Consider the following 57,671-nt stretch of genomic DNA (forward strand, 5'->3'; position numbering starts at 1 on the left):
GGCAACAGTTTTCCTGGGTCGAATTTGGAGTTCGATTCAATTTGGAATTGTATGCTGGTTGGTGGTCGTAACGCAGCGTTTTGCTTAGTATCTCAATCAAATTTTGGAATTTTTATTTTCGATTAATTGAGTTTGGTGGGTTGAGATATGTTTGGACTGAGTACTTTTGAAACTATAGTTATTCTGCTTTTGCTGTTTGTTTGCGGAGCGGTGATATTCATTGCGAGATCGAAGACCGCGAATGCCGCCGCCGATCCGGATGCAGACGGCGCTTCGTCTGCGTTTCGCGAGATGCTGGCGGACGACATCGTCAAGTACTCGATATACGGCCTCGTGCTGGTTTCGGTTGTGGTTATTGCTGTGGGCATCTTGCGTGCCTCAAGCGACGACAAGGCCGTTGAAAACAGCCAGTACGTCTTCGCAGCACTCCTGCCGCTTTTCGCAACCTGGGTCGGAACCGTGCTTGCGTACTACTTCAGCAAGCAGAATTTCGAAGCAGCCAGCAAAGCGACGGAAAGTCTCGTGAAGATTTCCACCCAGAAACTGAGGTCGGTCTCGATCGAAGAAGCGATGATCCCGCTGAGTTCGATCATCGGCAACGTGGAGGCTCCGAATGGTAACCTGCGAGAAGTGCCGCTGCAAAAGGTCGCTGAGGCGTTGGAGAACAAACTGCCGAGCGGACGGCCAATCTCAAGAGTTGTCATCCTGACGCCGTCCAAAGCCTGCATCGGCGTCATTCATCGGAGTATCTGGAGCGAAATGCGGGCTGTGGTCGCCGCCGCCGGTACAAAGGTGAATTTCAAAAACGAGGCTGCAAACAAGGACACGCTCGACAAGGTCCATGACATTGAAAGCGAGACCCGTGCGCCGGAGAAATTTGGCAACTTCATCGCGGGTTCCATTGCCTTTGCAAGAGCCGGGGCAACGCTTGCCGACGCCAAGATGCGCATGGAGAGCAGGGATGATTGTCAGGACGTGTTTGTGACCGCCAATGGCAGTTCCGCAGAACCCATTATCGGTTGGGTGACCAACCAGGAGATCAGTAAGGCGCTTGAAGCCTGAGCAGGCAACTGACGTGCGGTGGACGGACGGTTTATCCGTTTTGCTGCGCTGGTCTTGTTCAGGAGGGCGCAAGCAATCCCATGAGCCGTTCCGCCGTTCCGCGTGCACCGGGTTCTCGCGCCATCTCCGCCGCAGCTTTTTCGGCAGATGTGGCGTGATCCTGTTTTTCCAGCTCTTCTAAAGCGCCGGACAGGGCCTCTGGCGTCAACTTCTTTTGTGGAATGGGCGCCGGTCCGGCACCGATCTTGTGGACCCGCTCGGCCCAGAAGGGTTGATCTCCGAAAACGGGACAAACCAGCGAGGGCCTGCCCCAACGCAGTGCTTCGTGTGTTGTCCCGGCACCGCCATGATGGACAATTCCGGCGCATTTCGGAAACAGCCAGCTATGCGGAGCGTTGTCTATGACGAGAACCCGTTCCGCAAGTCCGGACGGCAGGGTTTCCTTGACGAGACCGCCCCAACCGGTGGCGATGACGGCCCGCTGCCCCGTCATGCCAAGCGCGCCAAACAGGATTTCGGTGAGGTCTTTGGGATCCTTGCTCGGCATGGAGCCGAACCCGAGATATACGGGCGGAGCACCGTCACCAAGAAATCTCGCCAGGTCTTCGGGTGGGGTGAAATCGGGATCCGGATCGGTAAACCAGTATCCGCACTGCCAGTATTCAGCCGACCAGTCGTCGGGTGTGGGCACAAGTGCCCGCGAGTAGGCCTGCAAGGACAGTGCGCTCATGCGCTCTGGCGCGAAACCGTCAATTGTCGATCCGGTCGCGCCAAGTTCTTTGGCAGCTTCTGTGCGAAGCGGCTTGAAGAGCGCGCCAAGTCCAAATCGCATGAGCAGGCGGCCAAGGCCGAAGCTCTTGCGATTGAGATAGGGACCCATGTCGGGAATCCCGAACAATGCCAGCGGAAATGCCCGCGTTGGTGCGATCACCGGCTGCAGGGCGGTGGATAAGGCGGGCACGTCCAGTCGGCGTCCGACAAGCGTCATCACGGTCGCTTTGAGATTGAACAGGATAAGGTCGGGTTTTTCCTCCAGTCCCGTCGTCCAGAAATCCTTTGCAACGTTCTGCTGGAGGGCCATGTTGCGGCGCGCTGCCTTGAGTTTTCCGGTGACCGAATGCAGAGCTTCCTTGATTTCGTCCTGTTGCAACAATGCCTGGAAGTTGATGGCGGCGGGCCGGGATCGGGCGCCCGCGTTTTCGATCATGGTTTCGAAACCCTCGCCCGTGCTGACAACGACTTCAGCCCCGAGTTTCACCAGTTCCCTGGCAAGAGCGATATAGGGCTGGACATCACCGCGCGTCCCAAGTGTCGCAATCAGGATTCTGGGTTTGGCGTCCTGCATGATGGTTCCGGAAAGCGCGCACTTGAAAGCGCGGGAAAGGAGAGGGGTGCTCCGTTGAAATGGAGGTCAAGGGCCGGATTTGCAACCATTGGTGTGATCGCCTAAGCCTGTCCTCTGGTACATTTCCACTGAACCGGGACCTGTGTGACCCATGCAGACTGTCTTTTCAATCCGCACGTCGGGGCAGGGCCTCTACGAATTCACTCGCTCGGTTTCCGCTTGGCTGGCGGAAGAGCAGGCCCAGGGCGGGTTGTTGACGCTCTTTGTCCGCCACACCTCCTGCTCGTTATTGATCCAGGAAAATGCAGATCCTGATGTGCAGACAGACCTGAAAGCCTACTTTGAGCGTCTGGTGCCTGACACCAACCATCCCAGCATGGGTTACCTCGTCCATACCCATGAAGGACCGGACGACATGCCGGCGCACATCAAGGCGTCCGTGCTGCCGGTCTCGCTTTCCATTCCGGTGTCCCGCGGACAGATGGTTCTCGGCACCTGGCAGGGCATCTACGTCTTCGAACATCGCACCCGTCCGCATCATCGTCAGGTCGCGGCGCATTTCTTGCGCGATCGTGCGTGATCCGGAACGACGATGGCCAGCGCAGTCATGCAAAGGGTCCTGATCGCCGGATGCCCAGGTTCAGGCAAATCAACAGCGGCGTTGCGGCTTGGTGAGCTGACGGGATTGCCGGTGGTCCATTTGGACCAGTTGTACTGGAAACCCGGTTGGGTACCCCCTGAAAAGGGAGTTTGGCCTGACGTTCTAAGGCAGCAGTGCAGCGAACCGCGCTGGATCATGGATGGAAACTATGGAAGCACGCTTCATCTGAGACTGGAGTTTGCCGACACCGTGCTCTTCCTGGACTATCCGACCTGGATTTGCGCGTCGAGAATGATGAAACGCACTTTTTGGGGACGTGTTGGCGGGTCGGAATCAGGCCGGCCGGATGGGTGTCCGGAAAGGTTCAATTGGGAGTTCTTTCGGTTCATTCTCAACTACCGAAAAACGAAGCGCTTTCGTGACTTTGAACAGATCAGAGAGTTTCGCGGCGAGTTGCACGTCTTTGAGCACCCAGTGGAGCTGGATGCCTTTTTGTCAGGTTTGGCGGCTCAGTCTCAAAACGGGCTCTAAGATGAACCTCTGAGCGCCGGCAACCCGATGCCGGTGCTGTCGAAGCCGCCATCGGATGCGATGACCTGTCCTGTCACGTAGCTGGCCTGTTCTGAACACAGAAATGCGATCACCTCCGCGATTTCCATTTCGCTGCCGTAGCGGTTGAGCGGAATGGCGTCGTGATAGGCGTCGATGATATCCTGGCTATGAACGGCCATCGCAAGTTTCGTGCGCACCGGGCCAGGGCAGACACAGTTTGCACGAACGCCATGTTCCCCAAGCTCCGCCGCCTGTTGCTTGGTGAGATGAATGACGGCAGCCTTTGACGTTCCGTAGGCAACCCGCAAGGTCGAAGCGCGCAGACCGGAAATCGAAGCGATGTTGACGATCGAGCCGCCGGATGCCTTCAACGCAGGGATCGTCGCCTGCGAGATCAGAAACACACCGTCGAGGTTCGTTTCCATCACCGTGCGCCAGGTTCGAAAATCCGTTTCCTCCATGGGCCCGAACTGGGCAACGCCAGCATTGTTGACGACAGCGTCCAGGCCGCCGAATTTTTCAAGAATTGCCGGAACAGTCGCGTCGACCTGGGTCGGAACGGAAACATCGCATTCAAACGGTGCGGCATTCTCCAAATCTCTCGACGCGGTCGCGAGTTCCTCGCTGTCACGGTCGATCATGGCGACCTTCCATCCCCGTTCAAGCATCAGTTTGGTCGTCGCGAGGCCGATCCCTCTGGCAGCGCCTGTTATGAGAGCAGTTTTCCGGGTCATCTTGTCTGTGGCTCCGATATGCGGGTAGGCGGATTCTCTCACAGTTATCTCACACCTTATTACCTTGCGAGAGAGGGCGGACGATCACACACTGTTCATGAACGATGAAGATCGTTCCTCCCCTGCATAACTGGCGCCGGGACTGAACAGTTCTGGCGCCTTTTTTTCGTCCTCTCCGGGCTTCCAGTCCGCCATACGTACCTCGCTTCGGTCCCTAGGTGGGTGCCGTCGAAGTCTGCTGCATTAGGTGAGAACGCGCTGTCAACGCATGGAAATGCACACTCTGATCGCCCCCGCGTTGTCCCAAAGCGCAACATCACTATCGTTGATCCGGAAGGCATAGTTCCCAGCCGGGTCACGTGCATTTACAGCCAGTGCCGCGAATTCTGCGAAAGGTACAATTCGGCCGGACTGGTCGCGAACCAGCATTTCACCGAAAGCATAGGACTGGTCGAACTTGTAGCCGTAAAGGGGGCCGAGTTTCTGTGCGTCGCTGCCCGAGTAGCCCCTGGGTCCGACAGGTCCATAGAGCCCGGCAATGACGCTCCAGCTGCCCGAGAAACCGACCTGACTGATCTTTCCATGCGGAAGAGTGACGCCTTGCCAGCCCTTTTTCGCGTTGACGTCAAGACAGTAATCAGCAGCCTGAACAAGGTTTGGAAACAACAGGATAAGCGAGAAAACTGAAAGAAGAAGTTTAACCATGATTTGTTCCGGTTACTTTGATGCCCGGAAGCAAATATCACTGTTCCCAATTCGTCAAGGTTTCAAATAAGTGTCAGTTTTTTCGGCAGAAAATAGAACTGATTCGTGATTTACTCACGTTTATCTCACACTTTATTTCCTTGTAAGATCGGCGCCCAGAACCCACATTATACTTGAACGATGAGGGTCGTTCCTCCCCAGACTGGCGCCGGGCTTTTCAAAAGTCCTGGCGCCATTTTTTATGGTGTCCTGGTGTTGTGCCCGGGTCCAAGAAGGGCGGCCCGCGCCGTCGGACGGGGACGACGCGGGCACTAACACCGGCCTGAAAAGGAGGGGCTCAGGTCACGGTGTTTGCAGCAGCCGCCAGCATGGCGGCAATCTGGTCCTTCAGGTGAAGGCGCTTCTTCTTCAGATCTTCAAGGACTTCGTCAGCAGCCGGTGCCACATTGGTTTCAATGCGGTGAACTTCCCGGTTTATCGTGTGATATTCGTCCGCAAGTCGCGCAAAATGGGCGTCATTTGTCTTCAGCATATGCAGAGTGTCTGCCGCTTCAGGAAATTCTTCGTGCAACTCGTGTGGAACGTGACTCATTCATGCCTCCTTTTAAGACCCACAAAGTGACGCCAAGTCGGAGGCGCCACCTTGAGCCAGATCAATCGTGCATGAATTGACAGGGGATCAGGACCAGCGTCGGCAGGCGCGGGCGATTGACTTGGAAAACGAGCTTTAGACGCGCGAAAACGCACTGTCATTTGCTCGGTTATGGTGGGAGCTGCGCCGCCCTCAGACCGAAGAAATGACGCTGCCGAGCCTTTCCGCGACCCACCAGGCCGACAGGATCGCAATGGCCGTCAGTGTACCCAGCCGTGCAGGCCGGAGGGCGGGGGTCGCTAGGCGGTCGAGCACAAAGACGAAGGTGAGGGTGACGGCCAGAATGATGAGTTGTCCCACCTCGATGCCAACATTGAAGGCGAGCAGTGCCGGGACGAGGTCCGGTGCGTCGCGGCCGAGAATGTCCCCGAGAACGAAGGAGAAGCCGAGGCCGTGCAGCAATCCGATGCCTGCGAAAACGACAATGGAGCCGGACCTCTGGACCATCGCCGCAACGGCCGCGTAGAGCACGGAAGCAGCGATCGCCGATTCGACAACCGGTATGAACCACGGCCAGGACGGTGTCGCGCCCAGGAAGGTGGCAATCAGTGTGACCGAGTGGCCAATGGTGAACGCCGTGACCAGGAAAATGAGTTTGCGTGTTGCCCCGACACCAAGTGCCAAGGCAATGACCAGCAACACGTGGTCCAGGCCTTCCAGGATGTGCAGCATGCCCTGGTACACGAAGTGCGCCAAAGTGGACAGGCGTGAACCATTGATAACTGCCGGTTGCTCGAGTTGGCCGGAGGCGGTCGTCGAGACCGGAGGGGTGACACGGGCATCGACCAGGTGGTTTTCGATTGAGACACCTGGCCCTGGGAGAAGAGGCGTATAAGCGGACCGAACTTCAAGCTCACCAGTCAGATCCGGACTTTCGATGCGCACGGCATAGTCAATTATTGCCGCGCCGAAGACAGGATCGAACGTCGTGCTGGCAGTCTGAAGCGCGGCACGAGCTGTTTCCAGGCTATCAATAACCTGAGGCGGGCGGCGGCTTAAAACCGTGAAACCGGAGAGGGTCGAGGTCAGGTCCAATCCGGATTGCGAAAACACCAGGGCATTTTGGAGCCGCTCTTCGAAGCCGTTTCGGTCCCGGGCGATTGCTGCAAGGTCAAGTCTGTAGCGCGTGCCGTTGCCAGTCGGCTCAAGTCGTAAAAAAGGTGAATGGAGAGGCACCTGTTCCACTTGCGACCGGCCGACAAGGTCTGAAAAAACCAGGGGCGCCGGGACCCGGACGAAAGCAACAAGGTGGCCGTCCTCCGTGGCAACGAGGATCGTACGAACCTTGGCGCCTTCCGAAAAATGCGCAAATGCCTGTGCGGTCAGCAGCAGGAATGCGGCAATGCCCAGATATAGGAGCCGCAACGGACTCGAAAAACGCGCGCTCATCATATTCCTCTGGATCTTCCGCATGGTGCTCCGGGCAGGGAAGCCTGCCCGGTACAGTCTTCAGGGATATCGGCAGATTTGCAAAGGCTTACTGCCAGAATTTTTCCTGCCAGGTCATTTGCGGAAGCTCGGCGACAACTTCAAACGTTTTCGATTGTTTGAAAGTACGGCCATAGCGGTCGGTCGTGGTCACCTCCAGCGTGTGGATGCCAACGGGCAGGTCCTGTGGTAACTGAGCGCGCCACAGGTGGCTGGACTTGGTGGAGAGCATCCAGTTCTGGAAGGGACCCGCAGCACCTTTCCAGTGTGTGCCCTGCCAGGTATAGAAACCTGCCGTTTCATCACCACCTTCTGCGCTTTTCACAGCAATCCGTCCATTGGTGGACTGCCTGGCAAGAGCCAGCGGATCGGCATAGGTCGGACCATCCAGCACTTCTTCACCGTCACCTTTCTGTGTGCGTGTGGCCTCGGTCGCAGCGCCGCCATTGATCGTGAAGGAGACCTTGCTTTCCCTGGAGCCATTCCAGACGTTGATCGCGACGTAGGTTGTTTCGCTGAGATCGTCCTGCGTCAGCATGTCCATGTCGCCGAGATCGTTGATCGTGACCGGCGGAATAATGTCGCTCGGGACATCGTAGAGATTGGTGTAGCTGACAAGCTTTTCCGCCCACTCGCGGAAACGAGGCGTGTTGAAGGATACGTGCATCTGGTCGTTTTCGGTGCCTTCGAATGTCATGTACGTGTCGACATAGTCGGGGCCGGAAAAATCGAGCACATAGTAGCCGCGTGGGGAGCCGAGACGCTGCGTGCCGTGTGGGACGCCGTCCTTGTTGAGATCGCCCGCCCACCAGGACCCGGAAACGGCACCGGTAACGATCTGGTGGAACTTCGCCGGTCCGGTGCCCGTAGCCTCTTCCCAGCCTTTGAAATATTCGCCCGGAAGGATCTGCTCTGTCGTGTGCGTGTGGCCGGACAAACCAAGCGCCGGCCTGTCGCCGATCAGCTCATAAAGCTTGTCGAGATTGTCCACCTGGTGCTTTTGGGCTTCCGCGTCTGTGTATGTCACGAAGGGAATGTGCGCGTTCAACACAATCAGCTTGTTTTCGGGAACATTGGCCAGGTCGTTCTTCAGCCATTCCAGCTGGCGCTCGGAGATGACGCCGTTATAGGACGGCTTGGCGCTGAGATCGCAGAACGAGTGGGCATCGACACCGTTACACGGATAGCGCACGTCATCGAGTACGACGAAATGCACCTGACCGATGTCGAAGGAGTAGTATTCCGGGCCGAACTCACGGCGGAAGGTATCGAAACTGTCAGCATCGCTCTTGGCGTCGAAATCCAGGTCGTGATTGCCGGCAACGTAATATTGCGGAACGCCTCCGGTCGCGACGATCTTTTTGAAGCGTGGATAGAGCGACAGGTCGTCGCCCATGACATCGCCCTCGAACAACAGGCACTGGGTCTCGGAATTGTCCCGGTTGGACAGCATGTTGCCGACGGTTTTGCGCACGTATGAGATTTCTGCGTTTGTGTAGGGCTGCGTATCGCCAAACACAAGGCACTGGAACTGGTCGCCAACTGCGTCTTCGATCAGCGGAAAATTGACCGCTTGGGGCAACGGCCCAGTCGGCTCGATGCCGCCAAAGCGCAGATCCGGCGAACCGGCAATTTTGTGCACGTAGTTGAACTGCGGAACCATGTCCTTGCTGACCGGCGTGGAATAGCCCGCCGGCTTTGTGATGAACAGGTTCATGTCATCATAAGAAGGCAACTCGTAGCCGCCGTCGGATCCGGTCACAACGACCTCGCGGCCATTCGAGACGAGCACGCCCGCAACGCCGGTTTCACCGTCATCCAGCTTGGAATTCCGGTTGGCATCGACAAAAACCTTGCCGGTTGCCTTGTCGGCGGCCAGATCGCCGCGAACAACGTCCAATGTGCCAACATAGCTTGCATCCTTGGCGAGGGCGCCGGATGCGACTGCGCTTGCGCCTGCCACGAGCAGGGCCAAGGTCATCTTTTTCATGAGAGCCTCCGAGGGGTAAGGCTGATGGGCCAGCCGCTCTCCACTTTCTCCGGCCTCAATGACGGTAGCTTGTCGATCGCGTTAAAGTTTTATTTCGAAAGACATACACGTCATGTCATGGTGACAGGAAACTGTCATATCGACGCGTTCGCTATTCCTGAGTTTTCGAAAAAACGGCTGAAAACGGGGATAGAGGGACGAAAAATCGAAAACTCTCCTGACAGGTAGTTGTCAGGAGGGCCTTGGTAGGGTGCCACCCATCGCATTTGTTCAAGGAGACCCACCATGACATTCACACCTGATCATTTCACCGTCTGGATGGAGATTCCCGTCGTTGATCTTGAGAAGGCAATCGCCTTTTACAACGATGTCTTCCAGACCGAACTGAAGCTGATAACCGACATGGGACCGAACCCGATCGCCATGTTCATGACCAAGGACGAAAAGACGGGTACCGCCGGTCATCTTTATCCGGGCAAACCGGCTGAAAAAGGATCGGGACCAACCATACACTTGCTGTGTCCGGACGGCCTTGAGGCGACCATGGAACGATTTGTGAAAGCAGGTGGCGAGGTTGTCTCCGATCCGATAGGCATACCAGCAGGACGCTTCGCTTATGGGATTGACCCGGATGGCAATTCAATCGGACTGTTCGAGTTCCAAGGGGGCTGATAGATGAGACGTGCCGACCGTTTGTTTCAGATCGTGCAGTATCTGCGCGGCGGTCGGCTTGTCCGGGCAAGACAGTTGTCCGAATGGCTGGAAGTGTCGGAACGCACAATCTATCGCGATGTCGCCGACCTTCAGGCGTCCGGTGTCCCCATAGAGGGGGCTGCGGGCGTCGGCTATATCATGCGTGACGGCTACGACCTCCCACCTCTCATGTTTACTCGTGACGAAATAGTAGCGCTGCTCGCCGGGGCGCGTCTGATACGCGCCTGGGGCGGAGCCGCCATGGCGCGGGCCGCCGAAGAGGCCATGATCAAGATCGATGCCGTTATTCCGGACAAAATGCGCGTTCGGCAGAACGAGATCGAGATCCACGCCTTCGCTCCTGAAATGACACCTGAAGTGCGCGAATTGATCGATTGTCTGGAAATGGCAGCGGATGTGCGCAAACGGCTTTCCGTGTCCTACCGGGACGGCAAGGGGGAAGGGTCAGCTCGGATCATCCGACCGCTCGGGCTGTGGTTTTGGGGCAAGGTCTGGACGCTGGTCGCCTGGTGTGAATTGCGCCAGGATTTCCGCATGTTCCGGCTGGACAGGATGTTTGATGTTGAGGAAACCGGGGATACGTTCCGGCCAGAACCTGGCAAGACCCTGAAAGACTTTTACCGGGCCATGGAGCGCGAAGGACATGGCCGGCCCGATGCATGACAAGTGCCCGGTTTTGGGTCTTCAGAACCGGGCCGGAATATTCATCGGCGTGACGACCTGAATGTCGCTTTCCGACTGCGAGGGCGGCTCGCCGATCCCGTGATGGGCGAGTATGTGCCGAAAGGCCGTACGCATGTCCTGATTGAGGTCGTGATGGAGAACGACGGTGAGCTTTTCAGCGCGCAAGAGCTCCAGATTATCTTCGTCCAGGTCGTGGGCAATAAAGACGGTAGGCGCCTGACCGGCCTGCTCGAGTGCGGTCAGGATGGCCATATTCCCGCCGCCCATCGAGTAAACCCCTGCGATTTTTCCCCGCCGGTTGATGGTCTCGCCGACTTCTTGCGCCGTAGCGCTGTTGAGGCCGCCGCCGCCACTGGCATCAAGGAGGGTAATCGTTGACCGTTGCCGTTGAAGCTCGGAACGAAAGGCTTCGAAACGGTCCGCTTCGCCTTGAAAAGCATGCTGGCTAAGCGTCGTCAGGACAGTCTGTTCACCCGGGCCGAGGAGCTTTTGCATCAGCCAGGCTGCGGTCATTCCGGCGCGTTTGTTGTTAAGGCCTGCATAGGCGAGCCGGTCCGAGTTCGGGATATCGGTGAAGACGGTTACCACCGGGATGTTCTTTTCGGACAGTCGCGCAATGGCATCGCGTACGTCACGCGTGTCGCGCGCCTTCAGGCACACCCCCTGGCTGCCGCGCTTATGGATGCGGTTCAGAACGCCAACGCTGTCAGCCTCAGTCATTGTTTCTGCAAATGTGAAACGCGGTCTGAGTGCGGCCGGCTTGAAATCAGCCAGGACGGCCTCTGAGGCACGGCGGATTTCGCGGCTGAACCTGGCGGGCGCTTCGACGACGATATCGACAAAGAGCCGGCGGCCTTTGGCGGCAAGCTGACCTTCCTGCCGGACCAGCTCCTCAATCGCATCTTTCACACGTTGCCTCGTTTGCGGACTGACATGCGCCCGCCCGTTGAGAACGCGGTCGACGGTCGCCGTGCTCAAGCCTGATTGAAGGGCAATCTCCTTGACGGGGAAGCGATGGGTCATTTGATGGATTATTGATGTGTTTTTTGGAGCATGGCAAGTCCTGTCAGGGGTATCTTTGGAGCAAAGGAAATGGGAGGAATTCATGGACCGCCAAGTTACCCCGGACGGGTACTTCAGTGCCGGTAGCTGCAGCATTGAAGACTTCAAGGCTCTGGTTGATCAGCGGCTCGACCGATCCGATGTACCGCATGCGGACGGCATCGAGGCCAACATCCCGGTTTATAGTGTGCCCGCTTTGGAGCGGGTTCTCTCGGGAACAGACAACCGCCGGCGTCTCATGTCGGAATGGGCGCGCGTTCTGAAGGACGGGGCTGGTGTCCTGGTGCTTGAGGGCGCCTATGAGGACACAGCGCCACTTGATGCGGCAACGGCCGTGTTTCTTGAAATCATCGAAAAAGAAAAAGAGGCTTCGGGCGGCGGTGCGGATCATTTCGCGGCCGCCGGAGCAAATGACCGCATCTGGAATTCGCTTCAGAAACTCTGCCTGGAAAATCCGGACGTCTTTGCCTCGTGCTTCGCAAATCCCGCAATTTCTGCGGTCAGTGAAGCCTGGCTCGGGCCCAACTACCAGATGACCTCGCAGGTCAACCTGGTTCGGCCGGGCGGGGCGGCCCAACAGGCGCACAGGGATTATCATCTCGGTTTTCAAAGCGCCGATATCTGCGCAGGTTATCCGGCGCATGTGCATGATCTCTCGCCGGTTATGACGTTGCAGGGCGCCGTTGCTCACACCGATATGCCCGTTGAAAGCGGACCGACCAAATTGCTGCCGTTTTCGCAGCTGTACCGGCCCGGCTACATGGCTTATCGCCAGGACGCATTCAGGGACTTTTTCGAGCGCGCTTATGTGCAATTGCCGCTGAAGAAAGGCGATGCGGTGTTTTTCAATCCTGCGCTGTTTCACGCTGCCGGTGAAAACAGGAGCGGCGATATTCAGCGGCTGGCAAATCTGCTCCAGGTCTCTTCAGCCTTTTGCCGTGCAATGGAAACGCTCGATCGGCAGTCTATGTGCGAGGCTCTTTATCCGGTAATGCTCAAGAAGGTTCAGTCGGAAGGCTGGACAGGACAGTTGACGGAAGCGGCGGTGTCCGCCTGCGCGGAAGGGTATTCGTTCCCGACGAACCTGGACAGGGACCCGCCGGTAGGTGGTCTGGCACCGGAAACCCAGAAACAGCTTTTTCTGAGAGCACTGGCTGAAGGCATGCCGGTCGAAGCATTCACTGCTGAATTACAGGCTCAGGCCGGACGTCGAAAGGCTTGAAGATGCTAGGCAAATGCGCCGATCGGGCGTCTTGCGGGACAGCGGGCAGGAGAGACCTTTGCGGATCAATCCGCTGAGGCGTAACCATTGCCGATGATTTCACGGATCAGCTTGCGCTTCATGGCGCGAGCGTAGTCTTCATATCCAGCGGCAATTTCAACAAAAGCGCCGGGGCCGCTGATCACGTGGCTCTGGTAATACTCAACGGGTTCCTTGTCTTCGTCCGCGATGACCAGACCATTGACGGTAATCCCTTCAAAATTGAACGCCTTGTAGGCGCTGGCGGGAGGAAAGCCGTCATTGTTGATGCCGTCGCCGGCAACATCGATGACCTTGCGCGCACAGTTTTCCGGAGCCCGGCTCATTTGCACGGATGCATACCCGAGAGCGTAGCCGATTGCTGTCGGGAAACCGATGAAACCCCGTCTGGACTTTCTGAGAACGCTTGCCGCGCTTTCGGCGCTTTCAGTATCCGTCAGGTGCTGCCACCCGAATTGTACGAAGTGTTGTCTTTGTCCGCTCCATTCGAAACTCATGACCCAAATGCCGCCGACCGCTTCGATCGCCTGCACCACTTCGGGATGGCTGAGGGCATCTGCAAGGCCATTCAGCTGGAGATCGTGTTCGATGTGATCAACGCTCGAGGAACCATCCATTGCCAGGACCAGCGACAAGGAGCAGGCGGATGCGGAGGCAGGAAAAAGACCGCCGAGAAGAAGGCTCAAGCCAGCAGCGCTTCGACGGCAGAATTTGCTCAAGCCGGAGTGAGAAGGATACGAAAGCGCCGTGTTTGTTCGAACAAAGTGCCTGAGCATCCCTGGAGCTTAGCAGCAAGCTCAAGCACGGCATAGGCAATCCGGTTTTCAAATTTAATCTAAACAGCGGGTTCAGCTTGCGTTCAGGAAGAATTGATTACACCTTGACCATCAATCGCGTGACACAGAACCGGAACAGCCTTCGTGAGACAGATTTTCGCCTTTTTGCTCCTGACCTTTGCAGCCGTGATGCCGGCTGAAGCAGCTTGCTTGTCCCAATCCCAGGCAAGGCAGGCGGTCGCAAGCGGCAAGGCGGCCCCGCTCGGGTCCGTGGCAGGGCGTGCCGGAGGAGAAATAGTCAAGGCGCAGCTTTGCCAGCAGGGCGGTGGCTATGTCTATGTTCTGTCTGTGCTGAAAGGCGGCAAGGTGACGAAGGTCACAGTCAATGCCAACCGGTAGCTGATATATCCGCTGCGATGGCCGGAAAACGCGCCCAGATCGTAATTTTATGCCCGATTAATCAAGAAGTTGCCTCTTATGCGAATTCTCGTTGTCGAAGATGATACCGATTTGAACCGTCAGCTTGTCGCTGCGCTGGAAGAAGCCGGCTACGTTGTTGACAGTGTTGCCGACGGGGAAGACGGTCACTTTCTCGGTGATACGGAACCTTACGACGCCGTCGTTCTCGATCTTGGTCTGCCGACGCTTGACGGCCTGTCGGTGCTGGAGAACTGGCGACGGGACGGGCGCACGATGCCTGTCCTGATCCTGACCGCGCGCGATCGCTGGTCCGACAAGGTGGCCGGCATCGACGCTGGCGCGGACGACTACGTCGCCAAGCCTTTCCACATGGAAGAAGTTCTTGCCCGTGTTCGGGCATTGGTGAGAAGAGCGGCTGGTCACGCATCCAACGAGCTGACTTGTGGTCCGGTGCGCCTGGATCTGCGGGCGGGGCGCGTGACCGTTGACGGTAATCCGGTCAAGCTGACCTCCCATGAGTACCGGCTTTTGTCCTATCTGCTTCACCATCAGGGCAAGGTGATTTCAAGAACCGAACTGACCGAGCATCTTTACGATCAGGACTTCGACCGGGATTCCAACACAGTGGAAGTGTTCGTCGGCAGGTTGCGCAAGAAGATCGGCTCAGACCTGATCGAAACGATCAGAGGTCTCGGCTACCGACTCGGAGCTGCCGGTGACGAGTGAAACCGGTGTTGAGACAGATGCACACCCACCGGGCAAGCCGCAACGCTCGCTTGCTGCCAGACTGGTTGTCGTCGCGGCGGTCTGGTCTACGGTTGCGCTGGCATTCGCCGGTGTCTTTCTCGTCAGCCTCTATCAGCGCGCCAGCGAGCGTGCTTTCGATGCGCAGCTTGAAATCCACATCAAGGCCTTGATCTCGGAAATGCTCGAGGCGGGTGCGAATGCCGATGCGGACCCGGTCGTGCAACCGGTAAAGGCGCCGGCATATCGCGGGGATCCGCGGTTTTCGCTGCCGCTCTCTGGCTGGTATTGGACTGTCCGCCGAGCCGACAGCCCAAGTATTCTATATGCTTCCGAGTCGCTCGTTGGCGACCCGCTGAACACGCCTCCAATCGGCAATGGCGATAGCAGTGTAGGGTTCATCACCGGACCGACCGGAGACGAAATTCGCGTGCTTCAGCAGCGGATATCTATTGGAGACGTCGCCTACGTGATCGCAGTGGGGGCCGCGACTGCCGGATTCTGGGCGGACGTTACCGAGTTCTCACGGATGGTCACGCTGACACTTTGCATCGTCGGTCTGGGGCTTATTCTGGCGATTTTCCTGCAGGTACGCGTCGGTCTGAAACCTCTGTCCAGGCTAAGGTCTTCCCTTTCGGCGGTCCGTCTTGGCGAGGCGGAACGCATCGACGAAGCGCTGCCGCGTGAAATCGCACCGTTGGCCGTTGAGCTAAACGCGCTGATCGTGTCGAACAAGGAAATCGTCGAGCGGGCGCGAACCCATGTGGGCAACCTGGCGCATGGTCTGAAAACGCCCCTGTCCGTCATTTCCAACGAAGCCCGTGCTGCCGAAGGCCCTCTTGCTGACAAGGTGACCGAGCAGGCCGCCATCATGTCCACCCAGATCCAGCACCACCTGGAACGAGCACGCATGGCGGCGCAGCGCAGGGTCATCGGGGTGTCCTGTGAGACGGAACCCGTCATGGCAAGACTGATTCGTGCGATGGGAAAAATCTATCAGGACAAGGGCGTGTCCGTCGGTTTTGAGCAGAGCGGCGATATCCGGTTTCGGGGTGAAAGCCAGGATCTGGAGGAAATGAGCGGCAACCTGATCGACAATGCCTGCAAATGGGCAACGTCGAAGGTTTCGGTCAACCTGGTGCCGCTGGACGACCCGGCGACAAACCGCGAAATGTTCGCTGTCACGGTTGAAGATGACGGTCCCGGATTGTCTCCTGAAGAGCGTGCGGAGGCAGTCAAGAGGGGCAGGCGGCTGGACGAAACAGTTCCGGGTACCGGACTTGGCCTTTCAATTGTTGCCGATCTTGCAGCCCTTTACGGCGGATCTCTGGAGCTCGACGGATCAGCGCTCGGCGGACTGAAAGCCAGACTTGTCCTTCCGGCGCTCATGCGGGCGTAGCTTTTGAGGATACAGCCTCGGATGCCGGTTGATTGCCGCGAAGTGAGGCAGGACCGGACCCGCATAACGTGCTATTCTGAAGACAGATAGAAACGCAAAAAGAAACGGTTGTGGCCAAGTTCGGCCACAAATTGAAAATATCACTGATTCATCTGCGGGTTTAAACCGATCTTCATACCCTTGGGAGCTTTCCAGCATGCGTCTTCGCCATGCCACATGTGTTGCCCTTGCTGCAGTTCTGGCAGGATGCTCCATGACGTCCGGTGGGAACAGTCCGAGTGGTTTTGGATCGTTTTTCGGAGATCCGAACGCAGACGTCGCCGGATCGGAAGCCAACACCGCGATTTCTGTGCTGGTGAACAATGAGTTCGGAGAGGCATTGGATCCCTCCGATCGCCGTGCTGCTGAAGATGCGCAACGCAGGGCCTTGCGGTCTCGTGGTCTTGGCGTGTCCGTTGCCTGGCAGAATGACCGCACCGGCCGCAGCGGCCAGGTCCGGCCTGGCCCTGTCTATACCGTCAACGATACCAAGTGCCGCGAATTTACGCATGAGATGGTCTTGCAGGGGCGCACCTTGCAGGCACGCGGGACCGCCTGCGAATCCGGCCGGGGTGACTGGATGGTCATCGGGTAATCCACGCCCGGCCAAAGCGCGTTGATAACGTTGCGTTTACTCTCAACAATTGCTTAATCCTTGTGCCGGTATTATCGGCCGGATTCGGATTGCCGTGCTGACCCATTGAATGACCCATTCGACCGAGCTTGAGAGTAAAATTAAGACTTACTTGAGCAGTCTCAGCCCAAAGGCGGTCGAGGCTCTGGTCAGCAATTTGGAAAAGGCCAAGGGGCAGGACAAACAGGATCCGCATCTCAACCTGATCCTGACCGCAGCCGTCGCCCTGATGCGTAAACCGCAACCGGGTACGCTCGACACCCCCGGCGGAGAATTTCGCCGCGCGCAGGTGCAACGGATTTTCTTTTCTCCGCTTAATGACTTCCTGATCAACGAAACCCTGTCGATGCGGCAGGAGGGCCGGATCAACCGGGTCATGCTTGACCGGGTCTGGAAATGGCTCAGCCGGGACGTGATCGCCAACGAAGTCAAGACAGTGCTTGATCAGGCCGGCAATGCACATGTCAGCGGCGAACGGGTTGATGCACTGATACAGGCTCTGAGAACCCGTGCGGTCGAGGCCATCGGTGAACAGCTTCACAAGAGCGAAATATCCGACAAGGAACGTCGCCGCATCGGCATCGAGCTTGGCGGCGAGCGCGGCATTGCCGAACTCAGGGACATTCAGAAGATTTTTGCCGCCGAAAGGTGGCTGGTGCCGTTTTTGCAGAATATCCCCGAGCGGATCAACGAGCACCGGCTGAAGCAGGACCACGATGTTTTGCGCCTGGTCGACAAGTGCTCCGCCAGGTTTCCGGATCATCTGCCGCTGATCGCGGCTGCACTCGTCGAACGTGCCGAAGCGCCGTCCGCGCTTTGTGCATTTGCCGGCCGGCTCGTCGGCGACACCGACCCCAAGGTCATTGCCGACTCCCAGTTCGCGCCTTTGGTGGACGTCGTGATGAGTGAAGCGGAACGCCTCCAGATCCTGGCGCTCGATCATCGTCACAACAATCCGGACCCGGTCGCCTTTTCCCAGGCGCTTTCGGAATACCACACGCTCGTGCGCGGGGTGGAGCGGGACATGGACCTGACCGTGACCGGCCGGTGGCATCAACGGCTCGCTGATACCAAACGCAGCATTTCCGGGGAAGTAACGCAGGAACTGAAGAACGCGCATGGTGCGATCCGCCGCGCGCTTCAGGTGCCGAAATTCGACAGCGACGGGCAGCTCAGGAAGGACCAGGCTGCGGTCGACGAGGCGGTCCGGACCTTGCGCGTCGTCACCATGGCGCGCAATGCTTCTGAGACATTTGCGGTCAACGAGATTGGCAAGCAAACGCGCCAAACCGTTGAGCAGACACTGGAAATTGTAACGAGATCGCTGATCACGGATCTTGGAAAGACGCGTGGACAGCAGATGGACGCACAGTTGGCAGCTGTCGATGTCGCCATCATGTTGTCGGATATCTATTTCGGCGCAGATTACGCCGCCCAGCTCCGTCGCAGCAGGCAGGCGGCCATTGCCAAGGCGACCAACAAGGACACCTCCAGCGAACCCGCCCCGGAACGCAAGCTGGTTTCCAGCGCGCTCGGGCGCAGATAGGAACGCAGGCGCTCCATTGCTGGAATTTTCTCCAACGCGAACGTGAGCGCCGCGACCGCCCGTCACAGCTTCATCGTCTTGCAATTGCCCCGTTTGCGCTGTCTATAGTGCGCTCATGATATTCTGGATTTTACTTGCGATCCTGACGGTCGTTGCAGCGTTGTCCATTCTCGTTCCCCTGTCACGGGCAGGGCGTTCGCAAGAAGGTGTGACCGGCAACGCCGACGAGGAAGTCTATAAGGAACAGCTCGCCGCCATCGACAGCGAGCTGGATCGGGGTCTCATTGAACCCGGCGCCGCTGAAGCCGCCAGAACCGAAGTTGCACGCCGCCTGCTGGCAGCGCATGAGAAGAACGCAACACAAGGTGGCAGTGGCGCATCCGGGGCGCGCTTGAAGATTGCCCAGGTATTTGCGCTCATCGCGTTGCCGCTGTTCTCACTCGGTATCTATCTTGCGCTCGGGTCGCCTGACGAACCGGACCAGCCACTGTTTGCACGCTTGAACGCACCCGCCGAAGAGCAGTCGGTTGACGTGCTGGTGGCACGGGTTGAGCAGCACTTGGCGGAAAACCCGGAAGATGGCCAAGGCTGGGCAGTGATTGCACCCGTCTACATGAACAGAGGCCAACCGCAATTGTCCGCGCGGGCTTATGCGAACGCGCTCCGTATCCTGGGGCCGAGGCAGGACTGGCTGACGGAATTGGGCGAAGCGCTCACAATGGCCAATCAGGGTCTTGTCACCGCTGATGCACGGCAGGCATTCGAGCAGGCCGTTGCTCTGGAAGCGTCCGCCGTCAAGCCGCGTTTTTTCCTGGCCATCGCGCTGAGCCAGGAGGGCGATGCGGAGGCCGCCATCGAAGCGTGGGAGAGCCTTCTGGACGGAGCGGATGAAAACGCGCCCTGGGTCAATGTCGCACGCCAGCAACTCGCGCAACTCAAGGGGACGCCACCGGAGCAGGCAGCGCCCGCTCCAGGTCCCTCCGAGGCAGACATTGCCGCATCGCAGGGCATGTCCGCCGAAGACCGTCAGGAGATGATCCAGTCGATGGTGAGTGGATTGGCCGAACGATTAGCTGCAGAGGGAGGCAGCGTTGGTGAATGGAACCAGCTGATGAGAGCTTACGTTGTGCTTGGTGAACAACAGAAGGCTGAAGAAACCCTGGCAGCAGCGCAGGCCGCCTATGCGGACAATCCGGCAGAATTGTCCCTGATCAAGGACGCGGCCAGCTCTCTTGGGTTAAGCGGGTCCTGAAACATTGGACGTGACCGGCAAACACGAGTGCCGGCCAGACGCAAAACGGAAGAAAGAAATGACACGGAAGCAAAGAAGGTTGACCCTGATTGGATCGGCTGGCGCGGTCCTGGCCGTGGCGCTTGCGCTGATCCTGTTTGCCTTGAACGATCAGATTGTGTTTTTCCAGAGCCCGACCGACATCACGGAAAAATCCATTCCGGCCGGCCAGCGTATCCGGCTCGGCGGACTGGTTGAGGAAGGCTCGGTGGTGAGGGCGGATAATGCCGAGGTCAGTTTTCGCGTGACCGACATGGCGAACGTCGTTGCCGTTACCTATAAAGGAATACTACCGGATCTTTTCCGGGAAGGTCAGGGTGTCGTGACCGAAGGCATCATCGGACCGGATGGGACCTTTGTCGCAGACAGCGTGCTGGCAAAACACGACGAGAACTACATGCCGAAGGAGGTTGCCGAGGCTTTGAAGGACCAGGGCCATTGGCAAGGCGGCGAGGGAGAAACCAACTAGAGGTTTTTGCCGTTTAGGGAAGACGGGACGCGACGATGATCGTTGAATTGGGACATTATGCACTCGTGCTGGCCTTTGCGCTGACACTTGTCCAGTGTGTGCTGCCCTTGTGGGGGGCGTTGTCGGGTGACGAAAGGTTGATGGCGATCGCGCCACCGGCGTCTGTAACGACGTTCGTGCTGGTGCTGATTTCGTTCGTCGTCTTGACCATTGCCTATCTGAATTCGGACTTTTCCGTCCTGAATGTTCTGCAAAATTCCCATTCCGCAAAGCCGCTGCTTTATAAGTTCACAGGCGTCTGGGGCAATCATGAAGGCTCCATGTTGCTCTGGATACTCATTCTTGTGTTCTTCGGAGCTCTTGTGGGCCTCTTCGGCGGCAACCTTCCCAAGGACCTCAAAGCGGCGACCCTTGCCGTTCAGGCCTGGGTCTCTGCCGGGTTCATCCTGTTTCTGCTGGCAACCTCAAATCCGTTCACGCGGGTCGTCAATCCGCCGTTGGAAGGCGCGGATCTCAATCCCATTCTTCAGGATATCGGGCTGGCAATCCACCCGCCGCTTCTTTACGTCGGCTATGTTGGCTTCTCGATAACGTTCTCGTTCGCCGTTGCCGCGCTGATCCTCGGGCGCACGGATGCCGCCTGGGCGCGCTGGGTCAGGCCCTGGACGCTGCTGGCCTGGTGCTTCCTGACGCTCGGCATCGCGATGGGGTCCTACTGGGCCTACTACGAACTCGGCTGGGGTGGCTGGTGGTTCTGGGATCCGGTTGAAAACGCCAGCTTCATGCCCTGGCTTGCCGGAACAGCCTTGCTTCATTCGGCCATTGTCATGGAAAAGCGGGAAGCCTTGAAGGTGTGGACAGTGCTTCTGGCGATCTTCACATTTTCCCTGTCGCTGCTCGGCACATTCCTCGTACGCTCCGGCGTTCTGACGTCCGTTCATGCCTTCGCGACGGACCCGGCCCGGGGTGTCTTCATTCTGGGGCTGTTGTGCTTCTTCATCGGCGGGTCGCTGGCGCTTTATGCGTGGCGCGCGCCCATGCTCAAACAGGGTGGCCTGTTTGCGCCCATCAGCCGCGAAGGCGGCCTGGTTCTCAACAATCTCTTTTTGACCGCCGCCTGTGCTGCGGTTCTGGTCGGCACGCTCTATCCGCTCGCCCTTGATGCCGTCACGGGCGAAAAGATTTCGGTTGGCGCACCCTTCTTCAATCTGACATTCGGTCCGCTGATGATACCGCTGCTGCTGGCAGTTCCCTTCGGTCCGATCCTGTCGTGGAAACGGGGAGACCTGCTTGCCGCCAGTCAGCGTCTCTATGCCGCCTTCGGCCTGGCGCTCTTGTTTACGCTTGTGACTTTCTGGGCGTGGGGCATGGAAAAGGTACTTGCGCCGCTTGGTGTCGGGCTGGCCGTCTGGGTCATGGCCGGCGCGGTTTCTGAAATCGTGACGCGCGTGAAAGCGTTCGAAATCGGCCCCAAACGCGCCTTCTCGCGCCTGGTCGGGCTGCCCGGCTCGGCATGGGGAACGGCTACCGCCCACTTCGGCGTCGGTGTCACGGTTCTTGGCATCGTCACGGCCTCCGCATTTCAGGAAGAGCATATCGTGACAATGCGCCCTGGAGATACGGTTCAACTTGCCGGGTACGAGGTTACATTCGACGGCGCTGCCCCGCGCCGCGGCCCGAACTACACCGAGGAAGTGGGTCACTTTACCATTCGCCAGGCTGGCGCTCTCGTGACGGAACTGGACCCTTCAAAACGTATCTATACCGCGCGTCAGATGCCGACGACGGAGGCAGGGATCCATACGATCGGGTTCTCGCAGCTCTATCTGTCCATGGGTGAAAGCCGGGGTGACGGCGCAATCGACGTGCGCGTCTACTTCAAGCCCCTGATCACGTTGATCTGGATCGGTTGTGTGATCATGTCGTTCGGTGCGGTGTTCTCAATGGCGGATCGCCGGCTCCGCATCGGTGCCCCAAAGCCAGCGGCGCGCCGGAAGACGGCCCAGGCCGCACCAGCGGAGTAGGGCAATGATCCGGTCTTTGCTGACAAGCCTGGTGCTGGCGCTCGCGCTGCTGACGACACAAGCCCTTGCGGTGACGCCTGACGAGGTGCTGGATGATCCGGCGCTCGAGTCCCGCGCCCGAGCCCTTTCGGCGGAACTGCGCTGCATGGTGTGTCAGAACCAGTCCATCGACGACAGCGACGCTCCATTGGCCAAGGATCTGCGTGTTCTGGTCCGCGAACGTCTGGTGGCCGGAGACAGTGATGGTGAGGTCATCGACTACCTGGTTTCCCGCTACGGCGAATTTGTTTTGCTGAAGCCCCGGTTTGCCTGGCACACGATCTTCCTCTGGGCGGCAGGGCCTGTGGCGCTTCTGGCAGGTCTTTTGGCGATCACGCTCGCACTTCGAAGCAGATCGAAACGCAACGAGCTCTTGACCGCGCCCTCTTCGGCAAAGCTCTCCGCAGAAGAAGAAGAACGTCTGAAAAAGCTATTGGATCGCGATGAAAACGCCTGATCGGCTGTGCTGTCAGGCTTGATTCAGATCGGTTTCCAGAGAATCATGCCAGGGTTCGAACGATTGAACAGGTATGGTAGGCCGCATGCCGGGTTGGGGACTGCGCGAGCTTTCGCACCGCTCTTTTCCGGGACCATTGACAATGTGTCTGGTCCTATGGATCGTCTTGCTGGCGTCTTTGTCGACGGCAGCCCCGGCGTCACAAGCGTTTCCGGAAAAGCGGCTGGCCCTGGTCGTCGGAATTGCCAACTACGCAAGCGTGCCCAAACTGGACAACACGATCCGGGACGGGGAACTGATTTCAAAAACGCTCAAGTCGCTGCAGTTCGAGGTCGTCGAGCACTACAATGTCGGTTTGAACGAGTTTCGTACCCAACTTGAGCAATTCGCCTTTGAGGCAGAGACGGCGGATGTCGCTCTTGTCTACTTCGCGGGGCACGGCGTTGAGGTTGGCGGACAGAATTTTCTGATCCCGGCGGATTCTGACGCTGTCTCGCGGCAGGACGTTGCACAGACCTCCATTTCCCTGAACGAGATACTGGCTGCCGTCGACAAGGCGCGGCAACTGCGGATTATCATCCTGGATTCCTGCCGCAATGATCCGTTCGCGAAAAACGAAGGCGTCGAGGTCGTGGCGCTCGACAATCCTGCGATTTCCAATGGACTGGCCCCGGCTTCACCAGAGCGCGGCACGCTGGTCGCTTACGCCGCAAAAGCTGGTGCGATCGCTTTGGATGGCACGGGGGCAAACAGCCCGTTCGCGCTGGCTCTTTCCGATACGCTTTTGACTAGGGACTTGGAAATCGGGCTGGCATTCAGGCGCATTCGCGACACTGTCCTCAAGGCCACCAACAACTACCAGGAACCGTACACCTACGGTTCCTTGTCCGGTGAACCTTACTTCCTTGCCGGGCAGAACCAGACCGTAAACGCGCTCGAGGCAAAGGACCGCAAGAACGCGTGGGCGAAGCTTGAGGTGGACCAGGAAAACCAGCTTGTGAGCCTGGCGGATCTTGGGGATGTCAGAGCCCTGAAGGGGTTGGCCTACATGCGGTTGAACCCGAACGAAGACAGGTACGACCCGAGCAGTGCGGTCGGTCTTCTGAACAAGGCGGTCGACGCGGGCGATCCTGAGGCCATGTTCGAGCTGGCGCGTCTTTATGAACAGGGCATCGGCGTTGACCAGGATGTTGAGCGGGCGCTTGAGCTGTTTCGCCGCTCGGCGGACGAAGATTTCGCCGACGCGATCAACGACCTGGGCTTTTTGCACTATCAGGGCAGCCTCGGCGTCCCCCGTGATCCGCAGAAGGGAATTGAGTTTTTTGAACGGGCGGCCGACTTGCGACACCCGGAAGCAATGTTCAATTTTGCGGCGCTCATAGACGATGGCGTTGTTGAAGGCAGAAGTCTGCAGGACGCGGCGAACTACTTGTACCAGGCGCTCAGGACCGGAAACGAGCAGGTTCTGGACTTGCTGTCCGAGAGCCCGACGATGTTCAAGCAGGGCACACGCAGGGCGCTTCAAGCACAGCTTTCTGAAAGAGCATTTTATGAAGGGGCCATCGACGGTCAATTCGGACCGCAGACAAGACGCGGTCTAAGAAAGGCATATGGCCTTTCTGAGTAAGGTGCGGCCAAGGGGTGTTCCCCGGCTGTATCAATGTAACGGCAATTTTTGGCCGAATAGTCCGGTTTTCGGAGGGTGTGATGTTTGATTGTGTTTATAAAGTTGTTTTGGCAGCAAGCATTGGATTGGGTGCGGTTTTCTCAAATCCGGCTGCCGCACTTGCGGCGCGTGGCGAACTGGTGGATCAGGTCCCGCAGACCAATATGGTGGTTGACCTCTTTCCAGCGCAGCAGGTGCCTTCAAGTACTGTCGGGCGGCAGAGTGTTCCTGACGAGTTGCAGATTGCGTTCGCGGACGACATCACCCGGGCCATTGTCCTTCAGCTTCAGCGTGGAACCGACCGATGCAACAGGTTGCAGGTTGTTTACCGCCTGGACTGCCTGGGCGAAGCTTACGCGCAGGCTGCCGGTGTTGCCGGCAACAGGCCGGACTACGCTGCGGCGACATCCCAGTTGCGCAAAGTCTCCCGCCAGCTCAAGGGGATTGTCCGCAAGAATCAGGACAGAAATGCCGAAAAGGCAAAGCAGGGCAACAAGTCCTACCGCGCCGTGAAACGGGATGCGCTGCGCAGTGCCAATCAACAGGCCACCAAAATCATCGAGGAGGCGGCAACACAACTGCTTCGCTCGGCCGGGAACTCCAAGAAGCGGAAAGTGCATTACACCCGGATTGCCAATGCGGTGAATTCGACGAAGAAGATCTTGCGGTCCTGAAGCCGGTCTTTTTGCCGTCCGGAACATATCCGGACGCGGGTCCCAGTTGCCGCAGCAGGTTCTGCCAAGCTCTCGGTAAGTGAAGAAGAACGGGGCCGGCGAGGGATAGGCACTCAAAAGTGCTCGAGCCCTTATGGGCTTCAACGACGAAGGCCGGTGCTCAGGTCTGCCTGAGCTGAAACCGTTCCAGGTGACTGGTGCACGGATCTTTCAGGAGATGCGCCCAAATCGTCTCGACAAGAGCGGAGGAGGTATCCCGGTTCCGGTAGACCCAGATGTCGAGATTGGTGTCATACCTGCCGTTGCCCGCCAGCGCGAATTGCCCTGACTTGACGCCTTCATAGGCACTGCAGGCCGGAAGCCAGATCATTTTCTGATCCATCAAAGCAAGGCGCTTCATGAACTCGCAGGTTCCGCTTTGCGAAGTGCAGACGAACTGCGGATCCTGGGCGGTCATCGTTGAAAAGAGCAGGTCCTCGACCTTCGAAAAATAGCCGGTCTGACCATATCCGATATATTCAAGTCCGCTGTGCGGCGGTTTGTCGACGTCGAACGCGGGCCGTCCTTCTGCATCAAGGGCAGTACAAAGATGCATAGTGTCTTCGCCCAGTTTGATCGCCTCAAAGGCCTGATGCTCAAAAAATGCCGGTACCTCTGGTTTAGAATAAAGCACCACCAGATCCATCTTCCGATCGCCGAGCAGTTCGATCATTTCGTAGAAGTCATACGTATCCAGCGACACTGAAAAACCGCCGCAAGCATCCTTGATCTGTTGCAGCCATTCAGGAACGAAACTGAGAGCGAGGGAGGTCGATGCCGCCAGCCGGATATCCGGCGTCGTTCCGGAATTGCGCCGTTGAAACTCAACCCGGTTGAGTTCCAGTTCCCTGAGCACATTTTGAGCCGTCGCGTGGAAGGTCTGACCTTCCGGCGTCAGCGTGACCGGGTAGCTACTCCTGTCGAACAATTCGGTGCCAAGCCAGGTTTCAAGTGCCTTGATCCTGCGGCTGAAGGCCGATTGGGTGATGTTTCTTTCATCCGCAGCCTGGGAAAAGTTCCCGCGATTGCTCAGGACCAGAAAGTCTGCCAGCCAGTTGGTGTCCACTGCATCATTCCTTAAGGGAAGTTGCCGAATAAGTGAGCAGTATGAATAACTATGCAAAATTTGCATAACAAGACTGTTGGTTGAATTCAACCAGCCGGTTTAAGCTTCTGGTTCAGGTGTGGAAACAGCGCTCGATTAACGAAGCGCGACCGCACACGATCCCGCCGGGGTTTCCGGCTCCATCCCATTCGTTTTGTTCCAGAGGGGGAATGATCGTGAACTTCACAACGCCATTGAAAAGTCTTTCACTCGCAGCATTGCTTGCAACATCCGTCGCCTTTCCGGCGATTGCCGAAACACCGGCCGACACTTTTGTGATTGCCCGAAACACCGCTGACGCCATCACGCTCGATCCTGCCGAGTGTTTTGAATTCACCGGAAGCCGGATCGTCGCGAACATCTACGAGCGTCTTTTCCTGTTCGAGCCTGACGACCTGACCAAGCTCGTCGGCGGCATCGCGGAATCCTACGAGTTTTCCGAAGACGGCAAGAAAATCACCGTCAAATTGCGCCCCGGACTAACCTTCCATTCCGGAAACCCGGTGACCGCCGCCGATGTGGCCTATTCCCTGAGCCGGGCTGTCAAGCTGGACAAGACGCCGGCCTTCATCATCAAGCAGATCGGCTGGACGGCCGACAATGTTGACGATGCCGTCGTGGCTGTTGACGACGGTACGGTCGAGATCAACATCCTTGCGGACCTCTCGCCCGCGCTCGTGCTGAACCTCTTGTCTTCAAGCGTTGCCTCCATCGTCGACATGAAGGAAGTGCAGAGCCACGAAGTCGACGGTGACATGGGCTATGCCTGGCTGAAGGACAATTCGGCGGGCTCCGGCCCCTACAAGCTGAAAACCTGGAAAGCCAACGAAGTCGTCATGCTGGAAGCCTTTGACGGCTACCGTCAGGGCAAACCGGCCATGAACCGCGTCGTCATCCGCCACGTCGCGGAACCGTCCGCACAGCGTCTCCTTCTGGAAAAGGGCGATGTCGATGCCGCGATGGAACTGACCGCCGACCAGCTGAAGGGCCTGTCCGGCAACGAGGACGTCTCGGCTGAGAGCTATCCCAAGGGATATCTGATGTATCTGGCGAGCAACATGGAGCATCCGGTCCTGTCCAAGCCAGAAGTCCGCGAAGCCCTGAAATACATGGTTGATTACGACGGCATGGTCGGCTCGTTCCTCGATGGTCAGTACAAAATCCATCAGAACTTCTGGCCGTCCGGCATGTGGGCTGCCGCAACGGACACGCCCTACAGCTACAACATGGACAAGGCCAAGGCCCTGATCGCCGATGCCGGCCTCGATGGCGACACCAAGATCACCATCGATACGCTCAACAAGTCACCCTTCACGGAAGTGGCCCAGAGCGTGCAGGCCAGCCTGAAGGAGCTGGGTATCGATTCCGAAATCATCCTGTCGGATGGCGCAACGCTTTGGCCAAAATATCGTGCACGCAAGCATGAGCTGATCGTCGCACGCTGGGGCCCGGACTATTCCGATCCGCATTCGAATGCCGATGCATTTGCCCACAATCCGAACAATGACTTCGAAGCCAAGCTGACCGGCAAACTGACCTGGCGCAATGCCTGGCCGGCAGACGGTCTGACGGAACTGACGGACCAGGCAGCCGCGGAATCCGATCCGGAAGTGCGTGAGGAAATCTACGCCAAGCTGCAGAAGATGGTGCAGGAGGACTCCCCCTTCACGATCATGTTCCAGGCAATCGGCACCTACGGAAAACGGGCCAATGTCGATGGCTTCGTCAATGGCGTGACGTCGGATCAGGCCTTCTACAAGACCGTTACAAAATAAGCTGGATCAGCTGACTGCCGGTTGTCTTGAGCCGAGCAGTCAGCCGCATTCGGGATGAACCGCGCTTCCGCATCACTCCGATGAGGAAGCGCGGCTTCGTGTGGACAAGCAGGAACAACCGGGGGTTTCGTTCTCAATGAGCGACAGTTCCGCAATGCAGCGCTCCACGGTGGATTTCAAGCCGTATCTGGGCGTGGCAAAAAAGATCGGTGGCGGCGTTGTCATGCTGCTCCTGACCTTCATCGGTCTGACCGCAATCACCTTCATCATAGGCCGCATCATGCCCAACGACCCAGTCGTTGCCATCGTCGGCGACCGGGCTTCGAAGGAAGTCTATGATGCCATGTATCTGCAACTCGGCCTCGACAAGCCGATCTGGCAGCAATACCTGATCTTCCTGGGAGATATCCTGCGCGGCGATTTCGGAAGTTCGGTCATGACCGGGCAACCGGTGCTCGAGGACATCAAGCGCTTCTTCCCCGCAACGCTGGAACTGGCGACCATCGCAACAGTCGCCGGCGTGATCATCGGTGTCCCGGCCGGTGTGCTGGCGGCCGTTCGCCAGGGAACCCTGATCGATCACTTCGTCCGCGTTGTCGGACTGCTCGGGCACTCGATTCCGATTTTCTGGCTGGGCATGGTCGCTCTGCTGATCTTCTACGCAAAGCTGGACTGGGTCGCCGGACCGGGACGGATCGACTTCTTCTATGACGGTATCGTTGATCCGGTCACAGGCGTCATCATGATCGATGCCGCGATTGCCGGTGAGTGGGACGTCTTCCACAACGCCCTGTCGCACGTGATCCTGCCGGCTTCGATGCTTGCCATCTATTCACTCGCCTATATCGCTCGCATGACCCGCTCCTTCATGCTGGATCAGCTCAATCAGGAATATGTCCTGACCGCCCGGGTCAAAGGCCTGCGCGAGGGAACCGTCATCTGGTATCACGCGTTCCGAAACGTTCTCGTTCAGCTGATCACGATCATCGGCCTGACCTATGCCAGTCTTCTGGAAGGCTCGGTGCTGACGGAAACCGTGTTTGCGTGGCCCGGCATCGGCCAGTACATCACCAACTCCCTGTTCAACGCCGACATGAACGCCGTGATCGGCGGCACGCTGGTTGTCGGGATCTCGTTCGTCTTCATCAACATGCTGTCCGATATGCTCTACCGGATCGTCGACCCGAGGGCGAAATGATGTCGGACTCAGCGCTTGATCAGAAATCCGGCTCGACGTCCTGGCTGCTCGCCGACTCGCCGAAAAACGCATTCCAGGCAAAATGTCAGCGCGCCTATATCGGCTGGATGTCGTTCCGTTCCAATCCGATTGCGATGCTCGGGTTGGCAATTGTTCTCTTCCTGTGCCTTGTCGCCCTGTTCGCGCCTCTGATCGCCGGCGGCGATGGGACCACACAGGATCTGGCCAATCGTCTGGCACCGCCAAGCGCCGAACATTGGTTCGGTACGGACGAACTCGGCAGGGACATTTTCGCGCGCATCGTCTGGGGCTCGCGGGTCACGCTCTACATCATTTTCCTCGTGTCCATCATCGTAATGCCCATCGGGCTGATTATCGGCACGACTGCGGGACTTCTGGGCGGTGCGGTCGATGCCACGCTGATGCGCATCACCGACATTTTTCTGGCGTTTCCGCGCCTGATCCTCGCCCTCGCATTCGTTGCGGTTCTCGGGCCGGGTCTGGAAAATGCCGTCCTTGCGATCGCCCTGACAACCTGGTCGCCTTATGCGCGGCTTGCCCGTGCCGAGACGCTGACCCTGCGCAACAGCGAATACATCATGGCCGCGCAAATCATGGGAGCCTCACGGATCAGGGTCCTGTTCGCGCACATCATGCCCATGTGCCTGTCATCGACAATCGTCCGGCTGACTCTCGACATGGCCGGCATCATCCTTACGGCAGCAGGGCTCGGTTTCCTTGGACTTGGAGCGCAGCCGCCACTCGCCGAATGGGGAGCCATGATTGCATCCGGCCGGGACTACCTTCTTGATCAGTGGTGGGTTCCCACAATCCCCGGTATTGCTATTCTTGTCGTATCGCTTGGCTTCAATCTGCTCGGCGATGGCCTTCGCGACGTGCTCGACCCGCGCAGTTCGGGAGGGCATTGACGGTGAACGAGATCAAAATGACCGGTTTTCAGCCAGACGATCCCAACGAAGACCCTCTGATCTCCGTGCGCGATCTCCACGTCCGGTTCTCGACGCCGAAAGGGCCTGTCCACGCGGTCCGCGGCGTGAGCTTCGATCTCGGGCGCGAACGGCTCGGGATCGTCGGTGAATCCGGGTCCGGCAAGTCGCAGACCGGCCGCGCTCTCTTGCGCCTGACCGCCGGCAACGGGTCGATCGAGGCGAGCCGCATGATGTTTGACGGCATGGACTTGATGAAGGCCGGCGCGAAAACAATGCGTAGCATCCGCGGGTCGCAGATTTCCATGATCATGCAGGACCCGAAATACTCCCTGAACCCTGTTCTGACGGTCGGCACCCAAATCGCCGAATCGTGCCGTCGTCACGAAAACGTCTCTCGCCCGGAAGCCAGGAAAAGGGCGCTTGCAATGCTTGAGACGGTTCGCATACGCGAACCTGAGAAAGTCTATTCGCTCTATCCGCACCAGGTGTCCGGGGGCATGGGGCAGCGCATCATGATCGCGATGATGCTGATCACCAATCCAAAGGTGATGATTGCCGATGAACCGACATCCGCGCTTGATGTGACCGTACAGATGCAGGTTCTCTCGCTTCTTGACGATATGGTGCGCGAACGAGGCATGGGGCTGGTCCTGATCAGCCACGATCTCAATCTAGTCTCCAGCTTTTGCGATCGCGTGCTGGTCATGTATGGCGGGCGCATCATGGAAACGCTCGATGCCAAACATCTGGATCGTGCACAACACCCCTACACCAAGGGCCTTTTGAACTGCCTTCCGCGACTTGACGGCAAACACGATGATCTGCCCGTTCTCAAACGCGATCCCGCTTGGCTCGATGAGACACAGGACATCGCCGGGGAGGCGGGCGGACGATGATCGACATTGAAAACCTCGGCATTGTGTTCGGCTCGGGAAAGTCCCAGATCGCAGCCGTCAAGAATGTCAATCTGAGCGTCGCCGAAGGCGAGAGCTACGGCATCGTCGGTGAATCGGGTTCCGGAAAGTCGACCGTTTTGCGCGCCATGGTCGGGATCTATTCCCACTGGACGGGCACCATCCGGATCGCGGGCGAACCACTCAAGGCCAAAAGGTCCGTATCGTCGCGCAAACACATGCAGATGGTGTTTCAGGACCCTTACGGGTCGCTTCATCCGCGCAGGACCGTCGACGACACCTTGAGCGAACCGCTGATCATCCATGGGCTCAAGAACCGCGAAGACCGCGTCCTGAAAATTCTGAAAGAGGTAGGGCTCGGGCCTGAGTTCCGGTTTCGGTATCCGCACCAGCTTTCTGGCGGCCAGCGCCAGCGTGTGGCCATCGCCCGCGCCCTTATCCTCGAACCAAGGGTGATCCTGCTTGATGAACCGACCAGTGCACTGGATGTGTCGGTTCAGGCAGAGATCCTCAATCTGCTCTCGGCGCTGCGCAAAACCCATGGGCTCACCTACATCATGGTGAGCCACGACCTTGCCGTCGTCGGCCATCTTTGCAGCCGGATTGCCGTCATGAATCGCGGCGAGGTTGTCGAGGAAATGAGCGAAGAGCAGATGCGCTCCGGAAATGTCCGTCACGACTATACGCGACAGCTCTGGACCGCGTCGCAGGGATACGACCGCGCCGCGCTTGAGACGTTCAAGGAATTTGCCTGAGGCACGGTTCCCCTGCCGTGAAACGCGGCAGGACGTTTTCACAGGGTTCACACCAAGCCGTGACTTGTAAGACATGAGTTCGTGCCTACGTCTGGCGCGATCATTCTAAAGGGCGCTAGCTGGAGGGCGAACGCATGGCAAATCGACCGTTGAAACTGGAATTTGATGGCGCGCACGGTGCAAGGCTGGCGGCGCGGCTTGACCTTCCGGCCGGAAAAATCCGTGCCTTTGCGCTGTTTGCGCATTGTTTTACCTGTTCCAAGGACATTCCTGCCGCCCGGCACATTGCGGGTGCACTGGCGGCCGAGGGCATCGCCGTATTGCGCTTCGACTTCACCGGGCTTGGCGGCAGCGGTGGGGATTTCTCCTCGACCGGCTTTTCCTCCAACGTTGAGGACCTGAAGCGGGCGGCCGACTTTCTCAGGCAGAATTACGAGGCACCGCAGCTGCTGATCGGACATTCGCTGGGCGGCGCCGCAATTTTGTCTGTTGCTGCCGACATTCCCGAAGCACGTGCCGTCGTGACGATAGGTGCTCCTTCCGACGCAGATCACGTGATCCATAATTTCAAGGGCTCCGTTGAGGAAATTCGCGCCAAGGGGGCAGGGGACGTCGATCTTGCCGGACGGACATTCACGATCCGCAAGGAATTCCTGGATGACCTCGAAGCGCAGACGGTCAGAAGCAAGGCTGCAAGCCTGGGCAAGGCGCTTCTGGTCATGCATGCGCCGCTGGACGAGACAGTCGGGATCGACAACGCAACCAATATTTTTGTTGCCGCCAAACATCCCAAGAGTTTCGTATCGCTCGACAAGGCGGATCATCTGCTGACACGCAGCGGCGACGCCGCATATGCAGCGCGTGTCATCGCGGGGTGGGTGAGTGGATACCTGGACAAGGAGCAGGGACCGGTTGCCGAAGAGACGAAGGATGGTGTTGAAGTGCTGGAAACCGGACAGGGCAAGTTCCAGTCCATGGTTGCCGTCGGCCATCACAGGCTGATTGCGGACGAACCCGAAGACTATGGTGGTTTCGACAGCGGTCCGTCGCCTTATGAATTCCTGTCGACTGCGCTCGGCGCGTGCACCGTCATGACATTACGCATGTATGCGGACCGGAAGGGTCTGGATGTCAAACGGATCGGAACGCGCGTCCTGCACAACAAGGTGCACGCAGCAGATTGCGAGGATTGTACGCAGGATCAGCAGGATCGCGGCGGCAAGATCGACCGTTTCGAACGGCTGATTATGCTGGAAGGGAACCTGGACGACTCAACGCGGCAACGCATGCTCGAGATTGCCGACAAGTGTCCGGTGCACCGAACGCTTGAGGCCGGTGCGGCTGTTGTAACCCGGGAAGTTGCGGCTGAATGAGACTTGAACTGATTTCGCAGGCGGTCCTCAGGCAGCCTGCGATTCCAGCGTGCTCAGGCGGATCTTCATGAAAGAAAGCAGCCGGCGGGCGTCTTTCTCGGTCAGTTCCTGGTAATCGCTGATCCAGTTCTGAACCGTGGTCTGCGGCTGCTTGTTGTTGGTCGCACGTGCCCGGCACAGCGCAAGATAGCCATTCTTGTCGACACCAAGCGCCTTGCACAACACCGACACGCCGGTTGCATCGTAGCGCACCATGACGTTGGTCACGTATTTCTGTTCCAGTCCTGCCATTTCAGCGAGCAGGAAACTGATGTCGAAAAGGTTGTTGGACAGCGCGAGCTGTGTAATGGCATTGCCAAGCGTTCCGCGGCCTTCGCGGACATCCTTCAAGATGACCTTGGCGTTGATCCGCGTTGCCTTGCGTTCCAGCTTTGTGCTGGCGACAACCTTGCTGGCTTCATGGAAAAGGGACAGAACCAGCTGCTCGTTGTCTTCGCGCATCTGCCGGATTTTGGCTTGCTGCGGACCCGGCATCTGGGAGATCAGCTTCTCATAGTCAGCTTCAGAAACATCCGAGCGTTCAATCATGGCGTCCCGGATCTTGTCGTCCCGCTCCGCCAGTTTGACAAGAAGACGTCCGCCCCAATCGGAAAGTTCGGCGCCGGAGTTGGCAGCAACCGACTGCTTGACGGGGTTTTCGCCGCGTTCCAGCAGGACGTCGGTGACCTTGGCTTCCAGATGATCGCGTTTTGAAATCGCGAGCAGGTGTCCCTGACCCATAGTCTTTGCAAGACGCAGGATATCGTCGTCGTTAAGTGCCTTGGAAGAGGTCAGCATCGGGCGCGCAACGTCGATTTCATCGCTCGCCAGATCATACGCAACCTGATGGGATGTGGAGTCGACAGGGGCGAGACGCTCCGAAATGTTCTTTTTCTGCTCCGCTTCCATCGTTGGAAGCATGCGCTCCAAAATGGCGTTGAACAGGGTGATTTCTTCAGTCTGATAACTGTCCGCACCCGTCACAAACAGGTCGGTGACATGTTCAACCAGCTTGTGGCGTTTCTCCGGAGAGCTGTCCTGTGCTTGATTGAGAAGATCATTGATCATGTCGGATCCATCCATTCTTGTGCTGTCTGTGATACCTCACAGACCGTTTACAAGTGGATAAAACGCGGCTGAAAATTTCAAAAAAGTCGGCGTTTTGCCGGAATACTTGAGAAATACAGCGAAAAGTACTGAATTTGACCCTGCCGTTCCGTCAGGCAGCCTGAATTGCCTGCTGGCTGTCCAGTTTGATCTTCATGAGCGCAAGCAGTCTGCGTGCGTCGGTGTCGTCCAGCATATGGTAGTTTGTCAGCCACTTGCTGCCTGTGCTCTCCGGAAACTTCAGATGCTTGCAGCGTTCCTTGCAGATCGCCTGGAATTCCATTGCGCCAATGCCCGTCGCGCGGCACACGGCAGCAATTCCTGTCGCGTCAAAACGCACCATCAGGTTATGGACATATTTCATTTCCAGGCCGGAGAAGACCGAAAGAAGGCCGACAACATCAAGAAGGTTGTGCTCGACAGCCAGCTGATAAACGGCCTTGTTCAGTGTCGTCTTGCCGAGCTTTATGCCCATGAGCCACGCTTTCGGGCTGATCTTGGCCGCGCGTTTCTCCAGACGTTCTCCTGAAGCGATTTCACCATCTTCGCGGAACAGGTCCTCGATCATCTCTTCGTTGGATTTGCGCAAATGCCGAATCCGGTCGCCGAACTGCTTCGGCATTTCCTTGACCAGTTCCTCAAAGAGATGCATCTGCATTTCCGCGCCAAGGTTCGCGGCAAGTGTCTGTTTGACTTCCTTGCCGCCGCGCTTGATCAGGATATTGGTCACTGTCTCGCTGACGTGATCCCGCTTGGCCATCGCCAGCAGATGACCCTGGTCTCGCGTCTCGGCGATTTTGAGTAGATCTTCGTCAGTGATGGATTTCGAACGCTCGAGCACGGCTTGAGCTACGGGCAATTCGTCATTTGCCATGGCGGCGGTAAGCTTGGACGAGGTCGCCTTCACATCTGCAAGGCGTTCAGACATTTTCTGCCTGGCTTCAAGCTCCAGAGAACCGTAGACCCCCTCCAGCATGTTGTTGAGGAGATGTGTCTCTTCCGAGTTGCCGTCGTCTTCTCTTGAGCAAAGAAGGCCTGTGACGTGCTCAGCAAGCTGGTGCTTCTTCTCTGAAGAACTTTCTTTGGCAAGTTGAAGGAGTGAGCTTGTCATGATGATACCTTATGATCGAAGTATCCGGGCATATCCTTTACATCCGGTGAAAACAGACGGAGATTTTTGCCGCTTTGCAATCTGAAGGCGTAGTTGATCTTTGAACGGTCATGGGTCATGAGACGCATATGAGCAGGTTTCCGATCCTCTATTCCTTTCGCCGGTGCCCCTATGCCATTCGCGCCAGGCTCGCGATTGCCGCCAGCGGACAAGTCGTCGAAATGCGTGAGATCGTGTTGCGGGATAAGGCGCCGGAGTTTCTGGAGACCTCCCCATCGGCGACGGTTCCCTGCCTGAAACTGGAGGAAGCTGTTCTTGACGAGAGCCTCGACATCATGATCTGGGCGCTTGAACGCGCCGATCCAGATGCGTGGCTGTCTCCGGAGCAGGGCCGCAGAGAAGACATGCTTGCGCTAATCGAAAGATGCGACGGGCCCTTCAAGACCCACCTTGACAGGTACAAGTACCATACGCGCTATCAGGGCGCGGATCGCGTGCAGGAACGTTCCGCGGCGTCGGAGTTCCTGTCGGATTTGAACGAAAGGCTTGAAGGCCGGCCCTGGCTGTTCGGCAGCCGCGCCAGTCTCGCCGATTTCGCGATCCTGCCCTTCGTCCGGCAATTTGCCAATTCGGATCGCGATTGGTTCGACAGGGAAAGCTGGACGAATCTGAACCGGTGGCTGCAGACATTTGAATCATCTGATCGGTTTCAAAAGGTGATGCCGAAGTGGGAAAAGTGGCAGGCTGGGTCAGAAACAGTGTTGTTCCCGGCCTGAACGGCAAGCGCAAAAACAGAATTTTGCCCGGTCCAAAAGAAAATGCTCGCAGCAGCATTCGCCGGATTTCCTCTGATAAATCAGGCTGAAAGGACGCCTGTTTCGGTCTTCTTGACGGAACCTCCGGTCGAGGGACAGCGAACCTTACGAAAATGTAACCCCACCGACAGGCAACGGTAAGGCTGGACTGCCTACGTTCTCTCATGAGCCCGGAGCGCGGTCCCCGTGCGCCTCCGTTTTGGCCTCCAATGAGTAAAGTCGACAGAGGAAGAAAATATGCAAAATCGTGGGTCAGTCTCTCCTTTGCGGTCACGCCGCGCCAAATTAATGGCAGGAGTTGTCGCACTCGGCGCTGCCGGTCTCTTGACCGCGCAAACCATTGTCCCAAGCCAGCTGGCTCAGGCCGAGCCCGTTCGCGTAGATGCGGCGGCACCGGCAGACTTTTCAGATGTTGTTAGCACCGTAAGCCCCGCAGTTGTCAGTGTGCGCGTGAAGCAGTCCGCCGAGCCGCGCATGATGAACTTCAACGGCGGCAACAGCTTTGATGAATTCTTCAAGGACCTGCCGAACGGTCATCCGTTCGAGCGATTCTTCCGGGATTTCGGTGGCCGTGGCGGTGAAGAAGGTCAGAACCAGCGCCGCTCGCCGCGTCAGTACGGCACATCGCAGGGCTCCGGCTTCTTTATTTCCAAAGACGGTTTCGTGGTAACCAACCATCACGTGATCGACCGTGGTACGGAATTCACCGTGATCGATCATAAGGGCGAAGAATACGAAGCCACCCTGATCGGTGCCGACAAGCGGACCGACCTGGCGCTGCTGAAGATCGAAAGCGACAAGGACTTTACCTATGTCGAGTTTGCCGACGATGCACCTGAGGTCGGTGAATGGACGGTGGCCATTGGCAATCCGTTCGGCCTTGGCGGCTCGGTAACCGCCGGCATCGTGTCTGCGCGCGGTCGCGACATCGGTGCGGGTCCTTACGACGACTTCATCCAGATCGATGCGCCCGTAAACCGCGGTAACTCCGGCGGTCCGGCCTTCAACATGCAGGGTGAAGTGATTGGTGTGAATGCGGCGATCTTCTCGCCGTCCGGTGGCAATGTCGGCATTGCTTTCGCAATTCCGGCTTCGACCGCACAAGATGTCATCATGGAGCTCAAGGACGACGGCACCGTTGTTCGCGGCTGGCTTGGCGTTCAGATCCAGAACGTCACCGATGACATCGCGGAAAGCCTTGGCCTCGATGAGGCCCGCGGCGCGATCGTCGCGGAAGCGCAGGACAACAGCCCGGCTGAGAAGGCTGGCCTGCGCTCAGGCGACACCATTCTGGCGGTCGATGGCACCAACGTGGAAGGCCCGCGCGATCTGTCCAAGATCGTTGCCGCTTATGAGCCGGACACCACGGTTGACGTCACGATCTGGCGCGACGGCAAGGAACAGAACGTTTCCGTGACGCTCGGACGCCTGCAGGATCAGGAACAGGTCACGGAAGCAGCTGAACCTCAGGTTGAGGAAAAGCGGACCAGCCTGGATGACCTTGGCATCGTCGTGACCACGAAGGCAGAAGCCGGTCTTGACGGCGAGGGTGTCGTCATCGCCGAAATCGACCCGGATGGCCCGGCCGCCGAAAAGCGTCTGTCCACAGGGGACGTGATCCTTGAGGTTGCCGGCATGAAAGTCAGCAACGCCGATGACGTTCTGAAGGCGCTCGACAAGGCGGAAAAGGATGGCCGCAAGGCGGTTCTGTTCCGGATCGAGAGCAACAACAACACACGGTTCGTGGCTCTGCCCATGAACGTGGCCTGATCAGGTTCCGGTTCGACTTAGAACCGGTACCTGACCTGGCGGGACCGGCTTGCCCTCTGCCCCCAACCCCGACGGGCCGGTCTTCGCCATGGGTTTTGCCCGAAAACCCAACAGTCTGGCGGCGGCGCCTCACATCCATCGCCGCCGCCAGCCATTTCCTTTCGGAGCAACTTTAGGTAAAAGGATTTCATGTTGCGGATTCTTGTTATCGAAGACGATCCTGAAGCGGCGAGCTACCTCGTAAAGGGATTGAGCGAACTCGGTCACACGGCCGATCATGCTGCAGACGGTCAAACCGGACTGCAAATGGCCCTTCACAGCAGCTACGACATACTGATCGTCGACCGGATGCTGCCGAAGCTGGACGGACTTTCGATAATTCAGGAATTGCGGCGTGAGGACAATCACACACCCGTCCTGATTCTTTCCGCTCTCGGCCAGGTTGATGATCGGGTGAAGGGTTTGAAGGCAGGCGGCGACGACTATCTGCCCAAGCCTTACGCCTTTACCGAACTCCAGGCTCGCGTCGAGGCCCTGGCGCGTCGGCCCAAATCCGCAAATCAGGTGGAAACAACCTATACTGTCGGAGATCTGACACTCGACCGCATGGCGCATTCATGCAGGCGGGGTGAGACCGACATTCCCTTGCAGCCGCGCGAGTTCCGCTTGTTGGAATACCTGATGCAGCATGCCGGTCAGGTCGTAACGCGCACGATGCTTCTGGAAAATGTGTGGGAGTATCATTTCGATCCCCAGACAAACGTGATCGATGTTCATATCTCACGTTTGCGCAGCAAGATCGACAAGGGGTTCGAAACGCCGCTCCTGCATACAATCCGCGGGGCCGGATACACCATCCGTGACGCGGCTCACTAGATTTATCCGCACGACAGCCTTCAAGCTGTCGTTGCTCTATATCGCCGTTTTCACGGTCATGTCCGGCGTGCTCGTTGTTTATGTCTCGGAGAGCACCGAAGACCTCATGTCCGAGCAGGTGGTTCAGTCCATCGATACGGAAATCAAGGGGTTGTCCGACACCTATGTCCGTGGCGGCATCCGCAGTCTCGTTGAAGCCATCGACGACAGAATGCGCCATCCAGACGCCAGTCTTTATCTCCTGGTGGATTTTTCCGGCAACGCACTTGTGGGCAATATTGCCCGCTTGCCGACCGTTGTTCTTGAAGAGGCCGATGGTGGCTTACGCCGGGTGCGTTACACACGTCTCGGTGAAGGTGTCGAGGACATAGAACGCCAGGCAATGGTCCGCACGTTCGAACTGCGGGGCGGGTTCCGGCTTCTGGTCGGCAGGGACCTTGGCGAACAACTGAGATTTTCCAATCTTCTGGCCAATGCCTTGCGCCTCTGGCTCGTCGTGGTGGTGGTCATGGCGGCAATCACTTGGCTGTTCGTCAGCCGCCGCGTGATGAAACGCATTGACGACATTTCCGCATCAAGCCGCATGATCATGAACGGCGACCTGTCCGAGCGCCTGTCGCTTGCCGGGACCAATGACGAGTTTGACCGGCTCGCGGTCAACCTGAACGACATGCTTGATCGGATTGAACTGCTCATGCAGTCGATGAAAGATGTTACCGACAATATCGCCCACGACCTCAAGACCCCGCTTACCCGATTGCGGACCCGTATTGAAACGGCGCTGAGAGATGCCAGCGATGAGGAAGGCTACCAGGGCGCTCTGGAAAGCACCTTGAGCGAAACCGATCATCTGCTGCGGATCTTCAATGCACTCTTGCGGATCGCTCGCATCGAATCCATGGCTCCAGGTTCCGTCATGGAACCGGCAGATCTGCACAAACTGGTTGCCGAAGTCGCCGAGCTCTACGAGCCGCTTGTCGAAGACGAGGGTGGCCGGCTCGAAACGGATGTGCCGGAGGGCCTGATGGCTGTCTGCAACCGTGATCTCATCAGCCAGGTCATGGTCAATCTCATTGAGAATGCTCTCAAATACGGGCGCCCGGAAACCGGGGGCCTGGAACTTCGCCTGTCGGCACGGGAGGAAAAGGGCCGTGTTCTCCTGACCGTCACCGACAATGGGCCCGGCATACCCGAAAAGGATCATGACCGGGTGATGGACCGCTTTGTCCGGCTGGAAGAAAGCAGGTCGGAACCCGGCACCGGACTGGGATTGAGCCTGGTCAAGGCGGTTGCACGCTTGCATGGCGGAGACTTGCGCTTCAAAAATGAAGATCCGGGTCTGTCGGCCCGAATTGATCTGGCGCTTGCCGCGCCGGAAAGCAGCAGGAGCGGGCATGGAGAAAGCGGCAATTCCGGAAAGTCGGGTGACACGAACGGGTAACGGGCAACCCGCCGGTAAGCTCGTCGACCGGATCGCGACGCTTCCGGTAGCGCCGGAACCGGACCGCGCGACGCTTTTTCTGAAGGATCTTCTCGACGATCAGGAGACAGGGGAGGCGCTGGCATCACTGTTCGGAGCCAAGCCGGCTCTAGAACCTTTCCTGATGGGCATTGTTGGCAATTCACCTTATCTGCGCGACCTGATGCTCACCGACCCACCAAGGCTTTTGAGCATATTGAACGACGCGCCGGAGCAGCGTATCGAGCGCCTGCTTCAGGACGCAGCGGCTGCAAGCGCAGAAGACGAAGCCGGTATCATGCGTTTGCTCAGGCAGTTGAAGCAGGATCTGGCCCTGACCCTCGGGCTCGCGGACATTTGCGGTGCAATTGGCCTTGACCGCGTGACAAGGGCACTCGCCGGTTTCGCCGATGCATCGCTCAATGCCGCCATCCGGTTTTGCCTCGCTGACCTTGCGCGCCGGAACAAGTTTGCACCGCGCGATCCGGAACGGCCCGAGATCGATAGCGGGCTGATTGTACTTGCCATGGGAAAACACGGCGCGAACGAGCTGAACTATTCGTCCGATATCGATCTCATCATCCTGTACGATCCCGACAAGGCACCCATGGCCGGTGGCGCCGAGGCCCCCGTGGAGTTTGTCCGTCTGACCCGTCGGCTGGTCAAGATCATGCAGGACCGGACAGCCGACGGATATGTTTTCCGCACGGACCTTCGCCTGCGCCCGGACCCGGGAGCAACACCGCCTGCAATGTCGGTGCCCGCAGCACTCGTGTACTACGAGTCGCTGGGGCAGAACTGGGAACGAGCAGCGTTGGTCAAGGCACGGCCCTGTGCCGGCGACATTCCCGCCGGCAATGCCTTCCTCCATGAGATCGCCCCGTTTATCTGGCGCAAGTACCTTGATTTCGCAGCGATTGCCGATGTGCAATCGATCAAGCGTCAGATCCATATGCACAAGGGCCACAGCGCTATCGCTGTTGCCGGTCACAACGTGAAGCTCGGGCGCGGCGGTATCCGCGAGGTCGAGTTTTTCGTGCAAACCCAACAGCTGATCGCTGGCGGCAGAAATCCGGCGCTACGCGGCAGACGCACGCTCGATATGCTGGAAGAATTGTGCAACGCGGACTGGATACGGCTGAAGACGCGGGACGAAATGCGGGACGCTTACGTTTTCCTGCGCGATGTCGAACACCGGATCCAGATGCTGAACGATGAGCAAACGCAGTTGCTGCCCAAGGACGAAGCGGGTCTGATGCGCGTTGCCGCTTTGATGGGGTTCGACACGCTGAAGGCGTTCGAGGAGGATTTCCTTGGACACATGCAACGGGTTCAAAGCCATTACTCGGAACTGTTCGAGGATGAGCCCGGACTGTCGTCGGAGATCGGAAATCTCGTCTTCACGGGAGATGATCACGACCCGGATACGCTTGAAACCCTGGCCCGGCTCGGGTTCAAGAACCCGTCGGAGGCGGCGGGGATCGTGAAGTCCTGGCATTTCGGCCGCTACGCATGCACCCGGTCCACAAAGGCGCGTGAACGGCTTACCGAAATGCATCCGTCACTGATCGGAGCTTTGGCAGCAACCGACAATGCCGATGCGGCGCTGGTTGCCTTTGACAGTTTCCTGTCCAAGTTGCCGGCCGGTGTGCAGCTGTTTTCATTGCTCAGGTCCAATCCGCAGCTGTTGACTTTGCTTGCGACCACAATGGGCGTAGCCCCGCGGATGGCCGAGACGGTCTCAAAGCGCGTGCATGTCCTGGACGCGGTGCTTGATCCGGCCTTTTTCGGCGCCATGCCGAGCGTGAAAGAATTCCGGGACGGACTGGACCGGACGCTTGCCCAGGCACGGTTTTACGAAGAAGCACTCGATCGGGCACGGATCTTCACCCAGGAGCAGCAATTCCTGATTGGTCTCCGGCTGATTTCGGACACTCTGTCGGCGGACAGGGTCGGTTTTGCACTTGCCCGTCTGGCGGAGGTCGTCGTCGGACGCCTGCTGACACAGGTGATCAATCATGTCGGTGAAGCGCATGGTGTCGTGCCAGGTGGCAACGTGGCCGTTCTGGCCATGGGCAAGCTCGGCGGCCGGGAAATGACGGCGTCCTCCGATCTCGATCTGATCCTGCTCTACGAAGCGCCGGAGGACGTCAAGCAATCCGATGGCCGCAGACCTCTGGCAAGCTCACAATATTACATTCGCCTGACGCAGCGCCTTGTGACCGCATTGTCGGCCCCGACGGCGGAAGGGTTGCTCTATGAAGTGGACTTTCGCCTGCGGCCCTCCGGCAACGCTGGCCCGCTTGCGACCAACCTGGACGGGTTTATTTCCTACCAGCAAAAAGACGCCTGGACTTGGGAGCACATGGCACTGACGCGGGCAAGGGTCATAGCTTCGACGACGCCTGAGTTTGCGCAAAAGATCTCCGACAGCATCCGGCAGCTGCTGGTTCAACCACGCGACATGGCCAAACTGGCTGACGACGTCCGCTCAATGCGCGCGCGGATCGAGAAGGAAAAGGGGACGGACGACGTCTGGGACATGAAGCAGGTTGCCGGCGGTTTGGTCGACATCGAGTTCATTGCGCAATATCTCCAGCTCGTGCATGCCCACAAGACCCCCGGAATTCTTGCGCAAGGCACCGAGGAGGCGCTTGAACGCCTCAGGGAAGCGGGATGTCTTGATCCAGGCGATGCAGAACTGCTTTTGGAAGCACTGAGACTGTACCAGCGATTGACACAGGTGCTTCGTCTGGCGGTCTCCGGAAAGTTCGTCGCTTCCGAAGCGCCCGGGGGCGTTCTGGATCTGCTCGTTCAGGCGTCGGGAAGTCCGACGTTTGCGAGGCTGGAAACGGATCTCGCGAACCATCAACAAACTGTCCGCCAGACCTTCATCCGGCTGATCGGTTCGGTTGAGGCTGCCGCCGAGAGCTAGGGGATGTGCTCGCAATTCAGTTTGCGGTGGCGAGCCTGATACAGGCTGGAAATCAAAAACGTTTGCCACAGTGTCGATGCGCGGCCCCCGCCGAAAAGGCGGAGGCACGATGGTTCGCGGATGTTACTCGACCCTCACTTGGCGGCCCGCGTCAAAGTCTTCCAGCGTTTGGTAAAAAACATCCGCCGGCCCGGCGATCTTGGGGTCCGGATCCAAGTCGATTTGCAAGTCCGCCGCCGGATATGGCAGTGACCGGATAAAGTACCGCATGCAGTTCAGTCGTGCGCGCTTCTTGTCGTCGGATCGTACGACGGTCCACGGAGCATCGGCGGTGTGCGTGTAGAAAAACATGTTTTCCTTCGCCTCCGAGTAGTCGTCCCACATGTCCAGCGACTGCACATCGACAGGGCTGAGCTTCCAGTGCTTCAACGGATCGGTGTTCCGCGCCTGAAACCGCCGTAATTGTTCCTCCCGGCTGACAGAAAACCAGAACTTGAAAAGGCGAATGCCGCTTCGCACCAGCATTCGTTCGAACTCGGGAACCTGTCGCATGAATTCCATGTATTCGCCTGGGGAGCAGAACCCCATGACCTTTTCCACGCCGGCGCGATTGTACCAGGAGCGGTCGAACAGAACGATTTCACCCTTCGTCGGCAGATGGCGGACATAACGCTGGAAGTACCATTGCCCCTTTTCTTCTTCGGTCGGTTTTTCGAGCGCCACGACCCGGGCGCCGCGCGGATTCAGGTGTTCCATGAACCGCTTGATCGTGCCGCCTTTACCGGCCGCGTCGCGTCCCTCGAAAATCACAATGACGCGCTGACCGCTGTCCTTGACCCAGTTTTGCACCTTCAGAAGTTCAATCTGAAGCTCCTGCTTGCGTGCCTCGTATTGTTCACGGCGCATGCGACGCTTGTAGGGGTAGTTGTCGGGCAACCGGGCGCTGTTGCTTTTCGATATGGAACGCTCATGCAGTAAAAGCGATGGACTTTTGTGAACGGCACTATGACGTATGGTTTTGTCCGCAGAGGATTTGGCGGCTTTTCCAGCGGGTGGCGTCTGCGACAGGGCCTTTCGAACCTTGGAAGTCTTTGCAGGGGAATCTGCTATGTCGAGTACTGCTGCTTGTGCCGCTTCTGGCGCATGTGCTTCTTTGGTTTTTGCTGTCATGGGGCCCTCTCTTTTCAGGTAACAAACACGCGGCTGGATGCGTTTCGAAATGTCCACGCAGATCCGGCCGTTGAAAGTGCACGTCGCTTTGAATGAAAAGCAGGAATTGCTGCGGTGCATTGACCTCAAGCAATCGGGACAAGATTTTTTTGCCTGCGGACTGAGGGTGTCCCGTTTTGCGGGATTTTCCGGACTGAAATCGGCGTTCGATTGACTTCTTGCAGGCAGTCACAAGCTGTCGAATGTGAGGGTATATTTCATGCCAAAAGCGCAGGAACGCGAGGGTCTGTCTCACGAAGGCAAAACGCTTCGGCTGACGTCAAAAAGCGGGATGTCTTGATCCTGGCGATGCAGACCCGTTTTTAGAGGCACTAAGACGTTACCAGCGATGGACCCAGGTCACTTCCGCGCAAAATCTTGCAAAATATCGAAGCGAACGAAGCACATTGCGACCGGATAGGTGGCGCGACCCGGCGTCACTGGAGCCCCTCAAAGCGTTCGAATAAGATTGCAGCTATTCGCTGGCCCAGAACCGACCTTGATCATTTGGAACGCGCTCAAGCGTTCAACGCCCGAAATTGGGTGTGATCCGCAGCACTCCGAAACACTCCAGTATTCCCCCATTTTTCTAGCAACGATAACGCTAGAGGGAAATACAATGGGACTTCATCGTGATTTGCAAACCGTGGTTGATTGGGCCTGGCTGAGACGGGCGGATCTGATGCGCGATGCTCTGGCCACCGGTCAGCCGAAAGGGCTAACGCACCTTGATCGGGGTAACCGCGCGGTCAATGAAATTTATGGCTACATCTGCGGCGCGACCGCCCGCAATCCGCCTGACGAGAGGACAATGCAGAAATTCTCAGAAACGCTGAGGAGAAAGCTGCGAAACCAGCTCACCGGTGCCGAATACCAATGTCAGACCAACGTGATGAAACGTATGAGGAGCCTGGACAACTTTCCGGAGTGGAGGGGCTGGGTCGGTGCGTTCATCCACTTCATTACCCCGTACAACGTCATGTGCAGGGAACGTGTCTATCTCAATCTGAAGGAACAGACGCGCGCCAATGCATTCGCTGCGATCCTGAAGAAGATCTGGCATCTGCCCGGTTTGTACAGCGCGAAGGTCGCCGCGCCTGGTTCGAGAAAGACTGACACGGCCGTGATTTACTGTGACACCCGGGAAACACGGGAAGAGGTCGTAAAGATCGTCAAGAAGTATCAGAAAAGATACGCGAGATACTTCGATACACAACTGCCGAAACTGGTAGCGTCTGATGGAAAGGGCATCGGACATGGCGCCGAACCGCCGGATATGCATCCGGAGCGCCGGGACAGCCAGTCATTCGCAAGGGGTCATACTGACGGACAGAGTTTCGGATACTATCGCGCAACCCTCATCTTCATCGCGCTTGAGCGCACGCAGTTTCCGGAGAATATGAACCATGACTGCCGTAGGGCAGGTATGGATCTGCGCAGATTTCAGAACGCCAACGGGAGACACGGAATGCAGCTGGACATCGAAGGCGAGCAGAAAAGAAAGTTAGATGCCGTAGCGCAGAGGGCGCAGAAGGCGGAGTTCGAAGTTCGGGTCGAAGAGGTTTTCCGGCTCGCCGGACTGAGCGCAGAGCACCCGGAAACACAGGGAGCCGTGATCGTGAGCTAGGCTCCAGGCTCTCCTCCGCTGCCCGCAGATTGAAGCAAGCAAGAATACAATGGGTGCCGCCGATCAGTTGGTATCGCGTTCCGCAATCGGAAGCGTGAAGCTGACGGTGGTGCCCTTTTTCACTTCCGATTCGATTGTCAGCTTACCGCCGTGCAGCTCGACCAGCGAGCGGGCAATGGCAAGGCCGAGACCGGAGCCCTGATGGGTCTTGGTGAACTGGTTTTCAACCTGGACGAAGGGCTGGGCAAGACGTTCGATATCCCTTTCCGAAATCCCGATCCCAGTGTCGGAAACCTCAAAGCGCAGCTCATTGTCAATGGGCTGCGCACTGAGCGTGACGGTGCCGCTGTCGGGCGTGAATTTCACGGCATTGGCGAGCAGATTGAGCAGGATCTGTTTCAAGGCGCGCTTGTCTGCGTGAACCATCAGATCTTCGGCGACATCCGCGGTCACGGAGATGTTCTTTTCCGTCGCGGCTCCAGTCACGATCCGGCCGGCATCCTCGGCGGCTGAAGCGGCGCTGACGATCTCGGTGTCGATCGACATCCGGCCGGCTTCGATCTTGGACATGTCGAGGATGTCGTTGATTACGTTAAGCAGATACGTTCCGGAGGAATAAATGTCCTTGCAGTAGTCGGTATAGCGCTCCGTACCGACCGGCCCGAACATCTCCTGGTTCATAATGTCCGAAAAGCCGATAATCGCATTCAGCGGTGTTCTGAGTTCGTGCGAAATGTTGGCGAGGAATTCCGACTTGGCCTTGTTGGCAGCTTCCGCGCGGGTTTTTTCTTCCTGATACTTGTCCGCCATCTCAACAAGCTGACGTGCCTGGAACTCCAGGGTCTGGCGGGATTTCTGGAGATCGGAGACGGTCGCCTTAAGGCGCTTTTCCGACTCCATCAGTTTTTCCTCGTGCTTTTTCAGCGCGGTAATGTCCGTACCGACCGAGACAAAGCCACCGTCCTTCGTGCGCCGCTCGGAAATTTGAAGCCAGCGCCCGTCTTCAAGCTGCGCCTCATAAGACCCCTCAGGCGCGCCGCCGCGCTGGGTCACCGTCACAGGTTGCGGCGCAACTTCCGCATTGGATGCCGCCGCCATGACGTCCTGATAGGGCGTGCCCGCCTTGATTGCCGAATTCGGCAGGCTGTGGAGAGACTGATAGTTCGAATTGCAGATCACCAGTTCGTTCTTCGCGTTCCACAACACGAAGGCTTCCGAAATCGTTTCGATCGCGTCGCGCAGGCGAACGTCTGCCATGCGGCTCTGCTCGGCAAGCTGATGCTGCTCGGTGATGTCTATGCAGATCCCGATCAGGTGCGGTTCGGCACGGCCCGCATCCGACTGGATTTCACCGCGAGCGCGCAGCCAGATCCAGCTTCCATCCGCGTGCCGCATGCGAAATGTCTCGTCGACGAGTGTTTCGCCGGTCTCAAGCAGGTGTTCTGCGAGCCCGAGCAGGTCGATATCGTCTGGGTGGGTGATGTCGGAGACGTCCGCAAAGCTCAGGATGTCGTCCTTCGGTTCCCGGCCGAGAAGCTCATAAAGGGAAGACGACCAGAACATTCGGCCGCGTGAAAGGTCCCAGTCGAAAAGGCCGCATCGCCCGTGGGTGAGGGCGGTGTCGATCCGCGCGCGCGTTGCAGCATACATGTCGTCGGCATATTCGGCGCGGGTCGCCTGGCTGAAAAAGCCGTAGATCACGGCCAGCAGGACAAGGGACGTGCCGGCAAACAGCGTGACATTGGCAGAAAGGTCATCCCGCCAGTCGGCATAGATGGCACTTTCCGGCTGCAGGACCGCAATCATGCCAAGCTTGCCGTCAAGGTGATGGACGGTCGCCAGGAAAGGCTCGCTGCCTGCGCCGCGCCCTAGGTCGACGGGAACCTGAAGAACGCCGGCGCGCGCGCCGAAGACGGTCAGTGGTTGGGAGGGGCTCAGAAGATCCGTGATCGGTTTGTTCTCCAGCCCCGGATGCGCCGGTGCCGTTGCGGCGATCGTGCCGCTGCGGTCTGCAACAAGGAATATACGCGCCTGGCTGGTGGCGCCGGCCGGAAGGCTGTCGGCGAGGGCGCGCTTCAACGTGGTGCGGAAGCCGTTTTCCGGAAGCGTACTTTCCGCCGCATTCAATCTGTTGGAAACGACGGTCGCCATCAGGCTGAGCGTCGTCTGCGCGGAAAGCTCGGTGTCGGTGTATTCGGTGGCCAGTTCACCTGCCCGAAACAGGGCCAGAACGATGATGAAGACGATTGCGAGCCCGGGAATGACACGGCGCATCACGCTGTCGGACCGAAAAATGCTGTCGCGAAGAGAGATGAGGATTGCTGCGAGCGGCAGGCGCGTGCTGCCTGTGCTGCTTTCCGGGTTCGAATCCTTTTCGCCGCGCCGCGTGGATGCGCCGCTGGCCAATACTCGCGCCATGGGAAATGTGCCTCAAAATCCGCCGTTTCGGAGCGTGCCCCGAATCACCTTCATTTGAATCAAATCTTTGGTTTTTGTCCAGTCCCTTCAAAGAAGAAAATGGTTAACGCCGCGGATGGACTCTCCCGATTTTGTTAACCTTTTTGAGTATTTCGCACTATTGCAATGTTCTATCGATGATATCGCGGCTGTCTCTTGACAGATGTTCGTATGACGAGATCTTCAAAAGTGCGGACTCTGCATGTGCACAACGTCGCTGTTCCAGCGCTCGCCAGGAGCGGAAACTGGTCAGGAGCCGGGACGCGACTTGCGGATTGCGTTTGTCGATCTCCAGAACTGATTCGGCGATGAGCTCGAATCCTTCGCCGTCGGGACGGGCGAACTGGGTCGGATTGCCAGTTGCGAAGGATTGCAGCAGCGAGCGAACCCGGTTCGGGTTGGTCGCGTCATAAAGCGGATGGGCCATCAGCGATCTGACGCGCGCAAGGGTATTATCGCCCGGTGCGGTTGCCTGGGTCATGAACCATTTGTCCATCGCCAGCGAATTCTTGTGGTGACGCAATCGGTAGCTTTCGAGTGCGTCGTCTTCCTTCACCATGTGATCGTGCACCAGCAGGGTGAGACTGGCCAGTCGATCCGTCATGTTATCGGCTGCCTCGAACCTGTCCCAGACGAGTCCGGCCGCGTCCGGGTTGCCGGAGACTGCGAAGTAGTAGAGCGCTCTGTTGGAAAGGGCGCGTTTACCTGCCGTTTCAGCGTCCGGAGAATACTGTCCCTTCGGAGCGAAAGCGCGAGCCGTTTCGACAAGGCCCTGTGCGTGCCGCCCGGCAATCGCCGCGCGCAACCGCCTGCGGGCACCGTGAATGGCGTCCGGGTCGACGTTCTTGCCGATTTCCTGAGCAACATCAGCTTCGCTCGGCAGGGTAAGAGCAAGGGCCTTCAGCGCCGGATCAAGCGAATGGTCCTGCAAAACCGCGCCGAAGACATCAACAACACCGTCATCCGGATCACCGGCAGTGTTGCTGCGCACGAGTTCTGTCAACCGGACAAGATCCTGCATGGCGAGCGACTGCACTGCCTGCCAGCGGTTGAAAGGATCTTTGTCATGTGCAGCAAGGAAGCGCAGTTCGTCCGCGCTCAGGCTTTGGTCAAGCCGGACAGGAGCCGAAAACCCGCGCAGGAGCGACAGGACCGGCGGTGCGGAAATGCCGGAGAACGTCACTTCCTGCCGCGTCTCCTTCAGAAGCAGAACATCGCCGGAAACCGCAATCCCGTCGGCACTGCCGGTATCGAGGTCGTTTCCGTCCGGCCCAATCAGTCCGAAGCGAAGCGGAATGACAGCAGGTTTGCTAGTTTTTTGTCCCGGAACCGGTGGGATCTCTTGAGACAGGACGATCGAAAACGTCTGCTTTTGGGCATTGTGTCGCGTCTTGACAGAGATTACCGGTGTGCCGGCCTGCTCATACCAGAGGGCGAACTGGCCGAGATCCTCGCCGGCAGCGTCTTCGAAGCATTGCAGAAAGGCTTCGATCGTCGTTGCCTCGCCGTCATGGCGTTCGAAATAAAGATCGATGCCGGCCCGGAAGCCGTCATCACTCAGAACCGTCTTGAGCATGCGCACGACTTCTGCGCCTTTTTCGTAGACGGTCGCCGTATAGAAGTTGTTGATTTCGTGGTAGACGCGCGGCCGCACTGGGTGGGCGAGGGGGCCTGCGTCTTCTGGAAACTGGTGGGATTTCAGAAGTCTGACGTCAGTGATGCGCTTGACGGGCCGGGAGCGCATGTCGGATGTGAATTCCTGGTCCCGGAAAACGGTCAGGCCTTCCTTGAGGCAAAGCTGAAACCAGTCCCGGCAGGTGATGCGGTTTCCGGTCCAGTTATGGAAATACTCGTGCGCGATCACAGCTTCGATATTGGCATAGTCCTGATCTGTTGCCGTTTCCGGATCAGCCAGAACATATTTGTCATTGAAGATGTTGAGGCCCTTGTTCTCCATGGCCCCCATGTTGAAATCGGACACGGCAACGATATTGAAGACATCGAGGTCATATTCGCGCCCGAAGACCTCTTCATCCCAGCGCATGGATCGCTTTAGCGAGTCCATTGCCCACCCGCACAGGCTTTCATTGCCGTGCTCGACGTAAATGTTGAGCGCGACGTCATTGCCTGAGGCTGTCGTAAACTGGTCGGACGCCTTCGCCAGATCGCCGGCGACCAGCGCGAAAAGGTAAGACGGTTTCGGATGCGGGTCGTGCCAGACGGCAAAGTGCCTGTCCGTGCCGTCAACCTTTCCGGTTTCAACGAGATTGCCATTCGCCAGAAGCACCGGGCAGCCGGCGACTTGCGCTTCGACGCGCGTGGTATAAACCGCGAGAACGTCGGGACGGTCCAGGAAATAGGTGATGCGGCGAAACCCCTCGGCCTCGCATTGCGTGCAATACGTGCCGGAGGACCGATAGAGACCCATCAGTTTGGTGTTGCTGTCCGGATTGATCCGCGTAGTGATCGTGAGGTTAAACGTTTCCGCCGGAGGCGCATGCACCTCCAGCCTGTCCGGGCCGGCATCATACTGATCTTTCGCGAGGTCTTCACCGTTCAGCTTTACGGCGCTAAGGCTCAGTTCATCGCCGTCCAGAACGAGCGGAGTGGCAGCTTTCGTACCGTCTTGCCGCAAAAGAGAGAGGGTTGCCGTGACAAGCGTCTCTTCGGGGTCGAGTTGAATATTCAGATGGACCTTGTCGATGCGATATGCTGGCGGTTGATAGTCTTCCAGCCGGATGGCCGGCGCCGTTTCGGAACGCATCGAGGTCTCCCAAAGGATTGTCCAGTAATTCAGCCGGGCAGGGTAGTTGTCCCTTCTCCCGGCTAACGCGTTACCATGATTGGCGAATGTGGCAAAGTCCTGTTTCGGCAACCTGTCCACGTGCCGATTTATCGACAAATGCAACGGCATGTTTTGACCTTGCAGCGGCCTTTGACTATGTGAGGGGCGTCTTGAGTCACAGGGAAATGTTGAATGAGCCGTCTGGACAGTTTTATCCGCCGCATGACATCGCAGAAAATCCTGCTGGAACATCTCGTCGACAAGGTGAACGCCGTTGAAGGGCCGGTTCTGGAACTCGGACTTGGAAACGGCCGGACCTACGATCACCTTCGCGAAATCTACCCGAACAAGGAGATTTTCGTATTCGATTTCGCCATGGAATGTCATCCGAGCTGCGCACCGGACGCCGACCACATGATCCTGGGAGACATTCGCGACACGCTGGCCTTCTGCGGACCACGCGTTGGGGCGTTGGCCTCGTTTGCGCATATCGACATCGGGTCCGCAGATCCCACGAACGATTTGGCCATCGTCAACTGGTTGGCGCCCTTGATCAATCAGCGCATGGCCGTTGGCGGCTACATTCTGACGGCGCTGCAACTCGATTTGCCGAACTTCGAGGTTCTGGAGAAGCCGGACGGGATCCATCCAGGCCGTTATCATGTCTATCGAAAGACGTCTGAAGCCTGACTTTCAACAATTCCGGGAAATCGAACATGTCTGCGCCGCTTGAAGGCATAAAGGTCGTTGAACTTGCGCGCATTCTGGCAGGTCCCTGGACCGGTCAGACCCTGGCGGATCTTGGTGCCGATGTCATCAAGGTGGAAAGCCTTCAGGGCGACGACACCAGGGGCTGGGGTCCTCCCTTTGTCAAGGACGAGGCGGGCAACGACCGTGACGCTGCTTATTTCCACGCCTGCAACCGCGGCAAGCGCTCGATCGTGGCGGATTTCCGCACCGAGGAAGGGCAGGAAATCGTACGCCGTTTGGTGGCCGATGCGGACATTCTGATTGAAAATTTCAAAGTGGGTGGTCTCGCGAAATACGGTCTCGATTATGACAGCTTGAAAGAGGTCAATCCTAAGCTGATCTACTGCTCCATTACGGGTTTCGGTCAGGAAGGCCCTTATGCGCATCGTGCCGGATACGACTTCATGATCCAGGGCATGGGGGGCATTATGGACCTCACGGGCGAACCCGGCGGTGATCCGCAGAAAATCGGTGTTGCCTTTGCCGATATCTTTACCGGTCTTTACGGTGTCGTCGGTGTGCTGGCCGCTTTGCGGCGCCGCGATATGACCGGCGAAGGCGAATGGATCGACATGGCCTTGCTTGACGCCCAGGTCGGGGTTCTTGCCAATCAGGCGCTCAACTACTTCGTGTCCGGCCGGGCACCGAAACGGCTTGGCAATGCACATCCGAATATCGTGCCCTATCAGGTGTTTCCAACCATCGACGGTCATCTGATCATCGCGGTGGGAAATGACGGCCAGTTTGAGCGCCTGTGTGCCGTGTTGCATCTGCCGGAACTCGCAAAACAACCGGAATATGCCACCAATGCCGGCCGGGTGGCGGCCAGAGAAGATCTGATCCCGCTTCTAGTTGCGGAGACGTCAAAATGGACACGCGACGACCTCCTGTCTGCTCTTGAAAGCGAAGGCGTGCCCGCTGGTCCGATCAATTCGGTCGAGGACGTGTTCGACGACACTCAGGTCAAACACAGAGAGCTCAAGGTCGAGCTTCCGGCAACCGCCACAATGGAGGGGACGGTTGCCTCCGTGCGCACGCCGATCCGTTTTCAAAACGCCGAGCTTTCGCTGGGCCGGGCCGCACCGGTTCTGGGCGAACACACGCAAGAGGTTCTGGCCGAACTTGGTCTCGGAACTGCCGGAGGCAAAGACACGTGACCCATGGCAAACGGCTCAACAGCAGCGACTTTTTGCGGCCCATTGAAAGCCGGGTCCTCTCGGAAGAATGGGGAACGCTCACCAGCCATCGCTTTGAGCTGCGCAGGCGGGACGGTACCTGGCAGGAACAGATACGCGAAGTTTACGTGAAGGGCAGCGGGGTTGGCTGCCTCCTCTACAATCCCGAAACCGGCTGCGTGCTCCTGACCCGCCAGTTTCGTCTGCCTGCGCTGATCGAGGGCCACGATCCCTATCTCATCGAAGCGCCCGCCGGGCTTTTGGAGGGCGCGCACCCGGAAGACCGCATGCGCGCCGAGCTGATTGAAGAGACCGGCTTTGAGGTCTCTGGCCTTGAGCACCTTTATGATCTGTTCATGACCCCAGGGGCCGTGAACGAACGTATTTCGCTTTTCACGGGCACATACCATATGAAGGATCAGGTGGCTGACGGAGGCGGTGAGGAGCACGAGGGAGAAGACATAGAAGTTTTGCATGTGCCGCTGAACGAAGCACTCAACATGATCAGAACCGGCGAGATTTGCGATGGTAAAACGGTCCTTCTGCTACAGGAACTGGCGCTTCGGCAGTTGAAGGAAGCCGGCGAATAACCGCGACGGGAAGCACTTTCAAAGGCGATGCAGGCGCGGCCGCCTTAATTTGACGAAAACAATCAGTCAGATAAGCTGTGCGCACGAGCAAAGGACCTTGCCGCTGATGGCAGAAAAGAAGCGAAACGGCCGCCGGATCAAGCTGCCCCTGACATCAGTCGTCGGGATCGGCTTCGGCGCCTTTGTCGCCCTTGCCATCGGTCTCGTCCTGAGTCTGTCCGTCAGCGCGAATTTCAGCAACACATTCTCGCTACTCAACGACAAGACCATCCTCAGCACAGACGCACTGGAAGCGCAGCTTCGCACGCATTTCAATTCGGTCGAAAACGCAGTCGTTGGCCTTCAGCCCTATTTCAATGACGGCACGATCGGCTTCGAGGACCCGGAGCGGACGCTTGAAGATCTTTCGATTGCGCTGAAATCGAACAGCGACATCACAACCCTAGCCGCAACGGCGAAAGATGGACGACGCCTGGGGGTCTACCGGGCACCGTCCGGCAAATTGTGGCGCATCGAAAGGGATGTGCCGCCTCCTGGTATGAAGGAGGAAAAGCTTCCGTCACTCGACCAGAACAGTTCGCCCACCTGGGGACCGCTCGTTGAGCACGAGGTTGGTTTGTTCGCGAACGTTTCCGTTCCGCTTGTTCGGGACGGTGAATTCATCGGTATGCTGACGGCTGCCAGTTCCATGAAGGATCTGTCTCACATCGTCTCAAGCCAGGACGAGGGCTTCGAAAACACCGTATTCATTCTGTCCGGTGACGGTCGTGTCATCATGCACACCGATGCGTCTCAGCTTCAAACGGGTGGCAGCATCAAGGACAACCTGCCGGGCACCTGGCACAATATTGGCGATCCGGTTCTTGAGGCGATGGTGAACGAGGAACCCCTGGACGAATTCCAAAGGGCTGCCGAGCTGGGGATCGAAGTGTCCTTCGTGGAAGCGAACAATGATGAATACATCATTATGAAGGCTGAGCTGGACGGTTTCAGCGACCAGCCCTGGACGATCGGCCAGTACTACCTCAGCGCAACAGTCTCCCGGGAAGTGCGCCGGCTTGCCGGGTCGGTGTTCGTCGGCTTCGGCGCCCTGGTCATATCGGTGCTGATTGCGTTCTGGATCGGCCGCAGGGTTGCCCGGCCTTTGCGAAATCTCGCCGTGCAATCCGAGCGCGTCGGGACGCTGTCTTTGAACGAAGTCGAACCCATGCCGCGCAGCCGGGTTGCTGAGATCGATCAGGTCGCGCTTGCCTTCAACTCCATGGTTGAAGGCCTGAAAGCCATGAACACCTATGTCCCGAGATCGCTCTTCATCAAGCTGATGCGGCTTGGAGGCGGTAAGGCGGCCGAGGCGCGGGAAGCCGAGCTGACGATCCTCTTTACCGATATTGTCGGCTTCACCGCACTTTCCGAACATTTGAGCGCCGAGGAGACTGCGCGCCTCCTGAACGACCATTTCGCGATACTTGTCGAGGCCGTCGAATGCGAGGGAGGAACCGTCGACAAGTTCCTGGGTGACGGGATGCTGGCGTTCTGGGGCGCACCGGACGAAAGGCCGGACCATGCAGTCGCCGCTGTTCGCACCGCGCGCAGAATTGCCGCCGCACTGCATGCCTCCAATGAGCGGACGAAGAAGGAGGGCGGCCCGCAGATTTTGACACGTATCGGTATCCACACCGGACCGGCGGTTGTCGGCAATGTCGGCGCGCTCGACCGTTGGAACTATACGGTGGTCGGCGATACCGTGAATGCAGCCGAGCGTCTTCAGACACTTGGCAAAGAGGTGGACGGTGCGCCCGAAGTTACCATTCTGGCAAGCGCCGATACGGTGACCCAGCTTCCCGACGAGCTTCACAAGCGTCCCGTGGGCGCCCATCACCTGCGCGGCCGTTCCGGTTTGATGGAAGTCTACTGGATTGATCCCTTTCCGGCGGACACGCCCGAACAGACTTCGCAGCAGGAAGTTCCCGTGTCCGCGGCAGAGTAGCATTACAAATGCTCACACGCTTTTGTGGATCTCGCACAAGATTCTGAAAAAAAGACAGGATTCTGCCCCGTGTGATGCAAATCACAGCAATATCCGGCAGATTTCTGCATTGCTATCCATCGGCGAATTTGGTTGTCTGTTTTTTGCAACAAAAGCCTTGTAAGGCTCATGCTGACAATCCTTGCCGGGGAGGAAAAGCGCGGTGAATGTTCTCTCTATCGAGGGACTGACAGTCGATTTTAATACAGCGGAAGGCCGTGTGCGGGCAGTCGACGATGTTTCTTTCGTCGTACCCGAAAACCGGACTGTCGCGCTTGTGGGCGAATCCGGGTCGGGCAAAACGGTTATTTCCCAAACAATCATGGGACTTCTGCCACAAGCTGCAGAAATTACATCCGGCAAAGTGATCCTGGCTGACCCGAATGGTGCAGAACCCCCGGTCGACATCGCCGGCCTGCAACGCAAGGGGCCGCAAATGCGGCATCTCAGGGGAAACCGCGTTGCGATCATATTTCAGGAACCAATGACGTCTCTGTCGCCGCTTCACACGATCGGCGACCAGATCGGCGAGGCGGCACTTCTCCATCGCAATGTCTCCGCTGCGGAAGCGCGCGAACTTACAAAGGAAATGCTGCGTCTCGTTCAGTTTCCCGATCCCGAGCGCGCACTCGACACCTATCCGTTTGAACTCTCCGGTGGCCTGCGCCAGCGCGCAATGATTGCAATGGCAATGATCTGCAATCCGGCGCTGCTGATTGCGGATGAGCCGACCACCGCGCTCGACGTCACCATCCAGGCGGAAATCCTGAAACTCATTCGGGAGGTTCAGGCCGAATTGCGCATGTCCGTGCTGATGATTACGCATGATTTCGGCGTTGTCGCCAACATGGCGGACGAGATCGCGGTCATCTACCACGGTCGGATCATGGAAAAGGGAACGGCCGAACAGCTATTCTCCAATCCCAAGCATGAGTATCTGAAGGCTCTCCTCAACGCCGTGCCGAGCTTTCACATGGACAAGGACGACCGGCTCGTCCCCATTCGTCCGATCGAATTGAAATCGGAAGACCTCACCAGGAACAGGCCGCGCTGCGATGTTGCGCCCGGCGAGCCGTTGGTCGAGATGCGCAACGTCACCAAGCGTTTTTCGCTGCGCAAGGGCTCTTTGCTCAGCACCAAGACCAAGACGATGACGGCGCTGGACAACATCAGTTTCACCATCCGGCGTGGTGAATGCCTCGGTCTCGTCGGTGAATCCGGGTCCGGCAAGACAACGGCCGCCAAGGCGATCCTGCGCGCAATCGATCTGGAAGGTGGCGAAGTCCTCTATAATCGCGGCAAGGGGCTTGAAAACATCGCTGAACTGAGCGGCGCCGACCTGATGGACTACCGTCGCCGGATCCAGCTCATTTTCCAGGACCCGTTTTCGTCGCTCAATCCGCGCATGACGATCAACGACACCTTGATGGAACCGTTCGAGGTCCATGGCATCGGCACGGCGCAGGAGAGGGCGGAACGCGTCCGGAACCTGATGAGCCTTGTCGGTCTCGATCCGCGGTTCCTGCGGCGCTATCCGCATTCGTTCTCAGGCGGTCAACGGCAACGCATCGGCATTGCCAGGGCGCTTGCGCTCAATCCGGAATTTATTCTCTGCGACGAACCGACATCCGCACTCGACGTGTCCGTTCAAGCTCAGATCCTGAATCTCTTGCAGGATCTGAAGCGCGACCTGAATCTGACCTATCTGTTCGTCAGCCATAACCTTGCCGTGGTAGACTATGTCGCCGACCGGATTGCGGTCATGTGCCGCGGACGTCTGGTAGAACTTGGTGAAACGCGAACGGTCGTCGCCAATCCGCTTCACCCTTATACGAAGGCACTGTTGTCCGCAGTGCCGGAGCC

General features: G+C 58.0%; 48 protein-coding genes (1 of these 48 cut by a window edge). 34 read left to right on the top strand and 14 right to left on the bottom strand.

Going from position 1 to position 57,671, the window contains the following annotated elements:
• Window positions 1-210 precede the first annotated feature (210 nt).
• Complete coding sequence (locus tag RBB47_RS13710; protein ID WP_305986376.1) at window positions 211-1,062, top strand: hypothetical protein; 852 nt, start codon at window positions 211-213, stop codon at window positions 1,060-1,062.
• 58 nt (window positions 1,063-1,120) lie between these two features.
• Here RBB47_RS13710 and RBB47_RS13715 read toward each other — a convergent pair whose 3' ends face one another.
• Entirely contained in the window at window positions 1,121-2,407 is a 1,287-nt protein-coding gene (locus RBB47_RS13715) for a glycosyltransferase (protein WP_305986377.1), read from the bottom strand.
• 151 nt (window positions 2,408-2,558) lie between these two features.
• Between RBB47_RS13715 and RBB47_RS13720 the strand changes: the two genes are divergently transcribed.
• Together RBB47_RS13720 and RBB47_RS13725 are read left to right on the top strand one after the other, a co-directional pair.
• Window positions 2,559-2,987, top strand: a complete 429-nt coding sequence (locus RBB47_RS13720) for a secondary thiamine-phosphate synthase enzyme YjbQ (RefSeq protein WP_305986378.1) — start codon at window positions 2,559-2,561, stop codon at window positions 2,985-2,987.
• A gap of 12 nt (window positions 2,988-2,999) precedes the next feature.
• On the top strand, window positions 3,000-3,539 hold the full coding sequence (locus tag RBB47_RS13725) for an adenylate kinase (RefSeq protein WP_305986379.1): 540 nt from the start codon (window positions 3,000-3,002) through the stop codon (window positions 3,537-3,539).
• Here the strand turns inward: RBB47_RS13725 and RBB47_RS13730 are convergent.
• From RBB47_RS13730 to RBB47_RS13750, 5 genes are all read right to left on the bottom strand, one after another.
• Entirely contained in the window at window positions 3,536-4,294 is a 759-nt protein-coding gene (locus tag RBB47_RS13730; protein ID WP_305986380.1) for an SDR family NAD(P)-dependent oxidoreductase, read from the bottom strand. The two genes, RBB47_RS13725 and RBB47_RS13730, sit on opposite strands and share 4 nt — an antisense overlap.
• 261 nt (window positions 4,295-4,555) lie before the next feature.
• A complete protein-coding gene (locus tag RBB47_RS13735) occupies window positions 4,556-4,999 on the bottom strand; it encodes a hypothetical protein (RefSeq protein ID WP_305986381.1) in 444 nt (147 codons plus the stop codon).
• Window positions 5,000-5,336: 337 nt separating this feature from the next.
• Window positions 5,337-5,591 (bottom strand): YdcH family protein, encoded by a 255-nt coding sequence (locus tag RBB47_RS13740; RefSeq protein WP_305986382.1) that lies wholly within the window; start codon window positions 5,589-5,591, stop codon window positions 5,337-5,339.
• A gap of 192 nt (window positions 5,592-5,783) precedes the next feature.
• Complete coding sequence (locus tag RBB47_RS13745; protein WP_305986383.1) at window positions 5,784-7,040, bottom strand: HupE/UreJ family protein; 1,257 nt, start codon at window positions 7,038-7,040, stop codon at window positions 5,784-5,786.
• An 88-nt stretch (window positions 7,041-7,128) separates the two neighbouring features.
• The gene (locus RBB47_RS13750; protein ID WP_305986384.1) at window positions 7,129-9,069 is read right to left on the bottom strand and encodes a calcineurin-like phosphoesterase family protein; all 1,941 of its coding nucleotides are present in this window, start codon (window positions 9,067-9,069) and stop codon (window positions 7,129-7,131) included.
• A gap of 285 nt (window positions 9,070-9,354) precedes the next feature.
• On the opposite strand from RBB47_RS13750, the gene RBB47_RS13755 reads away from it, so the two are divergent.
• Both RBB47_RS13755 and RBB47_RS13760 read left to right on the top strand, forming a co-directional pair.
• Window positions 9,355-9,741: a VOC family protein gene (locus RBB47_RS13755; protein ID WP_305986385.1), complete on the top strand. Its 387-nt coding sequence runs from the start codon at window positions 9,355-9,357 to the stop codon at window positions 9,739-9,741.
• 3 nt (window positions 9,742-9,744) lie between these two features.
• Window positions 9,745-10,446 (top strand): YafY family protein, encoded by a 702-nt coding sequence (locus RBB47_RS13760; RefSeq protein WP_305986386.1) that lies wholly within the window; start codon window positions 9,745-9,747, stop codon window positions 10,444-10,446.
• Window positions 10,447-10,467: 21 nt separating this feature from the next.
• On the opposite strand, the gene RBB47_RS13765 is transcribed toward RBB47_RS13760, so the two are convergent.
• On the bottom strand, window positions 10,468-11,490 hold the full coding sequence (locus tag RBB47_RS13765; RefSeq protein ID WP_305986387.1) for a LacI family DNA-binding transcriptional regulator: 1,023 nt from the start codon (window positions 11,488-11,490) through the stop codon (window positions 10,468-10,470).
• Between the two features lie 82 nt (window positions 11,491-11,572).
• Between RBB47_RS13765 and RBB47_RS13770 the strand changes: the two genes are divergently transcribed.
• Window positions 11,573-12,751, top strand: coding sequence for a phytanoyl-CoA dioxygenase family protein (locus RBB47_RS13770; RefSeq protein WP_305986388.1), 1,179 nt, complete (start codon window positions 11,573-11,575; stop codon window positions 12,749-12,751).
• A 65-nt stretch (window positions 12,752-12,816) separates the two neighbouring features.
• On the opposite strand, the gene RBB47_RS13775 is transcribed toward RBB47_RS13770, so the two are convergent.
• Window positions 12,817-13,476 carry a DUF1194 domain-containing protein gene (locus RBB47_RS13775; protein WP_305986389.1) on the bottom strand — a complete coding sequence of 220 codons (660 nt, stop codon included), beginning with the start codon at window positions 13,474-13,476 and terminating at the stop codon, window positions 12,817-12,819.
• 234 nt (window positions 13,477-13,710) lie between these two features.
• Here RBB47_RS13775 and RBB47_RS13780 point away from each other — a divergent pair, with 234 nt between their 5' ends.
• From RBB47_RS13780 to RBB47_RS13830, 11 genes are all read left to right on the top strand, one after another.
• A complete protein-coding gene (locus RBB47_RS13780) occupies window positions 13,711-13,965 on the top strand; it encodes a PepSY domain-containing protein (RefSeq protein ID WP_305986390.1) in 255 nt (84 codons plus the stop codon).
• Window positions 13,966-14,043: 78 nt separating this feature from the next.
• Window positions 14,044-14,712: a response regulator transcription factor gene (locus tag RBB47_RS13785; protein WP_305986391.1), complete on the top strand. Its 669-nt coding sequence runs from the start codon at window positions 14,044-14,046 to the stop codon at window positions 14,710-14,712.
• The gene (locus tag RBB47_RS13790) at window positions 14,702-16,129 is read left to right on the top strand and encodes an ATP-binding protein (protein ID WP_305986392.1); all 1,428 of its coding nucleotides are present in this window, start codon (window positions 14,702-14,704) and stop codon (window positions 16,127-16,129) included. The genes RBB47_RS13785 and RBB47_RS13790 overlap by 11 nt, the downstream gene beginning before the upstream one ends.
• 196 nt (window positions 16,130-16,325) lie before the next feature.
• Window positions 16,326-16,763, top strand: a complete 438-nt coding sequence (locus RBB47_RS13795) for an RT0821/Lpp0805 family surface protein (RefSeq protein WP_305986393.1) — start codon at window positions 16,326-16,328, stop codon at window positions 16,761-16,763.
• 151 nt (window positions 16,764-16,914) lie between these two features.
• Entirely contained in the window at window positions 16,915-18,348 is a 1,434-nt protein-coding gene (locus tag RBB47_RS13800; RefSeq protein ID WP_305986394.1) for a hypothetical protein, read from the top strand.
• Between the two features lie 115 nt (window positions 18,349-18,463).
• The gene (gene ccmI / locus RBB47_RS13805; RefSeq protein ID WP_305986395.1) at window positions 18,464-19,600 is read left to right on the top strand and encodes a c-type cytochrome biogenesis protein CcmI; all 1,137 of its coding nucleotides are present in this window, start codon (window positions 18,464-18,466) and stop codon (window positions 19,598-19,600) included.
• A 58-nt stretch (window positions 19,601-19,658) separates the two neighbouring features.
• Entirely contained in the window at window positions 19,659-20,108 is a 450-nt protein-coding gene (gene ccmE, locus RBB47_RS13810) for a cytochrome c maturation protein CcmE (RefSeq protein WP_305986396.1), read from the top strand.
• Between the two features lie 35 nt (window positions 20,109-20,143).
• Entirely contained in the window at window positions 20,144-22,132 is a 1,989-nt protein-coding gene (locus RBB47_RS13815; RefSeq protein WP_305986397.1) for a heme lyase CcmF/NrfE family subunit, read from the top strand.
• 4 nt (window positions 22,133-22,136) lie between these two features.
• Window positions 22,137-22,628 (top strand): cytochrome c-type biogenesis protein, encoded by a 492-nt coding sequence (locus tag RBB47_RS13820; RefSeq protein ID WP_305986398.1) that lies wholly within the window; start codon window positions 22,137-22,139, stop codon window positions 22,626-22,628.
• A 142-nt stretch (window positions 22,629-22,770) separates the two neighbouring features.
• A complete protein-coding gene (locus RBB47_RS13825; RefSeq protein ID WP_305986399.1) occupies window positions 22,771-24,255 on the top strand; it encodes a caspase family protein in 1,485 nt (494 codons plus the stop codon).
• Between the two features lie 80 nt (window positions 24,256-24,335).
• Complete coding sequence (locus tag RBB47_RS13830) at window positions 24,336-24,968, top strand: hypothetical protein (protein ID WP_305986400.1); 633 nt, start codon at window positions 24,336-24,338, stop codon at window positions 24,966-24,968.
• A 160-nt stretch (window positions 24,969-25,128) separates the two neighbouring features.
• Here the strand turns inward: RBB47_RS13830 and RBB47_RS13835 are convergent, their stop codons facing one another.
• The gene (locus RBB47_RS13835) at window positions 25,129-26,073 is read right to left on the bottom strand and encodes a LysR family transcriptional regulator (RefSeq protein WP_305986401.1); all 945 of its coding nucleotides are present in this window, start codon (window positions 26,071-26,073) and stop codon (window positions 25,129-25,131) included.
• A gap of 215 nt (window positions 26,074-26,288) precedes the next feature.
• Here RBB47_RS13835 and RBB47_RS13840 point away from each other — a divergent pair, with 215 nt between their 5' ends.
• From RBB47_RS13840 to RBB47_RS13865, 6 genes are all read left to right on the top strand, one after another.
• Window positions 26,289-27,887, top strand: a complete 1,599-nt coding sequence (locus RBB47_RS13840) for an ABC transporter substrate-binding protein (protein WP_305986402.1) — start codon at window positions 26,289-26,291, stop codon at window positions 27,885-27,887.
• Between the two features lie 136 nt (window positions 27,888-28,023).
• A complete protein-coding gene (locus tag RBB47_RS13845; RefSeq protein ID WP_305986403.1) occupies window positions 28,024-29,085 on the top strand; it encodes an ABC transporter permease in 1,062 nt (353 codons plus the stop codon).
• A complete protein-coding gene (locus RBB47_RS13850; RefSeq protein ID WP_371932786.1) occupies window positions 29,082-30,014 on the top strand; it encodes an ABC transporter permease in 933 nt (310 codons plus the stop codon). Before RBB47_RS13845 ends, RBB47_RS13850 begins: the two co-directional genes overlap by 4 nt.
• Window positions 30,015-30,031: 17 nt before the next feature.
• Window positions 30,032-30,931 (top strand): ABC transporter ATP-binding protein, encoded by a 900-nt coding sequence (locus RBB47_RS13855; protein ID WP_305986480.1) that lies wholly within the window; start codon window positions 30,032-30,034, stop codon window positions 30,929-30,931.
• Window positions 30,928-31,704 (top strand): ABC transporter ATP-binding protein, encoded by a 777-nt coding sequence (locus RBB47_RS13860; protein ID WP_305986404.1) that lies wholly within the window; start codon window positions 30,928-30,930, stop codon window positions 31,702-31,704. Before RBB47_RS13855 ends, RBB47_RS13860 begins: the two co-directional genes overlap by 4 nt.
• Before the next feature lie 134 nt (window positions 31,705-31,838).
• Window positions 31,839-33,077, top strand: a complete 1,239-nt coding sequence (locus RBB47_RS13865; protein WP_305986405.1) for a bifunctional alpha/beta hydrolase/OsmC family protein — start codon at window positions 31,839-31,841, stop codon at window positions 33,075-33,077.
• Window positions 33,078-33,104: 27 nt separating this feature from the next.
• Here the strand turns inward: RBB47_RS13865 and RBB47_RS13870 are convergent, their stop codons facing one another.
• The gene (locus RBB47_RS13870) at window positions 33,105-34,184 is read right to left on the bottom strand and encodes a DUF2336 domain-containing protein (protein WP_305986406.1); all 1,080 of its coding nucleotides are present in this window, start codon (window positions 34,182-34,184) and stop codon (window positions 33,105-33,107) included.
• Window positions 34,185-34,335: 151 nt separating this feature from the next.
• Window positions 34,336-35,334 carry a DUF2336 domain-containing protein gene (locus RBB47_RS13875; RefSeq protein WP_305986407.1) on the bottom strand — a complete coding sequence of 333 codons (999 nt, stop codon included), beginning with the start codon at window positions 35,332-35,334 and terminating at the stop codon, window positions 34,336-34,338.
• A gap of 128 nt (window positions 35,335-35,462) precedes the next feature.
• Between RBB47_RS13875 and RBB47_RS13880 the strand changes: the two genes are divergently transcribed.
• The 5 genes from RBB47_RS13880 to RBB47_RS13900 all read left to right on the top strand — a co-directional run bounded on the left by RBB47_RS13880 (window position 35,463) and on the right by RBB47_RS13900 (window position 43,189).
• The gene (locus tag RBB47_RS13880) at window positions 35,463-36,110 is read left to right on the top strand and encodes a glutathione S-transferase (protein WP_305986408.1); all 648 of its coding nucleotides are present in this window, start codon (window positions 35,463-35,465) and stop codon (window positions 36,108-36,110) included.
• Window positions 36,111-36,437: 327 nt separating this feature from the next.
• On the top strand, window positions 36,438-37,919 hold the full coding sequence (locus RBB47_RS13885) for a Do family serine endopeptidase (RefSeq protein ID WP_305986409.1): 1,482 nt from the start codon (window positions 36,438-36,440) through the stop codon (window positions 37,917-37,919).
• A gap of 189 nt (window positions 37,920-38,108) precedes the next feature.
• Window positions 38,109-38,795, top strand: coding sequence for a response regulator transcription factor (locus RBB47_RS13890; RefSeq protein WP_305986410.1), 687 nt, complete (start codon window positions 38,109-38,111; stop codon window positions 38,793-38,795).
• Window positions 38,779-40,236 (top strand): HAMP domain-containing sensor histidine kinase, encoded by a 1,458-nt coding sequence (locus tag RBB47_RS13895; protein WP_305986411.1) that lies wholly within the window; start codon window positions 38,779-38,781, stop codon window positions 40,234-40,236. The genes RBB47_RS13890 and RBB47_RS13895 overlap by 17 nt, the downstream gene beginning before the upstream one ends.
• Entirely contained in the window at window positions 40,190-43,189 is a 3,000-nt protein-coding gene (locus RBB47_RS13900) for a bifunctional [glutamine synthetase] adenylyltransferase/[glutamine synthetase]-adenylyl-L-tyrosine phosphorylase (protein WP_305986412.1), read from the top strand. The genes RBB47_RS13895 and RBB47_RS13900 overlap by 47 nt, the downstream gene beginning before the upstream one ends.
• Before the next feature lie 123 nt (window positions 43,190-43,312).
• Here the strand turns inward: RBB47_RS13900 and ppk2 are convergent, their stop codons facing one another.
• Window positions 43,313-44,359, bottom strand: coding sequence for a polyphosphate kinase 2 (gene ppk2, locus RBB47_RS13905; RefSeq protein WP_305986413.1), 1,047 nt, complete (start codon window positions 44,357-44,359; stop codon window positions 43,313-43,315).
• A 658-nt stretch (window positions 44,360-45,017) separates the two neighbouring features.
• Between ppk2 and RBB47_RS13910 the strand changes: the two genes are divergently transcribed.
• Window positions 45,018-46,025 (top strand): T3SS effector HopA1 family protein, encoded by a 1,008-nt coding sequence (locus RBB47_RS13910; protein ID WP_305986414.1) that lies wholly within the window; start codon window positions 45,018-45,020, stop codon window positions 46,023-46,025.
• Between the two features lie 63 nt (window positions 46,026-46,088).
• Here the strand turns inward: RBB47_RS13910 and RBB47_RS13915 are convergent, their stop codons facing one another.
• Both RBB47_RS13915 and pepN read right to left on the bottom strand, forming a co-directional pair.
• Window positions 46,089-48,443, bottom strand: a complete 2,355-nt coding sequence (locus tag RBB47_RS13915) for a PAS domain-containing sensor histidine kinase (protein ID WP_305986415.1) — start codon at window positions 48,441-48,443, stop codon at window positions 46,089-46,091.
• Window positions 48,444-48,600: 157 nt separating this feature from the next.
• Window positions 48,601-51,246 (bottom strand): aminopeptidase N, encoded by a 2,646-nt coding sequence (gene pepN / locus RBB47_RS13920; RefSeq protein ID WP_305986416.1) that lies wholly within the window; start codon window positions 51,244-51,246, stop codon window positions 48,601-48,603.
• A 213-nt stretch (window positions 51,247-51,459) separates the two neighbouring features.
• On the opposite strand from pepN, the gene RBB47_RS13925 reads away from it, so the two are divergent.
• The 5 genes from RBB47_RS13925 to RBB47_RS13945 all read left to right on the top strand — a co-directional run.
• Window positions 51,460-51,957 (top strand): class I SAM-dependent methyltransferase, encoded by a 498-nt coding sequence (locus tag RBB47_RS13925; RefSeq protein WP_305986417.1) that lies wholly within the window; start codon window positions 51,460-51,462, stop codon window positions 51,955-51,957.
• A 26-nt stretch (window positions 51,958-51,983) separates the two neighbouring features.
• The gene (locus RBB47_RS13930; protein WP_305986418.1) at window positions 51,984-53,174 is read left to right on the top strand and encodes a CaiB/BaiF CoA-transferase family protein; all 1,191 of its coding nucleotides are present in this window, start codon (window positions 51,984-51,986) and stop codon (window positions 53,172-53,174) included.
• Window positions 53,171-53,782, top strand: coding sequence for an NUDIX domain-containing protein (locus RBB47_RS13935; RefSeq protein WP_305986419.1), 612 nt, complete (start codon window positions 53,171-53,173; stop codon window positions 53,780-53,782). Before RBB47_RS13930 ends, RBB47_RS13935 begins: the two co-directional genes overlap by 4 nt.
• Before the next feature lie 106 nt (window positions 53,783-53,888).
• Window positions 53,889-55,769: an adenylate/guanylate cyclase domain-containing protein gene (locus RBB47_RS13940; RefSeq protein WP_305986420.1), complete on the top strand. Its 1,881-nt coding sequence runs from the start codon at window positions 53,889-53,891 to the stop codon at window positions 55,767-55,769.
• Between the two features lie 202 nt (window positions 55,770-55,971).
• Window positions 55,972-57,671: the 5' portion of an ABC transporter ATP-binding protein gene (locus tag RBB47_RS13945; RefSeq protein WP_305986421.1), read on the top strand. Its footprint extends 187 nt past the window's final position; the window shows 1,700 of its 1,887 coding nt (coding positions 1-1,700); the start codon lies at window positions 55,972-55,974; its stop codon lies off the right edge, out of view.

It is taken from the genome of Roseibium sp. MMSF_3544, assembly GCF_030732845.1.
GTDB lineage: Bacteria > Pseudomonadota > Alphaproteobacteria > Rhizobiales > Stappiaceae > Roseibium.

Excerpts from the sequence above, each read along its gene's own strand:
- RBB47_RS13715 (WP_305986377.1), bottom strand. The coding sequence starts at position 2,407 with ATGCAGGACGCCAAACCCAGAATCCTGATTGCGACACTTGGGACGCGC.
- RBB47_RS13720 (WP_305986378.1), top strand. The coding sequence starts at position 2,559 with ATGCAGACTGTCTTTTCAATCCGCACGTCGGGGCAGGGCCTCTACGAA.
- RBB47_RS13725 (WP_305986379.1), top strand. The coding sequence starts at position 3,000 with ATGGCCAGCGCAGTCATGCAAAGGGTCCTGATCGCCGGATGCCCAGGT.
- RBB47_RS13730 (WP_305986380.1), bottom strand. The coding sequence starts at position 4,294 with ATGACCCGGAAAACTGCTCTCATAACAGGCGCTGCCAGAGGGATCGGC.
- RBB47_RS13735 (WP_305986381.1), bottom strand. The coding sequence starts at position 4,999 with ATGGTTAAACTTCTTCTTTCAGTTTTCTCGCTTATCCTGTTGTTTCCA.
- RBB47_RS13740 (WP_305986382.1), bottom strand. The coding sequence starts at position 5,591 with ATGAGTCACGTTCCACACGAGTTGCACGAAGAATTTCCTGAAGCGGCA.
- RBB47_RS13745 (WP_305986383.1), bottom strand. The coding sequence starts at position 7,040 with ATGAGCGCGCGTTTTTCGAGTCCGTTGCGGCTCCTATATCTGGGCATT.
- RBB47_RS13750 (WP_305986384.1), bottom strand. The coding sequence starts at position 9,069 with ATGAAAAAGATGACCTTGGCCCTGCTCGTGGCAGGCGCAAGCGCAGTC.
- RBB47_RS13755 (WP_305986385.1), top strand. The coding sequence starts at position 9,355 with ATGACATTCACACCTGATCATTTCACCGTCTGGATGGAGATTCCCGTC.
- RBB47_RS13760 (WP_305986386.1), top strand. The coding sequence starts at position 9,745 with ATGAGACGTGCCGACCGTTTGTTTCAGATCGTGCAGTATCTGCGCGGC.
- RBB47_RS13765 (WP_305986387.1), bottom strand. The coding sequence starts at position 11,490 with ATGACCCATCGCTTCCCCGTCAAGGAGATTGCCCTTCAATCAGGCTTG.
- RBB47_RS13770 (WP_305986388.1), top strand. The coding sequence starts at position 11,573 with ATGGACCGCCAAGTTACCCCGGACGGGTACTTCAGTGCCGGTAGCTGC.
- RBB47_RS13785 (WP_305986391.1), top strand. The coding sequence starts at position 14,044 with ATGCGAATTCTCGTTGTCGAAGATGATACCGATTTGAACCGTCAGCTT.
- RBB47_RS13795 (WP_305986393.1), top strand. The coding sequence starts at position 16,326 with ATGCGTCTTCGCCATGCCACATGTGTTGCCCTTGCTGCAGTTCTGGCA.
- ccmI (WP_305986395.1), top strand. The coding sequence starts at position 18,464 with ATGATATTCTGGATTTTACTTGCGATCCTGACGGTCGTTGCAGCGTTG.
- ccmE (WP_305986396.1), top strand. The coding sequence starts at position 19,659 with ATGACACGGAAGCAAAGAAGGTTGACCCTGATTGGATCGGCTGGCGCG.
- RBB47_RS13815 (WP_305986397.1), top strand. The coding sequence starts at position 20,144 with ATGATCGTTGAATTGGGACATTATGCACTCGTGCTGGCCTTTGCGCTG.
- RBB47_RS13820 (WP_305986398.1), top strand. The coding sequence starts at position 22,137 with ATGATCCGGTCTTTGCTGACAAGCCTGGTGCTGGCGCTCGCGCTGCTG.
- RBB47_RS13825 (WP_305986399.1), top strand. The coding sequence starts at position 22,771 with ATGTGTCTGGTCCTATGGATCGTCTTGCTGGCGTCTTTGTCGACGGCA.
- RBB47_RS13830 (WP_305986400.1), top strand. The coding sequence starts at position 24,336 with ATGTTTGATTGTGTTTATAAAGTTGTTTTGGCAGCAAGCATTGGATTG.
- RBB47_RS13845 (WP_305986403.1), top strand. The coding sequence starts at position 28,024 with ATGAGCGACAGTTCCGCAATGCAGCGCTCCACGGTGGATTTCAAGCCG.
- RBB47_RS13850 (WP_371932786.1), top strand. The coding sequence starts at position 29,082 with ATGATGTCGGACTCAGCGCTTGATCAGAAATCCGGCTCGACGTCCTGG.
- RBB47_RS13855 (WP_305986480.1), top strand. The coding sequence starts at position 30,032 with ATGACCGGTTTTCAGCCAGACGATCCCAACGAAGACCCTCTGATCTCC.
- RBB47_RS13860 (WP_305986404.1), top strand. The coding sequence starts at position 30,928 with ATGATCGACATTGAAAACCTCGGCATTGTGTTCGGCTCGGGAAAGTCC.
- RBB47_RS13865 (WP_305986405.1), top strand. The coding sequence starts at position 31,839 with ATGGCAAATCGACCGTTGAAACTGGAATTTGATGGCGCGCACGGTGCA.
- RBB47_RS13870 (WP_305986406.1), bottom strand. The coding sequence starts at position 34,184 with ATGATCAATGATCTTCTCAATCAAGCACAGGACAGCTCTCCGGAGAAA.
- RBB47_RS13875 (WP_305986407.1), bottom strand. The coding sequence starts at position 35,334 with ATGACAAGCTCACTCCTTCAACTTGCCAAAGAAAGTTCTTCAGAGAAG.
- RBB47_RS13880 (WP_305986408.1), top strand. The coding sequence starts at position 35,463 with ATGAGCAGGTTTCCGATCCTCTATTCCTTTCGCCGGTGCCCCTATGCC.
- RBB47_RS13885 (WP_305986409.1), top strand. The coding sequence starts at position 36,438 with ATGGCAGGAGTTGTCGCACTCGGCGCTGCCGGTCTCTTGACCGCGCAA.
- RBB47_RS13890 (WP_305986410.1), top strand. The coding sequence starts at position 38,109 with ATGTTGCGGATTCTTGTTATCGAAGACGATCCTGAAGCGGCGAGCTAC.
- RBB47_RS13900 (WP_305986412.1), top strand. The coding sequence starts at position 40,190 with ATGGAGAAAGCGGCAATTCCGGAAAGTCGGGTGACACGAACGGGTAAC.
- ppk2 (WP_305986413.1), bottom strand. The coding sequence starts at position 44,359 with ATGACAGCAAAAACCAAAGAAGCACATGCGCCAGAAGCGGCACAAGCA.
- RBB47_RS13910 (WP_305986414.1), top strand. The coding sequence starts at position 45,018 with ATGGGACTTCATCGTGATTTGCAAACCGTGGTTGATTGGGCCTGGCTG.
- RBB47_RS13915 (WP_305986415.1), bottom strand. The coding sequence starts at position 48,443 with ATGGCGCGAGTATTGGCCAGCGGCGCATCCACGCGGCGCGGCGAAAAG.
- pepN (WP_305986416.1), bottom strand. The coding sequence starts at position 51,246 with ATGCGTTCCGAAACGGCGCCGGCCATCCGGCTGGAAGACTATCAACCG.
- RBB47_RS13925 (WP_305986417.1), top strand. The coding sequence starts at position 51,460 with ATGAGCCGTCTGGACAGTTTTATCCGCCGCATGACATCGCAGAAAATC.
- RBB47_RS13930 (WP_305986418.1), top strand. The coding sequence starts at position 51,984 with ATGTCTGCGCCGCTTGAAGGCATAAAGGTCGTTGAACTTGCGCGCATT.
- RBB47_RS13940 (WP_305986420.1), top strand. The coding sequence starts at position 53,889 with ATGGCAGAAAAGAAGCGAAACGGCCGCCGGATCAAGCTGCCCCTGACA.